At 72.0% G+C, this 54760-nt stretch carries 54 protein-coding genes and 3 pseudogenes (2 of these 57 cut by a window edge); 22 read left to right on the forward strand and 35 right to left on the reverse strand.

Annotated features, from left to right (window positions below; genetic code table 11):
* The 6 genes in view from ACFW22_RS11500 to ACFW22_RS11525 are tightly spaced (at most 60 nt apart) and all read right to left on the reverse strand, a layout consistent with a single transcriptional unit that may run on beyond the window.
* Positions 1 to 1138: the start of an ATP-binding protein gene (locus ACFW22_RS11500; RefSeq protein ID WP_386401742.1), read on the reverse strand. The gene continues 1172 nt to the left of window position 1, outside the view; only the first 1138 of its 2310 coding nucleotides appear in the window; its start codon is at positions 1136 to 1138; the stop codon falls past the left edge of the window.
* A gap of 51 nt (positions 1139 to 1189) precedes the next feature.
* Positions 1190 to 2788, reverse strand: a complete 1599-nt coding sequence (locus ACFW22_RS11505; RefSeq protein ID WP_386401744.1) for a molybdopterin-dependent oxidoreductase — start codon at positions 2786 to 2788, stop codon at positions 1190 to 1192.
* Positions 2789 to 2848: 60 nt separating this feature from the next.
* On the reverse strand, positions 2849 to 3763 hold the full coding sequence (locus ACFW22_RS11510; RefSeq protein WP_386401746.1) for an amino acid ABC transporter permease: 915 nt from the start codon (positions 3761 to 3763) through the stop codon (positions 2849 to 2851).
* Positions 3760 to 4425, reverse strand: coding sequence for an amino acid ABC transporter permease (locus tag ACFW22_RS11515; RefSeq protein ID WP_386401747.1), 666 nt, complete (start codon positions 4423 to 4425; stop codon positions 3760 to 3762). The genes ACFW22_RS11510 and ACFW22_RS11515 overlap by 4 nt, the downstream gene beginning before the upstream one ends.
* Positions 4426 to 4435: 10 nt before the next feature.
* Positions 4436 to 5287: a glutamate ABC transporter substrate-binding protein gene (locus ACFW22_RS11520; protein WP_386401749.1), complete on the reverse strand. Its 852-nt coding sequence runs from the start codon at positions 5285 to 5287 to the stop codon at positions 4436 to 4438.
* Between the two features lie 55 nt (positions 5288 to 5342).
* Complete coding sequence (locus tag ACFW22_RS11525; RefSeq protein WP_386401751.1) at positions 5343 to 6098, reverse strand: amino acid ABC transporter ATP-binding protein; 756 nt, start codon at positions 6096 to 6098, stop codon at positions 5343 to 5345.
* 223 nt (positions 6099 to 6321) lie between these two features.
* Between ACFW22_RS11525 and ACFW22_RS11530 the strand changes: the two genes are divergently transcribed.
* A complete protein-coding gene (locus ACFW22_RS11530) occupies positions 6322 to 6780 on the forward strand; it encodes a cyclic nucleotide-binding domain-containing protein (RefSeq protein WP_384877462.1) in 459 nt (152 codons plus the stop codon).
* A 46-nt stretch (positions 6781 to 6826) separates the two neighbouring features.
* On the opposite strand, the gene ACFW22_RS11535 is transcribed toward ACFW22_RS11530, so the two are convergent.
* The gene (locus ACFW22_RS11535) at positions 6827 to 7492 is read right to left on the reverse strand and encodes a Tat pathway signal sequence domain protein (protein ID WP_386401753.1); all 666 of its coding nucleotides are present in this window, start codon (positions 7490 to 7492) and stop codon (positions 6827 to 6829) included.
* Positions 7493 to 7921: 429 nt separating this feature from the next.
* On the opposite strand from ACFW22_RS11535, the gene ACFW22_RS11540 reads away from it, so the two are divergent.
* The 5 genes and pseudogenes from ACFW22_RS11540 to ACFW22_RS11560 all read left to right on the forward strand — a co-directional run bounded on the left by ACFW22_RS11540 (position 7922) and on the right by ACFW22_RS11560 (position 11971).
* The gene (locus ACFW22_RS11540) at positions 7922 to 8596 is read left to right on the forward strand and encodes a TetR/AcrR family transcriptional regulator (protein ID WP_386401755.1); all 675 of its coding nucleotides are present in this window, start codon (positions 7922 to 7924) and stop codon (positions 8594 to 8596) included.
* Between the two features lie 218 nt (positions 8597 to 8814).
* Entirely contained in the window at positions 8815 to 9471 is a 657-nt protein-coding gene (locus ACFW22_RS11545; RefSeq protein ID WP_386401757.1) for a DUF6230 family protein, read from the forward strand.
* 2 nt (positions 9472 to 9473) lie between these two features.
* Positions 9474 to 9914, forward strand: a complete 441-nt coding sequence (locus tag ACFW22_RS11550) for a DUF6114 domain-containing protein (protein WP_386401759.1) — start codon at positions 9474 to 9476, stop codon at positions 9912 to 9914.
* A gap of 405 nt (positions 9915 to 10319) precedes the next feature.
* A pseudogene (locus ACFW22_RS11555) lies at positions 10320 to 10469 on the forward strand (CGNR zinc finger domain-containing protein); the annotation flags it as partial.
* 155 nt (positions 10470 to 10624) lie between these two features.
* The gene (locus ACFW22_RS11560; protein WP_386401761.1) at positions 10625 to 11971 is read left to right on the forward strand and encodes a carboxyl transferase domain-containing protein; all 1347 of its coding nucleotides are present in this window, start codon (positions 10625 to 10627) and stop codon (positions 11969 to 11971) included.
* Positions 11972 to 12066: 95 nt separating this feature from the next.
* Here ACFW22_RS11560 and ACFW22_RS11565 read toward each other — a convergent pair whose 3' ends face one another.
* A complete protein-coding gene (locus ACFW22_RS11565; protein WP_386401763.1) occupies positions 12067 to 12531 on the reverse strand; it encodes an ATP-binding protein in 465 nt (154 codons plus the stop codon).
* Positions 12532 to 12812: 281 nt separating this feature from the next.
* Between ACFW22_RS11565 and ACFW22_RS11570 the strand changes: the two genes are divergently transcribed.
* A complete protein-coding gene (locus ACFW22_RS11570; protein WP_386401765.1) occupies positions 12813 to 13199 on the forward strand; it encodes a hypothetical protein in 387 nt (128 codons plus the stop codon).
* Between the two features lie 191 nt (positions 13200 to 13390).
* On the opposite strand, the gene ACFW22_RS11575 is transcribed toward ACFW22_RS11570, so the two are convergent.
* Together ACFW22_RS11575 and ACFW22_RS11580 are read right to left on the reverse strand one after the other, a co-directional pair.
* Positions 13391 to 13744, reverse strand: a complete 354-nt coding sequence (locus tag ACFW22_RS11575; protein WP_386401767.1) for a hypothetical protein — start codon at positions 13742 to 13744, stop codon at positions 13391 to 13393.
* A gap of 333 nt (positions 13745 to 14077) precedes the next feature.
* Positions 14078 to 15325, reverse strand: a complete 1248-nt coding sequence (locus ACFW22_RS11580) for a glycosyl hydrolase family 8 (RefSeq protein WP_386401769.1) — start codon at positions 15323 to 15325, stop codon at positions 14078 to 14080.
* A 286-nt stretch (positions 15326 to 15611) separates the two neighbouring features.
* Here ACFW22_RS11580 and ACFW22_RS11585 point away from each other — a divergent pair.
* Positions 15612 to 15857 (forward strand): annotated as a pseudogene (locus tag ACFW22_RS11585) (DUF4158 domain-containing protein); the annotation flags it as partial.
* A gap of 32 nt (positions 15858 to 15889) precedes the next feature.
* On the opposite strand, the gene ACFW22_RS11590 reads toward ACFW22_RS11585, so the two are convergent.
* From ACFW22_RS11590 to ACFW22_RS11600, 3 genes are all read right to left on the reverse strand, one after another.
* Positions 15890 to 16294, reverse strand: a complete 405-nt coding sequence (locus ACFW22_RS11590) for a hypothetical protein (protein WP_386401922.1) — start codon at positions 16292 to 16294, stop codon at positions 15890 to 15892.
* 238 nt (positions 16295 to 16532) lie between these two features.
* Positions 16533 to 17402, reverse strand: coding sequence for a hypothetical protein (locus tag ACFW22_RS11595; RefSeq protein ID WP_386401771.1), 870 nt, complete (start codon positions 17400 to 17402; stop codon positions 16533 to 16535).
* Between the two features lie 604 nt (positions 17403 to 18006).
* On the reverse strand, positions 18007 to 18651 hold the full coding sequence (locus ACFW22_RS11600) for a dihydrofolate reductase family protein (protein WP_386401773.1): 645 nt from the start codon (positions 18649 to 18651) through the stop codon (positions 18007 to 18009).
* Between the two features lie 200 nt (positions 18652 to 18851).
* Here ACFW22_RS11600 and ACFW22_RS11605 point away from each other — a divergent pair, with 200 nt between their 5' ends.
* Both ACFW22_RS11605 and ACFW22_RS11610 read left to right on the forward strand, forming a co-directional pair.
* Positions 18852 to 19220 (forward strand): YciI family protein, encoded by a 369-nt coding sequence (locus tag ACFW22_RS11605; protein ID WP_386401775.1) that lies wholly within the window; start codon positions 18852 to 18854, stop codon positions 19218 to 19220.
* Complete coding sequence (locus ACFW22_RS11610) at positions 19217 to 20473, forward strand: RNA polymerase sigma factor (protein WP_386401777.1); 1257 nt, start codon at positions 19217 to 19219, stop codon at positions 20471 to 20473. Before ACFW22_RS11605 ends, ACFW22_RS11610 begins: the two co-directional genes overlap by 4 nt.
* Positions 20474 to 20701: 228 nt before the next feature.
* Here ACFW22_RS11610 and ACFW22_RS11615 read toward each other — a convergent pair whose 3' ends face one another.
* A complete protein-coding gene (locus ACFW22_RS11615; protein WP_386401779.1) occupies positions 20702 to 21409 on the reverse strand; it encodes a class I SAM-dependent methyltransferase in 708 nt (235 codons plus the stop codon).
* A 195-nt stretch (positions 21410 to 21604) separates the two neighbouring features.
* Between ACFW22_RS11615 and ACFW22_RS11620 the strand changes: the two genes are divergently transcribed.
* The 5 genes from ACFW22_RS11620 to ACFW22_RS11640 are packed head-to-tail and all read left to right on the forward strand — an operon-like array spanning position 21605 to position 27298.
* Entirely contained in the window at positions 21605 to 22774 is a 1170-nt protein-coding gene (locus tag ACFW22_RS11620; RefSeq protein ID WP_386401781.1) for a polyprenyl synthetase family protein, read from the forward strand.
* A complete protein-coding gene (gene crtI / locus ACFW22_RS11625; RefSeq protein ID WP_386401783.1) occupies positions 22771 to 24327 on the forward strand; it encodes a phytoene desaturase family protein in 1557 nt (518 codons plus the stop codon). The genes ACFW22_RS11620 and crtI overlap by 4 nt, the downstream gene beginning before the upstream one ends.
* Positions 24324 to 25367 carry a phytoene/squalene synthase family protein gene (locus ACFW22_RS11630; RefSeq protein WP_386401785.1) on the forward strand — a complete coding sequence of 348 codons (1044 nt, stop codon included), beginning with the start codon at positions 24324 to 24326 and terminating at the stop codon, positions 25365 to 25367. Before crtI ends, ACFW22_RS11630 begins: the two co-directional genes overlap by 4 nt.
* Positions 25368 to 25414: 47 nt before the next feature.
* The gene (locus ACFW22_RS11635) at positions 25415 to 26386 is read left to right on the forward strand and encodes a DUF5914 domain-containing protein (protein WP_386401918.1); all 972 of its coding nucleotides are present in this window, start codon (positions 25415 to 25417) and stop codon (positions 26384 to 26386) included.
* A 45-nt stretch (positions 26387 to 26431) separates the two neighbouring features.
* Positions 26432 to 27298, forward strand: coding sequence for an oxygenase MpaB family protein (locus tag ACFW22_RS11640; RefSeq protein ID WP_386401787.1), 867 nt, complete (start codon positions 26432 to 26434; stop codon positions 27296 to 27298).
* Between the two features lie 34 nt (positions 27299 to 27332).
* On the opposite strand, the gene ACFW22_RS11645 is transcribed toward ACFW22_RS11640, so the two are convergent.
* The 11 genes and pseudogenes from ACFW22_RS11645 to ACFW22_RS11695 form a co-directional block, all read right to left on the reverse strand.
* Positions 27333 to 28916: an FAD-dependent oxidoreductase gene (locus ACFW22_RS11645; protein WP_386401789.1), complete on the reverse strand. Its 1584-nt coding sequence runs from the start codon at positions 28914 to 28916 to the stop codon at positions 27333 to 27335.
* 36 nt (positions 28917 to 28952) lie between these two features.
* A complete protein-coding gene (locus ACFW22_RS11650) occupies positions 28953 to 30122 on the reverse strand; it encodes a lycopene cyclase family protein (RefSeq protein ID WP_386401791.1) in 1170 nt (389 codons plus the stop codon).
* A gap of 159 nt (positions 30123 to 30281) precedes the next feature.
* Positions 30282 to 30890, reverse strand: a complete 609-nt coding sequence (locus ACFW22_RS11655) for a lipocalin family protein (RefSeq protein ID WP_386401793.1) — start codon at positions 30888 to 30890, stop codon at positions 30282 to 30284.
* A gap of 187 nt (positions 30891 to 31077) precedes the next feature.
* A pseudogene (locus ACFW22_RS11660) lies at positions 31078 to 31344 on the reverse strand (DUF6479 family protein); the annotation flags it as partial.
* A 348-nt stretch (positions 31345 to 31692) separates the two neighbouring features.
* Positions 31693 to 32427 (reverse strand): anti-sigma factor, encoded by a 735-nt coding sequence (locus ACFW22_RS11665; RefSeq protein WP_386401795.1) that lies wholly within the window; start codon positions 32425 to 32427, stop codon positions 31693 to 31695.
* Entirely contained in the window at positions 32411 to 33019 is a 609-nt protein-coding gene (locus ACFW22_RS11670; protein WP_386401797.1) for an RNA polymerase sigma factor, read from the reverse strand. Before ACFW22_RS11670 ends, ACFW22_RS11665 begins: the two co-directional genes overlap by 17 nt.
* A complete protein-coding gene (locus ACFW22_RS11675) occupies positions 33016 to 33699 on the reverse strand; it encodes a class F sortase (protein ID WP_386401799.1) in 684 nt (227 codons plus the stop codon). Before ACFW22_RS11675 ends, ACFW22_RS11670 begins: the two co-directional genes overlap by 4 nt.
* Positions 33700 to 33786: 87 nt before the next feature.
* Positions 33787 to 34620, reverse strand: a complete 834-nt coding sequence (locus ACFW22_RS11680) for a DUF4397 domain-containing protein (protein ID WP_386401801.1) — start codon at positions 34618 to 34620, stop codon at positions 33787 to 33789.
* 264 nt (positions 34621 to 34884) lie between these two features.
* Positions 34885 to 35454: a 4'-phosphopantetheinyl transferase family protein gene (locus tag ACFW22_RS11685; RefSeq protein WP_386401803.1), complete on the reverse strand. Its 570-nt coding sequence runs from the start codon at positions 35452 to 35454 to the stop codon at positions 34885 to 34887.
* A 100-nt stretch (positions 35455 to 35554) separates the two neighbouring features.
* The gene (locus ACFW22_RS11690; RefSeq protein ID WP_386401805.1) at positions 35555 to 35785 is read right to left on the reverse strand and encodes an acyl carrier protein; all 231 of its coding nucleotides are present in this window, start codon (positions 35783 to 35785) and stop codon (positions 35555 to 35557) included.
* A gap of 65 nt (positions 35786 to 35850) precedes the next feature.
* A complete protein-coding gene (locus ACFW22_RS11695) occupies positions 35851 to 36708 on the reverse strand; it encodes an aminoacyl--tRNA ligase-related protein (RefSeq protein ID WP_386401807.1) in 858 nt (285 codons plus the stop codon).
* 308 nt (positions 36709 to 37016) lie between these two features.
* On the opposite strand from ACFW22_RS11695, the gene ACFW22_RS11700 reads away from it, so the two are divergent.
* From ACFW22_RS11700 to tpx, 5 genes are all read left to right on the forward strand, one after another.
* Entirely contained in the window at positions 37017 to 38141 is a 1125-nt protein-coding gene (locus tag ACFW22_RS11700) for a phytanoyl-CoA dioxygenase family protein (protein WP_386401809.1), read from the forward strand.
* Positions 38123 to 39439: a DUF6271 family protein gene (locus ACFW22_RS11705; RefSeq protein ID WP_386401811.1), complete on the forward strand. Its 1317-nt coding sequence runs from the start codon at positions 38123 to 38125 to the stop codon at positions 39437 to 39439. The genes ACFW22_RS11700 and ACFW22_RS11705 overlap by 19 nt, the downstream gene beginning before the upstream one ends.
* Positions 39436 to 41169 carry a condensation domain-containing protein gene (locus ACFW22_RS11710; RefSeq protein ID WP_386401813.1) on the forward strand — a complete coding sequence of 578 codons (1734 nt, stop codon included), beginning with the start codon at positions 39436 to 39438 and terminating at the stop codon, positions 41167 to 41169. Before ACFW22_RS11705 ends, ACFW22_RS11710 begins: the two co-directional genes overlap by 4 nt.
* Entirely contained in the window at positions 41156 to 42442 is a 1287-nt protein-coding gene (locus ACFW22_RS11715) for an MFS transporter (RefSeq protein WP_386401815.1), read from the forward strand. The genes ACFW22_RS11710 and ACFW22_RS11715 overlap by 14 nt, the downstream gene beginning before the upstream one ends.
* A 242-nt stretch (positions 42443 to 42684) precedes the next feature.
* Positions 42685 to 43185, forward strand: a complete 501-nt coding sequence (tpx, locus tag ACFW22_RS11720) for a thiol peroxidase (RefSeq protein ID WP_384879734.1) — start codon at positions 42685 to 42687, stop codon at positions 43183 to 43185.
* A 71-nt stretch (positions 43186 to 43256) separates the two neighbouring features.
* On the opposite strand, the gene ACFW22_RS11725 is transcribed toward tpx, so the two are convergent.
* A complete protein-coding gene (locus tag ACFW22_RS11725) occupies positions 43257 to 43667 on the reverse strand; it encodes a Fur family transcriptional regulator (RefSeq protein WP_384879737.1) in 411 nt (136 codons plus the stop codon).
* A 198-nt stretch (positions 43668 to 43865) separates the two neighbouring features.
* On the opposite strand from ACFW22_RS11725, the gene katG reads away from it, so the two are divergent.
* Positions 43866 to 46094 carry a catalase/peroxidase HPI gene (gene katG / locus ACFW22_RS11730; protein WP_386401818.1) on the forward strand — a complete coding sequence of 743 codons (2229 nt, stop codon included), beginning with the start codon at positions 43866 to 43868 and terminating at the stop codon, positions 46092 to 46094.
* 80 nt (positions 46095 to 46174) lie between these two features.
* On the opposite strand, the gene ACFW22_RS11735 is transcribed toward katG, so the two are convergent.
* The 9 genes from ACFW22_RS11735 to ACFW22_RS11775 form a co-directional block, all read right to left on the reverse strand.
* Complete coding sequence (locus ACFW22_RS11735) at positions 46175 to 46708, reverse strand: hypothetical protein (protein ID WP_386401819.1); 534 nt, start codon at positions 46706 to 46708, stop codon at positions 46175 to 46177.
* Positions 46709 to 46805: 97 nt separating this feature from the next.
* Positions 46806 to 47480 (reverse strand): lactate utilization protein C, encoded by a 675-nt coding sequence (locus ACFW22_RS11740; RefSeq protein ID WP_386401820.1) that lies wholly within the window; start codon positions 47478 to 47480, stop codon positions 46806 to 46808.
* Positions 47477 to 48955: a LutB/LldF family L-lactate oxidation iron-sulfur protein gene (locus ACFW22_RS11745; protein ID WP_386401821.1), complete on the reverse strand. Its 1479-nt coding sequence runs from the start codon at positions 48953 to 48955 to the stop codon at positions 47477 to 47479. The genes ACFW22_RS11740 and ACFW22_RS11745 overlap by 4 nt, the downstream gene beginning before the upstream one ends.
* Positions 48952 to 49707 carry a (Fe-S)-binding protein gene (locus ACFW22_RS11750; protein WP_386401920.1) on the reverse strand — a complete coding sequence of 252 codons (756 nt, stop codon included), beginning with the start codon at positions 49705 to 49707 and terminating at the stop codon, positions 48952 to 48954. Before ACFW22_RS11750 ends, ACFW22_RS11745 begins: the two co-directional genes overlap by 4 nt.
* 11 nt (positions 49708 to 49718) lie before the next feature.
* Positions 49719 to 49931, reverse strand: a complete 213-nt coding sequence (locus ACFW22_RS11755) for a hypothetical protein (RefSeq protein WP_386401823.1) — start codon at positions 49929 to 49931, stop codon at positions 49719 to 49721.
* A gap of 349 nt (positions 49932 to 50280) precedes the next feature.
* On the reverse strand, positions 50281 to 51093 hold the full coding sequence (locus ACFW22_RS11760; RefSeq protein WP_386401825.1) for a type 1 glutamine amidotransferase: 813 nt from the start codon (positions 51091 to 51093) through the stop codon (positions 50281 to 50283).
* On the reverse strand, positions 51090 to 51833 hold the full coding sequence (locus ACFW22_RS11765) for an amino acid ABC transporter ATP-binding protein (protein ID WP_386401827.1): 744 nt from the start codon (positions 51831 to 51833) through the stop codon (positions 51090 to 51092). Before ACFW22_RS11765 ends, ACFW22_RS11760 begins: the two co-directional genes overlap by 4 nt.
* Position 51834: 1 nt before the next feature.
* Entirely contained in the window at positions 51835 to 52941 is a 1107-nt protein-coding gene (locus ACFW22_RS11770) for an amino acid ABC transporter permease (RefSeq protein ID WP_386401829.1), read from the reverse strand.
* The gene (locus ACFW22_RS11775; protein ID WP_386401831.1) at positions 52938 to 53834 is read right to left on the reverse strand and encodes an ABC transporter substrate-binding protein; all 897 of its coding nucleotides are present in this window, start codon (positions 53832 to 53834) and stop codon (positions 52938 to 52940) included. Before ACFW22_RS11775 ends, ACFW22_RS11770 begins: the two co-directional genes overlap by 4 nt.
* A gap of 173 nt (positions 53835 to 54007) precedes the next feature.
* On the opposite strand from ACFW22_RS11775, the gene ACFW22_RS11780 reads away from it, so the two are divergent.
* Positions 54008 to 54760: the 5' portion of a LacI family DNA-binding transcriptional regulator gene (locus ACFW22_RS11780; RefSeq protein WP_386401833.1), read on the forward strand. It continues 285 nt past the right edge of the window; 753 of the gene's 1038 nt are visible here — the first part of the coding sequence; it begins with the start codon at positions 54008 to 54010; the stop codon falls past the right edge of the window.

Raw genomic sequence — 54760 nt, forward strand, 5'->3', positions numbered from 1 at the left:
CCAGGGCGGTGCGCAGGTCGGTGTGGTGCGCGTCGACGGTCCGGTACCAGCCCAGCTGACGGGCGCCGTGCCATTCGTCCTCCGCGCGGCGGGCCAGTCCCCGGAACTGTGCGGCATGGCGGTCGGCGACCGCTGCGGTCTCACCGGTCCGCTCCAGCCAGGTCGCCCCGTACTCGCGGATGGTGTCGAGCATCCGGAGTCTGCCGGCGGCGTCCGGGGGGCGGACCACGGAGGCGCGGACCAGACCGTCGAGCGCCTCGGGGAGGGTGGCCCGGTTCAGGGCGCCACCGATGCAAACGGCGGTCGCGGAGGCCAGGTCGAAGGGGCCCCTGAAGACGGAGAGCCGGGCCCAGAGGAGGCGTTCGAGGGGGGTGCTCAGCTCGTGGCTCCAGCCGATGGCGGAGCGGAGGGTCTGGTGGCGGCTGGGCCAGACCCGTTCGGGGTGGGCGAGCAGGTCGAAGCGGGCTTCCGGCGGGGCGTCGAAGCGGCTGCCGAGTTGGTCGCGGACGGTTTCGGCGTCCTGGAGGCGGATCTGCGCGGCGGCCAGTTCCAGGGCGAGGGGTATGCCTTCGAGGCGTACGCAGATCTCGCCGGCGGGGCCGGTGGCGGGGAAGTCCTCCCCGACGGCCCTGCGGAGCAGTTCCAGGGCGTCGTCCCCGGCAGGCGGCAACGGGTCGAGGGCGACGACCTGTTCCCCCGTGACGCCGAGGGGGCGGCGGCTGGTGGCCAGGACGGTGAGGCCCGGGGCGGCGGCGAGGAGTTCGGTGACGAGCCGGGCGCAGGGGTCGGCGAGGTGTTCGCAGGAGTCGAGGACGAGGAGCAGCCGGTCGTCGGCGAGGCGGCGGCAGAGTCCGGTGGCGGCCATGCCGGGGGTGTGGTCGGCGAGGTCGACGGAGTCGGCGACGAGCGCGACGAGGAGCCGGTCGCCGTCGAGCTGGGCGAGGTCGGTCCACCAGGCACCGTCCGGGTGGCGGGCCGCGGCCCGGTGGGCGGCACGCAGGGCGAGCCGGGTCTTGCCGACTCCTCCGACGCCGGTCACGGTGACGAGGCGGTGCTCCGCCAACGCGACGGATATTCGCTCGAGTTCCGTGCGGCGCCCCACGAAACCGGGGTTCTCGTCCGGCAGATGTCCACGCACGGGAGCAGTCTCCCCCATGGAGGCCCCGAGCGGAGCGGTGGAGCGGGTTCGTTACGCGTCTTCGACGGTCACCACGACGGAGTGCCAGCCCTGTGCACCGTTGGGCATGGGGTCGGTGCGGCGTTCCGGCTGGGTGCTGCCGGTGCCGTCGGTCGCGCGGACGGTGAGGGTGTGGCGGCCCGGGACGGCCTGCCAGGGGTGGACCCATTGGCGCCAGGTGTCGGTGCCGTCCTCTGCGGCGAGCCGGGCCTCCTGCCAGGGGCCGTCGTCGATCCGCACCTCCACGCGCCGGATGCCCCGGTGCTGGGCCCAGGCGACGCCGGCGACCATGACGGTGCCGGCTGCGGGGCGGGCGAAGGGGCGGGGGGTGTCGATGCGGGACTGCGTCTTGACGGGGGCCCGGGCGGCCCAGCCGCGCGGGACCCAGTAGGCGTCGTACGCGTCGAAGGTGGTGAGCTCGATGGACTCGATCCACTTGCACGCGGAGACGTAGCCGTACAAACCGGGGACGACCATGCGGACGGGGAAGCCGTGGGTGAAGGGCAGGGGTTCGCCGTTCATCCCGAAGGCGAGGAGGGCGTCCCTGCCGTCCATGACGACCTCGACGGGGCTTCCGATGGTCATGCCGTCGACGGAGCGGGCGACGAGTTGGTCGGCGGGGCCGCCTTCGGAGGGCGGGCGGACGCCGATCTCGCGGAGCAGGTCGGCGAGGGGGACGCCGAGCCAGCGCGCGTTTCCGACGTAGGGGCCGCCGACCTCGTTGGACACGCAGGCCAGGGTGACGTCCCGTTCCACCGCGGGCCGGGCCATGAGTTCCCTCAGGTCGAGGTTGTGTTCGCCCTGGACGCCGGTGCCGTGGAGGCGCAACCGCCAGCGGTCGGCGTCGATCTTGGGGACGATGAGGGCGGTGTCGACGCGGTAGAAGTCCCGGTTGGGGGTGATGAAGGGGCTGATGCCGGGGACCTCGAGCTGGGCGGCGGGGGGCACGGGCGGGGCGGGGGACGCGGGGCGGGGCAGCCGCAGGGCCGCGCGGGAGGCTGCGGCGTTCTGCTGTACGGGGCTGCCGGCGGCTCGGCCGAGCGCGGCGGCACCGGTGGCGGCGAGGCCGGTGGAAGCGGCGACGAGGAGGAAGGTCCGGCGGTCGGCGCGGGTGGTTCCGCTCGTCCGGGGCCCGAGCAGGCCGATCAGGGCGTAGAGCAGGACGGCTCCGACCGCGGCTCCTACCAGGGAGGGGGCGGCATCGGTGAGGGAGTCGGAGTCGGGACGGTTGACGGCGACGAGCGCCCCGAGGACGCCGAAGGCGAGGACGAGGCAGCTGCCGAGCAGGCGGTGGCGCAGGGCGAGCAGCCCGACCCCGAGGGCGAGGAGGCCCAAGAGGAAGAGGATCCCGAGTTGGAGGACGGTCTTGTCGCTCTCGCCGAAGGCCCGGATCGCCCACTCCTTCAGGCCTGCCGGGGTCAGGTCGATCACCGCGCCGCCGACGGCCGGAACGGGGCCCGCCTCGGGTCGCACCCGGGTGGCGACGAGGTCGGCGACGGCCAGGGAGACGTACGCGGAGAGCAGTCCGCCGAGCGCGGCGAGGAGACGGTCGGTGGGGGTGGGGCCGGGGCGTTCGGGATGTGGCTCGCGCGTGGTCCTGGTGGCGTTCATGGTGGGTGTTTCGGCAGGCCGGACCCCGCTCATGGGCGTCTTCACCCGGGTGGCGGACCTTCAGCGGGGGTGGTGCGGGGCGTCCGGGTGCTCGCCCGGGCCCGCGAGTTCCTCTGCGGTCTCGGCTCCCACGACTGCGCCGGTGCTCTTCTTGCCCCGGCGCAGACGTCGTTCGAGGCGGGAGGCGAAGGTGGTGAGCGCGAAGTTGAGCGCGACGAAGATCACGGCGACGACGGTGAAGCAGGCGATCGTGTTGGCGCCGTAGTTGGCGCTCATCGGGCGCACGGAGGCGAGGAGTTCGGAGAAGCCGAGCATCGCGCCGCCGAGCGCGGTGTCCTTGACGATGACGACGAGCTGGCTGACCAGGGCGGGCAGCATGGCGGTGACGGACTGCGGCAGGAGGACGTGCGCCATGGTCTGGCCCTTGCGCATGCCGATCGCCTTGGCGGCGTCGGTCTGGCCGGCGGGGAGGGCGAGGATGCCGGCGCGGACCACCTCTGCGAGCACGGAGGCGTTGTAGAGGACCAAGCCGGTGACCACTGCGTACAGGGGGCGGGTGTCGGGGCTGACGTCGGTGAATTCGGAGTAGGCGGCGTTCGCGAAGAGCATCAGGATGAGGACGGGGATGGCCCGGAAGAACTCGACGACGGTGCCGGCGGCGACGCGTACGGTCCGGTGGTCGGAGAGCCGGAGGACGCCGAGGAGCGCGCCGAGGGGCAGGGCGATCACCATGGCGAGGGCGGCGGCGATCACGGTGTTCTTCAGGGCGGGCAGGATGTACGTCTGCCAGACCCGGGCGTCGGTGAAGAAGGGCGCCCACTTGGACCATTCGAGCTGGTTCTTGTCGGCGAGGCTCGCCACGACCCACCAGAGCACGGCAGCGAGCGCGAGCAGGAACAGCAGGGTCCAGAGGAGGTTGCGCCGCCGGGCGCGGGGGCCGGGGACGTCGTAGAGGACGGTGGGTTCGTTCTTCACCTCTTCACCGCCACCTTCTTGGCCACCCAACCGAGGAAGAGGCCGGTCGGCAGGGTGAGGCAGAGGAAGCCGACGGCGAAGATCGCGGAGATCAGGATGAGCTGGGCTTCGTTCTCGATCATCTCGCGCATCAGCAGGGCCGCTTCGGCGACGCCGATGGCGGCGGCGACGGTGGTGTTCTTGGTGAGGGCGATGAGGACGTTGGCGAGGGGGCCGACGACGGACCGGAAGGCCTGTGGGAGCACGATCAGGCGGAGCACCTGGGGGAAGTTGAGGCCGATGGCACGGGCGGCCTCGACCTGTCCGAGGGGGACGGTGTTGATGCCGGCGCGGAGGGCCTCGCAGACGAAGGCGCTGGTGTAGGCGGTGAGGCCGAGGACGGCGAGCCGGAAGTTGATGGTGGTGAAACGTTCCGCGCCGAGGCTGACGCCGAGGGTCTGGAAGAGTCCGAGCGAGGTGAAGACGATGATGACGGTGAGCGGGATGTTCCGGACGATGTTGACGTAGACGGTGCCGAAGCCCCGCATGAGGGGGACGGGGCTGACCCGCATGGCGGCCAGCAGCGTCCCCCAGACGAGGGAGCCGATCGCGGAGTAGACGGTGAGCTGCACCGTCACCCAGAAGGCTCCGAGCAGGTCGTACCCCTGGAGGAAGTCGAACACGGCGGCCGGCTCAGGTGACGATGACGCCGATCTTCGGGGCGGGTTCGTTCTGGTAGCCGGCGGGGCCGAAGTTCTTCTCGACCGCGGCGTCCCAGGAGCCGTCGGCGACCATCTTCTCCAGGGCCGCGTTGATCTTGTCCTTGAGTTCGCTGCCCTTCTGGACGCCGATGCCGTAGTTCTCGTTGCTCATCTCGAAGCCGCCGAGCTTGAACTTGCCCTTGAACTGGTCCTGGGCGGCGTACCCGGCGAGGATCGAGTCATCGGTGGTGACGGCGTCGATGACGCCGTTCTCCAAGCCGGTCAGGCACTCGGAGTAGCCTCCGTACTCCTGGAGCTGGGCGTCGGGCGCGAGCCGGGTCTTGACGTTCTGCGCGGAGGTCGACCCGGTGACCGAGCAGAGCTTCTTGTCGTTCAGGTCGGACGGCTGCTTGATCGAGTCGTCGTCGGCGCGGATCAGGACGTCCTGGTGGGCGAGCAGGTAGGGACCGGCGAAGTCGACCTTCTTGGCCCGCTCGTCGTTGATCGAGTACGAGGCGGCGATGAAGTCCACGTCACCCCGTTGGAGCAGGGTCTCCCGGTCGGCGCTCTTGGCTTCCTTCCAGACGATGTCGGAGGGGTCGTGGCCGAGCTCCTTGGCGACGTAGGTCGCCACGTCGACGTCGAAGCCGGTGTAGGTGCCGTCGGGGGTCTTCAGGCCGAGGCCGGGCTGGTCGAACTTGATGCCGACGGTGATCGTGTCGCCGTCGGCGTGGTCGCGCGGTACGGCTCCTGCCGCTCCGTTCGCGAACCCTGCCGAGGTGAGGGAGAAGACGACGGCCGCGGCTGCGGCGACGGCGGCCCTGCTGGTCCTGGGACGGTTCATGAGGATCACCCCTGGGGGCTGCTGATCGGGCGACCGACCGGGCGGTGGCCGCGGCTCAGTGGTGGAGGATCTTGGAGAGGAAGTCCTTGGCTCGTTCGCTGCGCGGGTTGCTGAAGAACTCGTCCGGTGTCGTCTCCTCGACGATGCGGCCGTCGGCCATGAAGACGACCCGGTGGGCGGCGGAGCGCGCGAAGCCCATCTCGTGGGTCACGACCACCATGGTCATGCCGTCCCGGGCCAGTTGTCGCATGACCTCCAGGACCTCGTTGATCATCTCCGGGTCGAGGGCCGAGGTCGGCTCGTCGAAGAGCATCACCTTCGGGTCCATCGCGAGGGCGCGGGCGATCGCCACGCGCTGCTGCTGGCCGCCGGAGAGCTGGGCGGGGTACTTGTCGGCCTGGGAGGCGACCCCGACCCGGTCGAGCAGGGTGCGGGCCCGCCGTTCGGCCGTCTTCCGGTCCTTCTTGCGGACCTTGATCTGCCCGAGGGTCACGTTGCCGAGCACGGTCTTGTGCGCGAAGAGGTTGAACGACTGGAAGACCATGCCCACATCGGCGCGGAGGGCCGCCAGTGCCCGTCCTTCGGCGGGCAGGGGTCGACCGTCGACGAGGATCTCGCCCGCATCGATGGTCTCCAGTCGGTTGATCGCCCGGCACAGGGTCGACTTGCCCGAGCCGGAGGGACCGATGACGACGACGACCTCGCCCCGGTGAACGGTGAGGTCGATGGCCTGGAGGACGTGCAGGGCGCCGAAGTGCTTGTCGACCCCGCGCAGCACGACGAGCGCGTCGCCACCGTCCGGGACGGGCATGGCACCCTCCTGGGTCACGCTCCTGCTTGCCGCCCCTCCTCAGGTTCATGCTCCGCCCTCCACCCGGACCGCGCACCCGGACGGGCGGCGCGGAAGGCGAACGGAGGTGCACTCCGTGCACCGGAGCACGGGCTTCCGGGCGCCGGCCGGACCGGAAGCCTGCGCACGGGCGCCGGCGGGCCCACACTGGGGGTGGGAGCCGAGTGTGCGAGGAGGGTCCGCCATGAGCAGTGCCGCACCCAAGGTCAGCACGTTGCCGCCGGAGCACCGGGAGCGGCTGATGGCCTTCGCCGAGGACGTGTACTTCGAATCCGGCCATCGCCTCTTCGAGGAGCAACAGCACGCCGACCGCTTCTGGATCGTGAAGACGGGTGCGGTGACCCTCGATGCGAAGGTGCCGGGCCGCGGGTCGCCCGTGATCGAAACCCTGCGCCACGGCGAGCTGGTCGGGCTCTCCTGGTTGTTTCCGCCGTACCTGTGCCAGTCCGGGGCGGAGGCGATGACGCCGGTGCGGGCGCACCAGTTCGACGCCCCTGCCGTGCGGTCGATGTGCCGCTCGGACGTGGAGTTCGGCGCCGCGGTCGTCTACTGGGTGGGGTCGATCCTCGCCCACCGCCTCCAGGTGACCCGGGTCCGGCTGCTGGACCTGTACGCCCCGCACGGGAGCGGCATCATGGCGTGACCCCGCCCCTGCCGCACGCGGCGGAGGCGGGGTGCCCAGCGGTGCGTCAGTTGACGAAGACGGCGGGGCTGCCGGCCTGGCTGGTGTCCTGGACGGGCCCGTACGCCGCGGAGAAGTAACCGCTGCCCGGACAGGTGCCGGGACCGCTGTACTTGGTGAACAGCTGGTTGCTGAAGGTGAGCGAGCTGTCGGTGTTCGAGGGCGTTGCGGTGAGGCTGCCGGCCCGGTAGACGCAGGTGGTCGAGCCGAGGATGGTGTTGATCTTCAGGGTGGTCTGGATCGGTCCCGCGGCGCCCGCGGTGACGGTGAGCGAGCCTCCGGAGGCGACGGCGGCGGCGAACGGAAGGTTGTTCACCGTGATGCTCTGGACGCCCGTCGCCCCGAGGATGTTGGTGGTGCAGTTGCTCAGGGTGTGCGCCGTGACCGTCTCGGTGGCGGTTCCGGGCGCGGCCGGGTTGCCGGTGACGGTCGCGGTGAAGGCGGAGGTGCTGCAGGTGATGCCGGTGCTGCCACCGGCAGAGGTGGCGATCTTGGCCTTGGTCCCGGAGGAGAGCGAGGCGGAGAGGACGTCGCCGACGGCAACGGCGGTGCCGCCGGCGCCGCCGGTGGTCAACACCTCACCCGAGGAGGCCGCGGCACCAGCCTGGACGCCGGCCGCCAGCGTGGCGGAGACGGCGAGGCCGAGGGAGACGAGGAGAGCGCGCTTGCGCATGGGGATGCTTCCTTCCGTACGGAGGTGGGGGTGCGTTGCGGGTGCGCGTGGGTACCGGGGGAAGTACCTGGGGATGCGCGGGGGAACGGGTGGACCCGAGATCGGGTCGCGGCGCGCAGGGGTGTGCGGCGACTGCGCGCGGACGGTGCCGTGCGGGATCGGGCGGCTCGATGCGAAACGGGCTGCTCCGTGCCGTGCGGGCTCGGCACTGCGGGGTGAGCCGCCCGGTCAAAGTGAGCGCGGTGCTGGGTGAACACGCGGGTGCGGGCCGCCGCCGGTACGGTCCGGCGCCACGGATGTCCGGCAGCGGTGGTCGCGTGAGGTGTGAGGGCGTGATACTCGGTGCGGTGCGTGCATCGAGAGGAAAACCCATGGGGGTTGTAATCCCGTCGAGCACGTGCCGTCAACGACTCCGGGAGGATGTGGCCGATGACGAGTGCTCGCGGAGCCGAGGAGCGGCTCGTCCTGCCGGGTGCCCGCTCGGGCCGCGAACCGGAGCGCTCGCTGCGCCCCGGGCCACGGCGGCTGACGCCCGAGCAGGTGGCGTCGCGGCAGCGGGAGCGCCTGCTCGACGGAGTGGCCCGGACCGTCGCGGAGAACGGATACGCGGGAGCCCGCATCAGCGACATCTGCCGGGCCGCCGGAGTGACCCGCCCCGTCTTCTACGAGCTGTTCTCCGGGAAGGAGGACGCCGTCATCGCCGCCTACCGGGGCGGCACCCAACAGGTCGTGAGGGCGATGCAGCAGGCGTACGACGAGGCCGGCGGCGCCACGGACTGGCCGGCCTCGGTGCGGGCCGGCCTACGGGTCCTCCTGGACCTGCTGACCCAGACGCCCGCCTTCGCGACGATGGTGGTCGAGATCGAGTCGCTGGGGCCTGCGGGGCGCCGGGCCCGTGCCGAACTTCTGGCCAGTTTTCGACGGTTCTTCGCCGATGCCCCGCCGGGGCCGCCCCGGGTGGCGCGGGGCGAGCTGGTGGACACCGTGGTGGGTGCGGTGCACGCGGCGGTGCACCGTGCCGTCGACGAGGGCAGGTTCGCCGACCTCCCCCTGCTGCTCGACACCCTGGTGCACGTCGTGGTGGCTCCGTTCGCCCCCGAGTGATCGCTCGCAGGCGCCCGATCATCGATCACCGAGGCCCCGGAAAGGGTTTCCGCACCGAGTGGTTGACCGCGGGTAACACCAGGCCTTACGGTCCGATCGGTTCCCTGCGGCACGTCTGCCTCCGCACCAGGCGAGGAAGACCCAGGCAGGTTGGGGAGCCGTCCGCGCCAGGACGTCGCCGCGCAGGTCTGTTTCCTCACTCGTGTCAGGAGCACCGCATGGCCCTGTCCCAAGGCACCCCCGAAACCCCCCGGTCCCCGTTACGGAGCGACGGCCCCGAGCGTCGTGGTGGCGTTCGCTACCGACGCGCGGCCCTGATGGGCCTGCCCGCCCTGGCAGCCGCGGCCACTCTGGTCGTCCTCACCGCGCAAGGAGCCCTCGCCGCCCAGTTCGCCATCTCCGGCATGCCGTTCACCGTCACCGCCGACTCCATGGAGGGCACCGGCTTCGGACAGTTCGGCGCCCTCGACAACATGGCCGAGGGCAGCCCGAACGCCGGTGACACCGGCGGCCAGGTGCTGGTCATCGTCACCGCGATCCGCCAGGCCGAACTCACCAACCTCTGCCAGAGCGTGGCGCTCGGCGGCACGTACCTGCACATCACGGCCGGCAACCAGGGCACGCCCGTCAGGGCCTCCGGACTCACCACCGATTCCACCGAGATCTCCGGCAAGGTGGCCGACTTCGACAACATCGAGATCGGCGGCGACTCCAGCACCTTCGAGAAGCCTCCGGTCAAGGGCCCGCTCGGCTCCTTCGGTCAGCAGGCCGACACGGTCAGCATCACGGACCTGCGACAGACCAACTACGCGACGACCGCGGTCCGCTTCACCCTGCCCGACCTCCACATGAACTTCAGCTCGAAGGGCTGCTGAGCATGGTGCGCGGCCGTCCCCGGCAGCCCTGGCGGACCTTCCGCCGCTGGCGGCACCGCCGCCCCTTCGGCGCCGGCGTGGCACTCACCCTGGGCGGGGCCGAGATCCTGCTGACCCAGCGGGCGAGCATCACGGTGATCCTCACGGCGGGCGCCGACAGCCTGGTCGGTTACGTGCTGCCCGCGCTCATGGTGATCTGCGGCCTGCTCCTCGTCCTCAATCCGCGCCAGCGGCTCTTCTACTCGGTCGTCGGAGTGCTGGCGTCCCTGGGCAGCTGGGTCACCTCCAACCTGGGCGGGTTCTTCCTGGGGATGGTGCTGGGCCTGATCGGCAGCTCCCTCGCCTTCGGCTGGGTGCCGGACCGGCCCCGCCGCGAGCGACGGCTGCTGAGGCGGCGGAGAGCCGGGAGCACGGTGGACCCGGCGGGTCCGGCGACGGCCTGAAACGCGACCCCTGTCCTCCGGCCCCGGGGCCGGGGCCGGAGGACAGGGGCTCCGGTGGCGACTCCGCCCCGGCTCCCCGCACGCACGACGCTCCCGATCGGCGGAGAACGGGGGTGAGGAGTTGGGTGCAGGAAATGCCGGTGAAGCTTCTGACCGATGAGCGGGCCGAGGCGTACGGGACGTTCGCCGAGGCACCCACGCGGACGAGATCCAGAAGCGTTTCGCGTACCGCGACTTCACCGACAGGAAGGGGGGCGGGAGTTCCGCGGCTTCTTGTACGGGCGGGCGCGGATGCACGCCGAGGGGTCGGTGGCGCTGTTCGACCGCGCGGTGACGTGGCCGCGGAAGAAGCGGGTGCTGCTGCCGGCCGTCCCGGTGCTGGCCCGGCCGGTGTCGGAGGCCCGTGTCAAGAGCCACGGGCGGCAGGAATGGTGCAGACCGTCGTGCGGAAACCGTGCCCGAGCAGCTCGCCACTACCGGCGTCAACGCACGGCCGCCGATGACGGTGCCGCCCCGTCCTCACCGCCACCCGTCCCTCCATGGTCTGCATCCTGACCGACGGTGACTTGAGCCAGCAGGGGGTCCGGACCGACCGGGTCACGTCGGCGGCAGGGAGGCCGACCGGTACGGTGGAGGTGCGGCGTCGAACGACCCGTACGCACCAGCACCATCCCCGTACGCACACTCCGGCGACGAGCGGTGAGGCCCGCATGAGTGATCCGACGACGGCACGCGAGGCGATCGCCCTCATCACCGACGACTTCAGTGAACTCCCCTTCGCAGAGGGCCCGCTGGCCGATGACGGGCCGATCGGCTGGCCCGGTTACTCCGCCGCGCACGCCCGCGCGGCCGAACGCACCGGCGAAAGCGAGTCGGTGGTCTGCGGCACCGGAGTGGTCGGCGGGGTGACGGCGGTCCTGATCTCCTTCGAGTTCCGCTTCCTCGGAGGCTCCCTCGGGGAACGGACGGGCGCACGCGCCGCCGCGGCCCACGCCGTGGCCCGGGCGCGCCGGCTGCCCGTGGTCGTCCTGCCCGCGACCGGCGGCAGTCGGATGCACGAGGGCATGCGGGCCCTCGTGCAACTCCAGCTCCTGGCCCGCGAATCGGAGCTCACCCGAGCCGCGGGACTGGCACAGGTCGCGGTGCTGCGGGACCCGACGACGGGCGGCGGCTGGGCCACCCTGGGCGCCGGGTCCGACGTCGTCCTCGCCCTGCCCGGTGCCCAGGTCGGCTTCGCCGGCTCCCGGGTGCGCCCACCGGATGCGGACCCCTCCGCGTACACGGCCGAGGCCCAGCTGGCCCACGGCCACCTGGACGCGGTCGTCCCGGCAGCACGGCTGCGCGCAACGCTCGGGCGCTGGCTCGCACTGCTCGTCCGCCCCTCCGACGTCCCGGTCCCCCCGCCGTACGCGCTCGGTGCACCGGGGGCGGCACCCGCCGGGAGCGGACGGGAGGCCGTGGCACGGGCCCGGCATCCGGAGCGTCCCCGGGCCGCCGCCTACCTGGACGCCCACTTCACGCTCCGCGAGGAGCTCTCCGGCGACCGTTGCGGTGGCGTCGACCCGGGCGTGCGGTGCGGCTTCGGGAAGCTCCCGGACGGTCGCACCGTCGCCTACGCGGCCCAGTGCGGCACGGCCACCCGACCGGCCGGCTTCCGCACGGCCGCCCGGCTCGTGCGCCTCGCCGACCGCCTCGGCATTCCGGTGCTCACCCTCGTCGACACCCCCGGGGCCGCGAACGACCCGGCGGCGGAGCGGGCGGGCGCGGGCTCGGCGATCGCCGAGCTGTTCGCCGCCGTCGCCTCCGCGCGCACCCCGCTGACCTCCCTGCTCATCGGTGAAGGCGGTTCGGGTGGCGCGCTGGCGCTCGCGGCCCCGGGAAACACCTGGGTCACGCCCGACGCCTACTTCTCCGTGATCGCACCCGAGCTCGCCACCGCCATCCTCAAGCGTGCTCCCGAAGAGTCCTCCGACACCGCCGACCGGCTCCGCCTGCGCCCGCAGGACCTGGTGGACCTGGGGGTCGTCCGGGGCATCGTGGCGCACCGACCGGACTGACGGCGGGAACCGGCGGTACGGGCGTGCGTCCCTGCCCGGGCACGAGGGAGCGTGCCGCGTCCGAGCCCGAGGCCGTCGGACCGGCGGTACGGGGCCTACCCCGGGCGGTCCGCTTCCCTCCCCCGCGGACGGGCGACCTCCAGCCACACCACCTTGCCCACGGCCCCCGGCCCCTTGTCCCTGCTGCCCCAGGCACCGGCCAATCTGTTCAGGACCATCAACCCGTGTCCGCCGGGCAGCGCGGCCGACCGGGGGACCTTGGCGCGCGGGTGCTCCGGGCTCGCGTCGGAGACCTCCACCCGGAGCGAGCCCTCCCCGTGCCGCAGGACGAACTCCTCGGGACCACCGGCGTGCAGACAGGCATTGGTGACGACCTCGGACACCAGGAGCAGGACGTCCTCGACCCGCTCCCTCGCCTCCTCGCCCTCCGGGGGGATCCAGCCCCAATCGGCCAGGGCCTCCGAGGTGAAGTCGCGACAGCGCGAGACCGCACCCCGCGTCCCGTGCAACACCAGCCTGCGGACCTGGTTCCGGGGACTGCCGTCGATGTCCGCGGCCACTCGCCCACCTCCTCGTGCCGATCCCTCGCTCCGTCCCTCCGCCCCTCCCCCAGTTTCCGGCAATCAGTGCACCTTGGCTTCGGCAGCCCCTGCTGTGGCGGGGAGTCGTCGTCCGGGGCCACGGCACCTGCGCGGGCAAGGGGCCGCACCGACACCTGCGGCCGAAGGGTCCGGCCGGCCCGGGAGGGTCCCCGGTTCCCGGAGGGGCCGGGACCGGGTCGACCGACGGCAGCCGGATAATGGCAGTCGACCACGCGGAGACACCAGGAGACGAAGCATCGATGGGGCTGAACGAGGGCCAGCGGGTGAAGCTGGCGGTGGACCTCAGGCTGACCGGGCAGGTCGTCCCGGACGGGGAGACCGCCCAGGAGACGGGGGCCGGTTTCCTGGCCCTGGCAGCGGGCGTCGAAGGGACCGTCGAGCGGGTCGACGCGGACAGGCCGCAGGGCCACGAGGTCCGCGAGTACGAGCGGCTCAGTTCCCTCCTCGACGCCTTCGGCCACCAGATGCCCCCGGCCAGCAGGAAGCAGGTGGCGGATCAGGTGGCGGCCCTGCGGCCCGCATGGGTGGACCATCAGGAACGGAAACTCCGCCTGACGGTCCGCGTGCGCTTCGACAACGGCTTCGTCCTCGACGACGCCCCCGGAGACCTCTTCGTTTCCCCCTGACCGGTGCCACCCGCACCCCGCGGATCCGATTCCGCCGGGATGCGCCCCGGTGCCGAGGACCGGCAGGCCGTCGACTGCCTCCGGGCCCCATGCGGGGTCCGGTCCGTCGGAATGGGGGGTCCTCCTCCTGAGCACGCCCCGCGGTGTGGTGCGGCGTGCCCCTCGCCTCCCCGGCACCAGGCGCACGGGCCTCAGAGGGCCGGTTCGTGAGCGGGGGGCCGCGGCGGGTGCCACCAGCTCGCGAGGCCCCAGAGCGCGAGGCCGGAGACGAGCAGACAGACGAGCGCCGCCGCCCACGGGCGGAGCCCTCGCGTCGCAGCCGCCCAAATCAAGGGAGGGACGAGGAGCCCTCCCAGGAGGACGAGCGGGAGTTCGACGAGGATCACTCCCCAGTCCCGGGCCTGGCCCTCGAAGCCGCCTTCGAGGGTGTAAGCGGCCCTGGACAGTGCGAAGACCCCGGTGACCGCTGCGCCGACGGCGGTGAACAGGCAGCCGACCGCGCTCTCCGTCCGGTCCTGCGCCCCCTGTGACGGTTTTCCGCTCATGCCCGGGAGGGACGCCGGACGGCACTCCCCGGTTCCGCACGTCCGTGCGATTCCCCCGGTCAACGTGACCGCCGACGTCGGGCACCCCTACGGGACCTCCCCTGCGGGCGTCCCCGCCCCGATCCCGCTCGCCGCCCCGGCGGTCAGGGGCGAGGACGGTGAAGGGGCGAGGACGGTGAAAGGGCCGCTCCGGGACGCCGCTGCGCCGGGAGGATCCCGTGGCGCGCCACCGCACCACCACCGACGTGCCGACCGTGGGAGCGGGCCCGATCGGCCTGCCGGTCGGGCCCCGCTGACCGCGGACGGGGGGCGGAGCGACAACGGCCGGTGCGGCTACGGCACCCAGTGGTTGCCTGAGACCGTGATCATGGCCTGGAGCTGGATGCTCGCCGAGAAGTAGCCGCTCGGGTCGACCGGGGTGTCCAGCATCTTCTTCCAGAGGGCGTCCAGCCACGCCTGACCGTCGGGGTCGGTCATCGCCGCCACGGCGAACGGGGCGAAGAAGGCGGCGTGGCTTCCACTGGAGATCGGGGTGCCGTCGAGCTCGTAGCCGGTGGCGATCCGGTCGGGGTCCCCGCCGGTCTCGGAGACGATCCAGCGGTTCAGCTTCCGCGCGGCGGCAAGCGACCGGGGGTCTCCGCTGGTCACCGCGTCGGCGCCGATGCGCCACGGCGTGCGGCAGGCGTTCCACCAGAAGGAGCCGTCGCGGGCGTGCTCCAGCACTCGGCCGGGGGCCGGTTTCGGTTCCGTGGCGGTGTCGACGACGAAGTCGGGGAGGAGTCCGGTGCCCGCGGCGTAGGTGGACTGGAGCCGGGAGAGCTGCGTCTGGTGCGCGTGGCGCACGGAGTCCCAGGTGGTGTCGCCCGTGGCCGTTCGGAAGGCGCGGAAGTGGTCGATCATCCAGTCCGAGGTCCGGGAGAGGGAAGAGTACGGGCCGTCCCGACCGACCCAGTCGCCCAGTGTCAGCAGCAGGGTCCTCGGGTCGAGTTCGTCCTTCTTGACGGCGGCGATGTGCTTGAGCGCCAGGCCCTTGTAGTCGTGGGTACCGTCGCTGCCCCACTGGGCATCGGCGAGGAGCAGGCCGTAGGCGACGTCCAGGTCCCCGTCGGTGGCGCTGTCCCCGCCGTTGACGCTCGTGCACTCGTCGTCCTGCTCCGCGGCGAGGAGGTCGGGGTTGATCGAGGAGGGGTGGGCGGCCACCCATCGGACGAGACCGTCGAAGACCTTCCTGGCATCGGGGTCGGCGCCCGCCATGGTGGCGGTGATGACCATGCCGTAGCCCTGTGCCTCGGCCACGTACGGATGGTCGGCGTCGGGGGAGATGACCTGGTACCAGCCGTTGCCGCAGTTCTGTCGGACGAAGGCGGCCTTCCAGTCCTCGTAGCGCTCGATGACCTTCCGGTCGAGCGCGGCCCGGCTGCCGGAAGGCGTCAGCACGCCGGCGGCATAGGGCTTGAGGCGGCTACCGAAGGGAACGGCCGGGCCCCTCGCACCGTTGCCGGCGTGTGCCGCCGTCATCGCCGTCAGGGGCAGGGCCAGCAAGCCCATCAGCCCGAGGAGCGTTCCGCTCCGTCGACGCATGGCCTTTCCCTCCGCTCCGCGGTTCGGTCATGAGGAGGTGCTGCTCGCTCCGGTCCGGAGGCTATGGGGTCGGTGCCCGGGGCGGGGCGCGGCGCGCCGAAGAAGAGGCGACCGCGGGATCGGAGCCGCGTCCATCAGGGGTGCGGAGGAGATGCGCGTGAAACGGGCCACCTGATCGCGCCGCGTCACTTCCGGCTCCGGGGTGTTGCATCCGTAGCGCCATGACGATCCGTGACGATCGTCGGCCCTGGACGGGCAGCGTGCTGCCGATCATGTGATTGGCGGTGTGGTTGCGGCGTCGGCGGAGCGGACCGCGTATCCGCAGTTCAAACGGATCGTCTCCGAAGGCGAGTGGGCGCGGTCCTTCGCACCGGACGAGGCTGAGATCGCGTGGGCGGTGAAGGGGACCCGTGGCCGATCGGAATCGCCCCTCGTGCTGCTGGTGTTGCTGAAGTCCTGTGCACGGCTGGGCCGTTTCCCGGGCTTGGACGAGGTTCCGGCGGTGGTCGTCGGCTGTGTGCGTGCCGCGACTGATCTGCCGGAGGACGATGCTGCTATTGATGGTCAAGCCCCCTCGGCTGGATGGGGGGCCTTGCCCCCGGAGGGTGAACACCTGTTCGTGCGGCCTGCGGAGGTCTGGCGTGCCACGTACTCACGGGTGCGGGAATCGCTGGACATGCGGACCAGGGCGATGCGGGAGAGAGCGGCGTTGGCGTCGATCGGGTCGGACGTGCCGATGCGGCAGCGGCGTTCGGCCCGGTCGGGCCGGTTGACCTCGACGACCGTGTGCCCGTGTGGGCAGGCGGCGTGGGTGAAGCCGGCGCCGTAGGAGGCGGTGCCCTCTGTCCGGATCCGGATCCGGATCACGTAGCCGTGGGCATGGGCATGGGCGTGGGCGTTCAGGAAGGCCTGTGCCGCGCCGCCCGGACCATGGCCGACGACCTCCGCATCCAGATCCAAGAACTGCACGGCCGACTGTGGGGGGCACCGACGGAAGTCGCTGACGAGCGGTGATAGAGCTGCTACGGCTAGGGCCATCCCCCGTTGGTGGAGATCGTTTCCCACATTCCTGGCGTACTGCGTGGTGCTTACGGCGGAGCTTCGGGGCGGCCGGCTGGAACCCGTGTGGCGGTGGGGGCTACGGATCGGGGGCGGCATGCCCGCACACCTACACCCGGCCAGGCCCGAGACCTCAGCACCGGATGGCTTACCGCTGCCGCGTAAGGATGTACCGCTCACCCGAATCCGGCTCGCCGATCCAGATGAAGACCGTCGGGTGTTCCTCCGTACCACCGATGTCCCAGCCGAAGCGCAGGCTCTCGCAGTCCGCGATGCGGAGCTCGAACGGCCGATCGACACCGTCGTTCTCGGTCAGCTGCCATTTCCCGGTGCAGTGGGAGGCACCGGACTGCTCACCCGTGGCCTCGTACTCCTTGACGCCCCTCGCCGTCACCGTGCCGTCCGCCTCGAAGCGGAGGCTTCCGCCGTCGCCGTCCGTCCAGGTGCCGACCATGTCGGCTTCAGTGAGCCGGGGCGGTTCGTAGATCTTGAGGACCCCCGAGCCGTACGCCGCGGCCCCGACCGCAAGCGTCACCGCGAGCAGCCCCAGACCGCCCAGCGCCACGCCCCCGAGCACCCGCCATCGGGCCCCGGGCTTTCCGGGGTTCCCCGCCGCCCGGGCGCACAGGGTCGCGGGTGCCAGCCCGACGATGAGGCTGAGGGCAAGGACGGGATAAACAAGCAGGTCGCCGGGGCCGTCGAAGCCGGACAGGAGCATCCAGGAGCCGATGAGCAGCGCCAGGGCGGCGGCAATGACCGCGACAGTGGCCAGGGTGAGCTGCCAGCTGTCGCGCCGCCCCGTACGGCGGGCCACCACACGCCCGAGGAGGACCAGGGGAAGCACCGCCATCGCCGAACCGGCCAGCCCTGCGATCGTCGAAACGACTGCCAGCAGCACGAGCGCGAATACGGTGCCGAACAGCCATCCCAGGCCGCCTTCGCCTCCGTGGTACTCGAACTGCAAGCGGTACAGGACGGCGACCAGCGCGGCGAGCACGGTCTCAGCCCCGATTGCCACAGCCCCGACGGTGAACACCGCAGCGTTCCCGCCGTCCGGAGGCCGCACGGGCATGAACCCCTGCGGCGGCGCACCCGGATTCCCAGGAGCCCCCGGCGGTGTCAGCCCCCATTGCGGCGGCGCGGTCTGCGTCATGCGTCCCCCCTCTGTCCAGGCACATCATGCACCTGGGCACACCGACGTGATCAAGGGGGGCAAAGCGCTCGCTTCCCGCGATCGAGCAGCGACCCCGGGAGGAGGTCCGGACGAACCACGAAAGGTGCCCCGCCACCAGCGGCTTCCGTCACAGGGACGAGGCACCTTTCGTCGGTGCTTCGCGGGAGGCAGAAACCCGCCTCGAACACCTCGCGATCACCCGGAAGACCCTCACTGGCCCCGCCGACCGGCTCCCGGCCGTCCCACCGGCCCTGCCCGAGCACCCGGGCCTCTCCCCGCATCCTCAGTGTCCTCAACGATGCGACCGGCGGTCCCTTCCCTTCACGGCCCGGTTCTCGTGCAGCTGCCGCAGCCCGACAAATAACGCCGGGCAACCATCGCTCGACGGCTCGCCTCACGGCCGCCCCGGGAGGCACAACAGCCGCCCGGGGTCGGCCGTGAGGTCCGGTCACTTTCGCCAGAACAGGTGGTGCGTCACCCCGCTCGGGCTGGGAACGACCTCCAGGTGGAACCGGTCGAGCAGTTCATCAGGGGACTCCCAGAGTCGTACTCCGGACCCGAACTCCACCGGCGAGACCGCCACGTGCAGGGTGTCGACGAGGTCGGCGTCGAGGAACTGGCGGATGGTGGTGGCCCCGCCGCCGAGTCGGACGTCCTTGCCCTGCGCCGCTTCCCGTGCCTGTTCGAGGACCGTGGCAGGGTCACCGTCGACGAAGTGGAACGTGGTGTCGGAGAGCGTGAACGAAGGACGCTCGTAGTGGGTCATGACGAACACCGGAGTGCGGAACGGGGGCTCGTCACCCCACCAGCCGCGCCACTCGTGGTCGTGCCAGGGCCCGCGCTGGGGACCGAACTTGTTCCGGCCCATGATTTCGGCGCCGATGTTGTGGGCGTAGTCCCGCGTGAGGTAGTCGTCGAGCCCCCGGCTGCCCCCGGGGGCGGTGCGCATGGGCCAACTCGCAGTGGCGCCGGCCCAGGCGAACAGCCTCTCGGGCTCGACGTGACCGAATGGCCGCTCGACGGTCTGGTCCGCACCGGCACCGATTCCGTCACGCGAGACGTTGAAGTTCTGGACTCTCAGTAGCTGAGCCACGCGTTCCTCCTGTGAGAGCGATAACGATGGTGAGACGTGGATCGTCACCGTGCGGTCGGAGCCGATCGACGGATCTTGACCCGTACCGGCAGAATCATCTGATCTGCTGAAACCGCCGCCGGCATGTCAAGAGCGGTCGGCCCGCGACGACCACCCCGTGACGGGGCCCGACCGGGCGCCACGACGGTGAGGAGTCGGACATGAAGTTCCTGCTGATCATGCACATCAACCCGGCCATCATGGAGGAACTGACCGAGGCCGAGCGCCAGGAGATCATGGAAGGCCACAGCGAGTTCATGAAGACGCTCCGCGAGTCCGGCGAGATGATCAGCACCGAGGCGCTGGCCGACCCGTCCCAGAGCTCGGTGGTCCGCGTCCGCGACGGTGTGCCGGTCGTCACCGATGGCCCCTACCTGGAGGCCAAGGAGTTCCTGGGCGGCTACTACCTGGTCGACGTCGCCGACAGGGACCGCGCGCTGGAGCTGGCCGCGATGATCCCGGACGCCCGGTTCAACGGCCTGGGCATCGAGATCCGCCAGGTGATCTTCTCCGGAGGCCCGACTGCGTGAGCGCCGACCGCGCCACCATCGAGGGCCTGCTGCGCGCGCTCGCGCCGCAGGTCCTCGGCGCGCTGGTGCGCCGATACGGGCAGTTCGAGCTGAGCGAGGACGCCGTGCAGGAGGCGCTGCTCGCCGCGGCGACGCGCTGGCCGACCGAGGGCGTCCCGGACAACCCGCGCGGCTGGCTGACCACGGTCGCCGGCCGCCGCCTGGTCGACCAGATCCGCAGCGAGCGGGCCCGGCGCCGACGCGAGGACGAGGTGGCCGCCCGGGAGCCGGATCCGACGTCGCCCGGCCCCGGCGAGGACGCCCCGGCCAACCGGGACGACACGCTCACCCTGCTCTTCCTGTGCTGCCACCCGGCGCTGAGCCCGGCCTCGCAGGTCGCACTGACGCTGCGCGCGGTCGGCGGGCTGACCACTGCGGAGATCGCACGCGCCTACTTCGTGCCGGAACCGACCATGGCGGCCCGGATCAGCCGGGCCAAGCAGCGGATCAGGGCCGTCGGCAGCGAGTTCACCATGCCGGTCGGGCAGGATCGGGCGGAACGACTGCGGGTCGTCCTGCACGTGCTGTACGTGATCTTCAACGAGGGCTACACCGCCAGCTCCGGAGACCGGCTGCGGCGCGACGACCTGGCCGCCGAGGCGATCCGGCTGACCCGCCTGCTGCACCGGCTGCTGCCGGATGACGGCGCGGTGGCCGGCCTGCTGGCCCTGATGCTGCTCACCGACGCCCGCCGGGCCGCCCGCACCGGCCCGCAGGGCGAGCTGATCCCGCTCGACGAGCAGGACCGCTCGCGCTGGGACCGCGGTCGCATCGCCGAGGGCGTCGCGCTGGTCACTGACGCGATGGCCCGCTCGACACTCGGCCCCTATCAGCTGCAGGCCGCCATCGCCGCGCTGCACGACGAGGCGCCCAGCACCGGCGAGACCGACTGGCGTCAGATCAACACGCTGTACAAGATCCTGGAGCGGCTCTCGCCGAACCCCATGGCCAGCCTGAACCGGGCGGTGGCGGTCGCCATGATCGACGGACCGCGGGCCGGCCTGGCCCTGCTGGACGAGCTGGCCGCGGACGACCGGATCACCGATCACCACCGGCTGCACGCGGTCCGTGCACACCTGCTGGAGACGGCCGGCGACCATCCGACAGCCCGGGAGTACTATCAGCGCGCCGCACGCGGCACCACCAGCCTGGCCGAGCGCCGCTACCTGGAAACCCGCGCCGCCCGACTGGCGACACGTCCCGCCTCCGGTTGACCCGTCCCGCGCCACCCCGGTCGGGATGGGACCATGCCCCCCAACCGGTGGACGGGCGAACAACCATCCCCCGTCGTCCGCCGCCGTCCTCCATCGGCCAGTCAGTCTGAAACCGGCAGGGACGACAGGGAGCAAGGGAAGAGCCTTCTTCCCGGTCATCACTCTGCGTATTCACCAGCCGGGGGACGTGTCCCGAGCAACGGGCCCAGGGGCTTGGCAGGAGGTACGTCACGGACGCGCCGCGACGAAGGTGTGGGTGATGCCGGTCTGCCATCCGGGCAGGGGCAGACGGCGCACGGCGGCGAATCCGGCGCGGTACAGCCTGTCGGTGAAGGCGTCCGCGGTGTCGAAGTCCAGGACGCTGCGGTGCAGGTGTGCGTAGAGGGCCGCGTCCCCGTGCAGGCGTGCCCAGGGCCGTACGAACCCCTTCATGACCGCTGCCCAGAGGAGCCGGTGCGTGGCCCGGCCGCTGAGGCTGTACTCGTGGACGGCCAGGCGTCCCCCGGGGCGGAGCAGTCGGTGGACGTCCCGCAACACGGCATCGGGATCTGCCACGTTGCGCAGGAGGTAGGCGGCGAAGACCGCATCGTACGGGCCCCTCGCCTCGACCTCGTCCATCCGCTCGACCGGCGCGTGCACGAAGGAGACCCGCTCCGGCCAGGTCTTGCCCCGGGCCCGTGCGAGCATCCCGGCCGAGGCGTCGACACCGGTGACGGTCGCCAGGGGGGCGGCCTGCAGCAGCGCCGCAGTGGAGGTGCCGGTGCCGCATCCCAGGTCCAACAGGGACAGTCCTGCTCCCCGTCCGGGGAGGCCCAGGCGCCGGGCCGACCGGACCAGGTGGGCGTAGTACCCCGGGCTGGTGGACGTCATGTGGTCGTACGTCCCCGACGCGTGGTCGAACGCGGCGGCGAGCTCGGCGTCACGCAACAGGTCCATGTGCAGCCCTTCGTCGGGAACCCCTCCCCAGCCTCCCGCACTACGCCGGTCGTGGCGAGGGGGACCGGCGGCAGGTCGTCCCGCTCCGGTGCGACCTTCGCACGAACGGCCCAAGGAAGGCTGCATCCACGGGTCGGAGCGGTACCGAATGAAGTGACGACCGTACTGCCCCCGCTCGGCAGCAAGGGAACACACATGCACACTCTCGATCCGCCGACCGTCGACCGGGACGTCCCGGCGGCCCTGGACCTCGTGCTCGACGACGTGCTTCGACGGCGCCTCGACGAGGCCCGGGCCGTGGAAGGGACCTTTGCCGCGGACATCGCCCGGCGCGTGGCGGCCTTCACCGCGACCGGGGGCCGGCGCCGCAGGTCGCAGCTGCTGTGGTGGTCCATGCGGGCCTGCGGAGGAGGTGCGGACGAGACCGGGGCCGCCCTCCGGGCCGGGGCCGCCGTCGAACTGATCCAGACCTGCGCCCTCATCCAGGACGACGTCATGGACGGGTCCTCCTTCCGCAGGGGCGGTCCGGCCGTCCACGTGGCGCTCGACCGCCAGTACGGGACGGGCGGGCGTCCCCGTCCCTTCGGGACCTTCGGCGGATCCGCCGCGATCCTGGCCGGGGACCTAGCGCTGGCCTGGGCGGACGATGCGTTCACGGAGGCGCTGCTCAGGACCCCGCACGCGGCCGAACTCGGTGACCAGTGGCGCGCCCTGCGGACCGAGATGGTGGCCGGGCAGTATCTGGACCTGCACGCCCAGGCCATCGACGCCAGGTCGCGCAGGCGTGCGGTGCGGACCGCCGTCCTGAAGACGGCGCAGTATTCCGCGGTGCACCCGCTCGTCCTCGGGGCCCGGTTGGCCGGTGCGGATGAGCGGACGGTCGGGGCGCTGCGACGGGCCGGGCTGTGCGCGGGACTCGCCTTCCAGCTCCACGACGACGTGCAGGGCGTCTTCGGCGATCCGCGGAAGACCGGCAAACCGGCCGGTGAGGACCTCAGGGAGGGCAAGGCGACGTACCTCATGGCCGTGGGACGCGCGCTGTGCGTCCGGCGGGGCGACTCCGAGGGGCTCCGCCTGCTGGAGTCCGTCGTCGGTTCCCCGGACGCGACGGACGGGGAGCTGCACCGGGTGGTCGACCTGCTCGCCGCCCACGGGGCCCGGGCGTACGTCACGGCACGGGTGGAGGACTTGTGCGGGCGTGCGGTGAGCACGCTCCGGGCCGCGGCGCTGGCCCCGGAGCCGACCGAACGGATGGCGCGGCTGCTCCTCGATGCCGGAGGGGTCGTGCCGGCCGCCGGCACGGATTCCGGACAGCGGGCGGGGACTCCTCGACGCGTTCCCGCGGTGACGGGGGGCGTCCGATGAGGAGGGTTCCGGGCAGGACGGACCACGTGGTCGTCGTGGGGGCCGGTTTCGCCGGCCTGTCGGCGGCCCTGCACCTGTTGGGCGCGGGGCGGAGGGTGACGCTCGTCGAGCGGGACGCCCGCCCCGGCGGCCGGGCCGGGCGCTTGGACCTCGGCGGGTACCGCGTGGACACGGGGCCCACCGTCCTGACGATGCCCGACCTCCTGGACGAGGCGTTCCACGCCGTGGGCGAGTCGCTGCGCGACCGGGTGGAACTCGTTCCGCTGCACCCGGCGTACCGTGCGTTGTTCTGGGACGGGAGCCGCGTCGACGTCCATACGGACAGCGACGCCATGGCCGATGAGGTGGAGCGGTTCGCCGGGGCGCGGGAAGCCCAGGGCTACCTCAGGATGCGGGACTGGCTGAGCAAGCTGTACGCGGTCCAGAAGCGGCGGTTCATCGACGCGAACTTCGATTCTCCGGCGCAGTTGGTCCACCCGGACCTGGCCCGGCTCGCCGCGCTCGGTGGACTGGGCCGCCTCGACCGGGCCATCGGGGAGTTCCTGACGGACGAACGGCTGCGGCGCGTCTTCTCCTTCCAGTCCCTGTACGCCGGTGTCCCGCCCTCGCGGGCGCTGGCGGCGTACGCGGTGATCGCCTACATGGACACGGTGGCCGGGGTGTACTTCCCCCGTGGCGGAATGCACGCGGTACCGGCGGCCATGGCCGCGGCGGCCGAGCGCGCCGGAGCCAGCCTGCGCTACTCGGAGCGGGTCAGCGGACTGGAACGGTCGGGCGCCCGCATCACCGCGGTGCTGACGGAGCACGGGCGGATCCCGTGCGACGCCGTCGTCCTCACTCCGGAACTCCCCTTCTCCTACCGGCTCTTGGGGCGCACCCCCCGTCGTCCCGGCAGGATGCGGCACTCCCCCAGCGCCGTGATCCTGCATGCGGGCACGAATCGCACCTGGCCGGTGCTCGAACACCACACCCTCTCGTTCGGGGCTGCCTGGTCACGGACGTTCGACGAGATCACCAGGACGGGTGAGCTGATGAGCGATCCGTCGCTCCTCATCACCCGGCCCACGGCGACCGACCCTTCGCTCGCTCCGGCCGGCCGGCACCTCCACTACGTCCTCGCACCGTGCCCGAACACCGCGATCGGTCCCGGCCCGGCGCACTGGGGCGAACTGGGGCCGGCCTACCGGGACGCCCTGGTGGACGAGCTCGAACGGAGGGGCCTGCACGGGTTCGGAGGGGCGATCGACGAGGAGACCCTGGTGACTCCGGCGGACTGGACGGCCCAGGGGCACAGCGTGGGCACGCCCTTCTCCGTGTCCCACACGTTCGCCCAAACGGGTCCGTTCCGCCCGCGCAACCTCGTCCGGGGCACCGAGAACGCCGTGCTCGCAGGCTGTGGAACGACTCCGGGGGTCGGCGTCCCTCCGGTGCTGATCTCCGGAAAACTGGCGGCGCAACGCATCACCGGTCCACCGGTCGGATCCGCACGCCGGGCCTCCGGCAGGGACGGACGGGCCACCGGAACGGTCGCCCTCCGGCGGGGTGCCCGATGACGGCGCGCGAGCTCGACGCGGCGGGCGTGTCCGACCCCTCGCTCCGGAGGGCGTACGAAACGTGCCGCAGGCTCAACGCGCGCCACGGCAGGACGTACTTCCTGGCGACCCGGCTCCTTCCGCTCGACCGGCGCAGTGCGGTCCACGCCCTGTACGGGTTCGCCCGGCACGCGGACGACATCGTCGATGACCTGGGCGACGCCTCCCCGACCGAGCGGGCGCGCGCGCTGGACGCGCTGGAGGCCCAGTGGCACGGTGCGCTGCGCGGGGAGCCGGTGACCGAACCCTCCGTGGCGGCAGCGGCGGACGCCCGGGCCCGGTACGCCATTGCACCGCGGCACTTCGACGACTTCCTGGGCTCCATGCGCAGTGACCTCTTCGTGCGGGACTACCCGACGTACGGCGACCTGTGCGGGTACATGCACGGCTCAGCGGCCGTCATCGGACTGCAGATGGTGCCGGTCCTGGGGACCGTCGTCCCACGGGAGGAGGCCGAACCGTACGCTGCCGCGCTCGGCATCGCCTTCCAACTGACGAACTTCATCCGCGACGTGGGGGAGGACCTGGACCGCGGCAGGGTCTATCTGCCGGCCGAGCTGCTCGCGGCCTCGGGCGTGGACCGGGAGCTGCTGCAGTGGAGCCGGTTGACCGGGTGCCGTGACCGGCGCATCACGGCGGCCCTGCGGGCCGCAGGCGCCCTCACCCGGGACGTGTACCGGGAGGCCGAGCCCGGGATCGCCCTGCTGGACCCCGTGTCGGCGCCCTGTGTGCGGACGGCCTTCTTGTTGTACCGGGAGATCCTGGACGTCATCGAGGAACAGGGCTTCGCCGTCGTGCACCGGCGGGCCGTCGTCGGAAAGCGCCGCAGGGCGGCCCTCGCCCTGCTCGGCTTCACCCACGCCTGGACGGCGCGCACGAAGCGGCGGGGTCCGCGCGGGGGCCCCGCCTCGGACGGCGCCGCTCCTGCGGCCGGGCACCGTCCGGCCGCTCCCGGGCGGAGGAGGAACAAGGGCGACTACACGAGGGGCGACGTCAGGTGAGCAGTGGGGACCGCTCGGGGACGAACCGTTCCCGCTTGCCCTTGCGGATGCGGCGCCACGCCGTGGCCTGGGAAGACCAACGGTCGACGTGGCGGCAGGCCCGCCCCGCCGCCATCGCCGGCGCGCTGGAGCGTGCCACGGCACGGCGCTCGGGAAACTGGTTCGTCGTCGGGGCGAGCCGGGAGGTCCGACCCGACCGGCCGGCGGGCCGGACCGTGGCGGGCACGGAGGTGGTGCTCTGGCGCGACGGTCGGGGCCGGGTCCGTGCGGGATCGGGCGTCTGTCCCCACCTGGGGGCGCCGCTGAAGGACGGTGCGGTGCGGTGCGGAACCCTCATCTGCCACTGGCACGGTCTGGCCCTGGACGGCTCCTCCTTCGCCGGGTGGGAGCCCTGGCCGACCTTCGACGACGGCGTGCTGGTCTGGGTCAGGCTGGACCGCGTCGGTGGGGAGGACCCGACCGAGCGCCCCGTGGTGCCACCGCGGCCGTCTGCCGCGGGCGCGGTCTCCGCCGTGTACACCGGGGTGGGAACCTGCGAGCCCCAGGACGTCGTGGCCAACCGCCTCGATCCCTGGCACGGGGCCTGGCTGCACCCCTACTCCTTCGTGGACCTCGAGGTCCTCGACGACTCCGCGGGCAGGGCGGGGGACGAGGAGGACGCCCTGTTCGTCAGGGTGTCGTTCAAGGTCGCGGGCCGCGCGGTGGTGCCGGTGACCGCGGTCTTCACCGCACCGGAACCGCGGACGGTCACGATGCGCATCGTGGAAGGAGAAGGAGCCGGATCCGTCGTGGAGACCCATGCCACACCGCTCGCTCCCGCCGGCTCCGCCCGCCCGCGCACCGCCGTGGTGGAGGCGGTGATGGCGGCGTCGGACCGTCCCGGGTTCGCAGCGGCTCGACTCCTCGCACCCTTGCTCCGGCCCGCGATGCGGTCCGCGGCCGGACGCCTGTGGCGGGACGACCTCGCCTATGCGGAACGGCGTTGGCTGCTCCGCAGCACGGGCCGCTTCCCGGGGTAGGCCTCGACCGACCCCCGTCCGATCCACCGAAAGGAGTTCCGCCCCGTGCCCCTGATCAGGAGGCTGCGGACGAAGGCGGGTGACGCGCTGCTGCGGCGCGTGGCCGGCCCGACGGCCCATCAGAAGCGGGCCCGGATCCACGGGACCCCGGGACCCCGCTGGTTCGCTCCGGACCGGCCGGTGCGGATCGTGCACGCCGACGCCTCCCTGTACGTCGGGGGGCTCGCCGCACTCCTGCTGCAGTCGCTGCACCCCGTCGCGATGGCAGCCGTCTGGGCGCATTCGGGCTTCCGCGGCGATCCGTGGGGCCGTCTCCAGCGAACGAGCACCTTCCTGGCGGAGACCACCTTCGGGACGGCGCACGACGCCGAGCGGGCGGTGGAGCGGGTGCGAAGGGTCCACGCGCGGGTGGTGGGGCACACGTCCGACGGGGTGCCCTACCGCGCTTCCGACCCCTCGTTGCTCTCCTGGGTCCACATCGCCGAGACCTACTGCTTCCTGGAGGCCCACCGGCGCTACGGCCGGTCCCCGCTGACCGGCCGCCAAGCGGACGGGTACGTCGCGGACATGGCATCGGTCGCCGTGCGGCTGGGCGTCGAGGACCCGCCGCTGACCCTCGACGCCCTGGTCGCCTCGCTCAGGAGCCGTCGCCGCGAGCTGGGGGCGACGGTCGAGTCGGCGGAGACGACCCGGTACCTCTTGGTCTCCCCTCCCCTGCCGCTGCCCGCGCGCCTTCCCTATCTGCTGCTGGCGACGGCGGCCGTGGACCTGCTGCCGCCATGGGCCCGGGAACTCCTTCCGGTGCCGCGACGCATCCGGTTGCTCCTCCGTTTCGCCCGCCCCGGCGGCCTGGCCGTCACGTCGGCGATCCGTTGGGCGACGCCCCCGCTTCCCGGGACGGCCCGCCGGTGAACGGTACGGGACGGTCCGTGGCCCGAGTGGCGGTTCAGGGGGCGCTCCGGGTGCCCTCCCGTCCGGACCCACCCGCACGGGAGAGCAGCCGGAGGGCGGCCGAGCGGCCCGTGGCGGGCACGGTCCACAGGGTCTGTCCCCGCAAGCCCCATCGGCGGAGGTGCACGTTGGCGGCGAGGAATCCGGTCGTCGCGGCCCGCTCCATCAGGGCAACGGGGTGCTCCGTGCGGACCAGGTCACCGGCGACGGTGACGGTCGGGTCGGGGGTGCGGACGGTGGGTCGGTCGTGATGGCCCCCGACGACGAAGAGGGGGCAGTCCGACCTCCACTCGTGCCGCTCGTCGACGATCCGTGCCGCACGGGTCTCCGGGTAGACGCGGTGCAACTGCGCGACCAGTTCCGCTGCGGTTCGGTGCCGTTCGGCGGCGGGATCGAGGGCGTACGCGTGCAGTTCGACCACCGAGCCGCGGGTACGGGCGGCCCAGCGGGCCGCTTCGCCCTCCCAGCGTTCGAGCACGCTGACGTTGTCGAGGGGGCCGTATCCGCTGGTGCCGAGGAAACCCGGTCTGTCCGTGCGCACGGGCCGGTCGAGCCAGAGCCGCGACACCAGGAAGGGCGGTGCCGTCCGGAGCGAGGCGACCCGGTTGCGCCAGTCCTCGTCGCACAGCATCGGGGACCGCGAGGCGATCGAGCGCAGGCCGTCCGTGTCCACGGCGAGGACGAGGGCGTCGACCTGCTGCGGGCCGGAGGCTGAAGACACCGTGTGGCCTCCGCCGGGTGCCGGGTCCAGCCGGTCGACGGCGGTCCCCGGGAGGATGCGGACCCCATGACTCCGCAGATAGTCGGCAAGGGGGTTCCACAGCGCCCGGGGGTAGGGCTCGTCGGGAACGTCGAAGAGCAACCCTTCGGAAGAGCCGAGGAAATAGATGTGGAACATCAGGACCAGCTCGGCGGCGGAAAGCTCGTCGGGGTCCGCGAAGAAGCTGCGGGAGAACACCTCGAAGGCGAGGTGTTGGGCGGCGGGCGGGAAACGGATGTCGTTCAGGAAGTCCCGTGCGCTGACCCCGTCGTAGCGGTGGTAGACCTCGGGGAGGCTGACGTCGAGGAGGGGCAGCGCTGCGGGGGCGTTCATGCGGGCCAGGTCCCGCCAGCCGAAGCTGGGGCTGAGGGCGACGAATCCGAGAGCGCTCCAGGGCGGTGTGCGGGGCACCCTGGCGAAGCCGTCGGACAGTCCCGAACCGTGCTGCAGCGGATAGTCCGGAAGGCCGGTGAGTCGGTCCAGGCCCGGGTCGATGCGCCGGAGCAGCCCCCGGAGGTTGTAGTACTGACGGAAGAAGGCGTGGAATCCCCGGCTCATGGTCACCGTCGAGCCGTCGCTCAACACCTCCGACCATCCCGCCAGTCGCCCGCCGAGCACGGGCTCCCGCTCGTAGAGGGTGACGTCGACCCCCCGTTCGGCGAGGATCGTGGCCGCCGCGATCCCGGCGATCCCTCCTCCGACGACGGCACAGCTCGGTCGCCGACCGGGCAGCGGTCTGCTGCGCCCCTGGTGGGCGGGGAGCATGACGGCCTTGCGGTCCCGCCCGCGCGGGGTGGAGCCGGGAGGGAGGAAGCGCATGCGGAAGCTCTCTCTCGTGACGAGGGTGCCGTTGGTTCAGGTGCGACGGCCGAGTAAGGGGAGCTCCGCAGTGGTGCGGAGCATCGTGAGGACAGGGGTGTGCAGACCGATGCGGAATTCATCGAGTGGTCCCGTCCCGCCGTCCAGGAAGCGCAGCAGACGCTCGGCCGGGACCTCTTCGAAGAGCCGGGTGAAGAAGTCGGGGCCGGAGATGCGGCCCGTGTCGATGCCTCGGAGGAGGATCGCGTCCATCGCGAGGGAGCGCCGGGGGTAGGCGGGCGGGGGGAGCGGCTCGCGCCCCGCGTGCACGAGGGAGGCCACGGCCTTCGTCTGGCGCTGGATGGCGGCGAACGCGTACCCGGTGGACGGTCTCACCGCCCCGCCGGCGCTGCCGATCCGGAAGGTGCTCCTCCCTGCCCGGCGCGGATGCCTGGCGTCCGTCATCGCGATGCGTCCCTGCTCCACGGCGTGCACGTGGAAGGACCGGAGTCCCAGGAGGGAGCCGGTGTAGTGGCGCAGGGCCTCGTCGTAGGAGTCGTCGGAGAGCGGAGCGGCACTGAATTCGGTGTACTCCACCAGCGCGCGGTGCGGGGTGAGCGGCAGGACGTATCCGAAGGAAAGGCCGTGCGACGGTTGCGCGGTGCGGAAGTCCATGAGGTCGACCGCGCCCGGGGCGAAGGAGGCGCGTTCGGTGTGGACGAACCACCCCTTGAAGTGCTGGAGCAGTCCGACGCGGGCGGGTGGTGCCGGAGACGGCGGCCGGGAGTCGAAGGCCCAACGGGCCCGGATGCGGTGCTCGGTACCGTCGGCGGCCCGGCAGATGACGGTGACGCCGTCGGGCCCGTCGATGATCTCGCGGGCGACGGCCTCGACGCGGCGCAGCCCGGTCAGCTTCGGCCGGAGTCCCCGGGCGAACGCGTCGGAGGAGAGCATCTTGTAGCGGAGCCCGCCCAGGTCGCGGTGGAGGGCCCGCCCACCGGGTGCGTGGAGTCGCAGCCGCCCCCATGACGCGGTCAGCAAGCGGTCGTAGTCGCCGGCGCCCCGCTCCCAGTAGCACCAGGTCCGCGGCGGGGTGCGGAGCGGGCCCGGGGGTGCGTCGACCAGGGCGACCGCGGGTGCGGCCACGCCGGCCGGAGGGGCGAGCAGGCGCCATGCGAGGGAGAGACCGGCTGCGCCGGCTCCGATGACGACGACGTCGCACTGCACGGGGTCACTCTCCTCTCGGGTCCTCGGGTCAGCAGGAACGGCGTTCCCGGTGCCGCGGGACGCGGTCGCAGGGGAATACCCCGGGAACGGCCCGGAGTACTCCCGACTACTGCAGGAGGGGGAAGCCCCGCTCCCTCCTCCTGGCGCCGCCGCGGTCGGTCAGGGGCGTAGGCTCCAGGCCGGATCGCCGCCGTCCTGGCGGGTCGTGCGGAAGTCGCGCGGGTCGAGTCCGGCACGCCTGACGGCCCGGAGCACCTCGGCGGTACGAACCGCGTCGAGCCGCGGGGTGCGGGAGAGGACGAAGCCGGAGGTGCGGTCCCGGTCGGTCACCACGGCCCATTCGTAGTGGGCACCGAGACCGACCACGATGTAGTTCGCCTCGGTGCCGTGCCGGTAGCCGTCCCCCTCCGGCACGAAGGAGACGTTGAGGCGCGCGCCACCGGCGTCGAGGGGCTTGGCCTCTCCCTCGATTCCGCTTCTGGTGCCCAGCCAGGTGGTGCAGCTGTTGGCCACCGCAACCGTGCCCCGCGCCGTCTCCGCGTACACGGCTTTGACGTTCTTGGCGCACTGGATCTCGAACAGTCTCGGCACGGAGGCGAGTTGCAGCCAGGTTCCGCTGTAGCGGGCGAGGTCCACGGACCCGACCGGGAGCACGTCCCGGCCGTCTCGGGCCGTCGCGGAGGGGGCCATCGGCCCGAGGGCGGCGAGGGCGGCCACCGCGGCGGTGACGGCAGTGGTGCGCCCTGCGACGGACAGGCGTTGACGCATCGTCCGGATGCTCCTTCCCCGGTTTCCCGGAAGGGGTCGAGGAGCATTCGGCGGCCCGCCCGCCGCCGGATGCAGCAACTCGATCCGCACATCCGCGCGAAGGCTTCCTGCTGGGCTTGCCCTTCCGCAGACGGGCCGCGCGATCACCCGGGGCCGACGGAGCGGCCGGGGCCTCGGTGGCCGGGCGTCAGCGCTCCTCGGCGGAGATCCGTTCCGTGCGCCCGCGCAGTTGGTGCGGTCGCAGCCGCTGACCGCGGTCGAGCCGGGGAACGGCGACCGGTCGGCGGCGCTCCGACGTCTCCCCCGGTGGGCGGTCCGTGAGGGGCCGGCGAGGATGCTCGTGGGGAGCGGGGGGCGTGACGCCCTCCTGTACACGGCATCCGAAGACGAAGGCGGCGATCAACACCGCCACGACGAGAACTCCGATCACGACGTGCATGAGAACCTCCGGCGCAGAACGGGCTGCATGTCACTCCCCCTTCCGGGGGCCCGCCGGCCGTGGATGAGCGATCGGGGCGAAAGCACCCGATTGGCCGCACCGGGCCGCCGTGCTGACGTCGCCGGACCAGCATGCCCACGTCACCGGGCCCGGGAGCACCGGCCGCATCGGAGGGAAGCCCGCCGGTCCTCGGTCGCCGGTCGTGGGCGTGCGTTCCCGCCACCGTCCGCTCCGGCCGGGCGGGTGGCTGTCTCGCAGGACCGGGCGAGACGTTCTCGGCACCCTCGCGGAGGGGGCGCCCCCGGTTCCGGAAGGCGCTCCGGGGCTTCGCCCACTGCCCGGTCCGGACGGACCGGCGGCCGGTCAACCGGCGTAGGCTCCGCGGACGAGGCTCTCGCCCGAGTGCTCGGTCTTGCCGTTGTAGGGCTGGAGCGACACGTCGACGACGGAGTACTCGTTCAGGTCGATGGTCTCGGGGACGGGCAGGGTCGCGTGCCCGTCGGGGCCCAGGACCCCCATGGACACCAGCTTGGTGTGGGTGCTGTCCATGAGCCAGACCTCGAAGTATCCGGCCGTTTCGGGAAGGCCCTTGACGGTGATGTCGAGGGTCCGCCGTCCGCTCTGGTCCTCCAGGCGCGCGTAACCGGCCGAACTGGCGCGCAGGGTTTCCAACCGCTCGCCCTCGGCGACGGTCTGCACCGCAGGTGCTTGCGGTTTCGTCAGCCACCAGGTGATCGCGCTGCCGGAGGCCGCACCGAGCAGGGCCGCGCAGGCCGCCAGGGCGACCGCGAAGCGACGGGTCCGCCGGCCGGCCCCCGGCAGTGACGTCGCCGTGGCACCGCTCCGGCCACCGGCGGGGAAGGCGACGACCCGGTCGGGGATCCTGAGTTCGGCGGCGATCCCTTCCCACACCGTGTCCGGGGGCGTGAGCAGGTCCTCCTCCGCGATCACCGGTGTCCGCAGGGTCGCCACCGCGTCGCGGAGGTGGTCCAGGTCCCGCCTGCACCGCGCGCACTCGCGCAGGTGGATGGATTCTGCTGGATCCGAACCTTCCCCGAGTGCCATCATCGCCAAGCCCTCTTCATCGACGTGCTTCACCGTCCACCTCCAGCCTCTTCTTCAGTCGCATCAGACCACGGCGGGTGTAGCTCTTGACAGTGCCGAGGGGCAGCCCGGTGCGTTCTGCGATCTGGGACTGGGAGAGGTCCTCGTAGAAGGCCATCTTGAGCACGAGTTGCTGTTGCTCGGGAAGGGCCTCCATCTCGCGCGTCAGGGTCACGTACTCCAACAGTGACTCGGTCAGGGGGACGGATTCCTCCGGGCGGCCCGAGACCGCCGTCACCGCCTCGACGTCCCTCAGGTGTCGTGCGCGGCGGCGCAACGCATCGATGATCTTCTTGTGCGTGATGCCCAGGATCCAGGTCTTCAGGGAACCGCGGGTCGGGTCGAAGGTCTTGCGCCCGTCCCACGCTCCGACGAACACCTGCTGGATCACGTCCTTGGCCTCCTCGGCGTCACCGAGCTTCCGGACGGCCATGGTGTACACCAGAGGGCCCCATTGGCGGTAGGCCTCGTTGAGGGAGGTCTCGTCACCTCCGGAGAACCGCTCTCCCAGACGGTCCGGCCGTTCGGCGCCCGCACCCGCAGTGCCCCCTGCCAGGACCTCGCCACCACCCCAGGGCGTCGTCACCGGGGCACCTCCGCTGCCGTGACGACCAGGTTGTTCTGGTACCCGCCGCCGTCGGGGAGGTACGGTCCGGCGCAGGTGATGAGCGTCAGCACCGGTTCCCCGTCGCGCCGGAAGGCTCCGGACTCTCCGAGGGCCGTCTTGGCGATCGTGCGCCGCGCGACGACGCGATAGGTCACCTCGGTCCCGTCGCGCCGTCCGACGAGCACCCGGTCGCCTTCCCTGGCTTCGCCGAGCACGGCGAGCACGCCCAGACCGCGTCCCACGGCATCGACGTGGCCGACGATCACGGAAGATCCCTCTCCCGTGCCGGGGGCGGGGGAAAAGCGGTACCAGCCCAACCGGTCCGGATCCTCCGGGACCACCACTTGTCCGTCGGGGGCCACCCCCACGGAGTCGACGGGTGCGCTCACCCCGAGGCGGGGGATCGAGATGTTCTCCGGCGGGGCCGGTGGTCGTGCCGGAGCGGAACGGGGCTGCCCGGCCGGCGGTTGCGGGACGGCCGGGGTGCGCTTCTCGACCGTCACCGTTGACGCCGTGCCGGTCCCGGGGTTTCCGAAATCGGCGGCGGCGTTCGGTTCGGCGGGCCGGAGGGCAACGCCGGAGAGGACCGCTGCGAAGACGCCGAAGAGCCCCAGGAACAGCCCGAGTGCTTTCACCCGCCCGGTGCGGGGCTTGCCCATGGTGGAGGAGCCTTCCGAAGGATGGGGCCGTCCGCCGCGGCCGGGGTGTCACGGCCGACCGCGGCGGAAGGGGGGTGGGACGCGGGGTCAGCTGGCGTCGGAGCGGCGGCGCAGGAGGTAGCCGGTGGTGCCGAGGGCCAGGAGGGCGGCGAGGGAGACCGCGCCGATCCGCGCGTTCTGGTTGTGCGCGACCGCCTCTCCGGTCTCGCCCGCGGGGACGCCGGACGGAGCGGAGTGCATGCCGGTGACGATCTGGGTCTTCAACGCGAGGTTCTCGTCCGCGGCGCTGCCCCAGGCGTAGACGATCGTGTTGCTGCCCTCGGCCAGGTCCAGCGTGGCGGGGCCGAGGGCCACCGTCTCGGTTCCGGCCAGCACCACGTCCGCCGAGATGCTGCCCGCGTCCACCTCGCCCGCTGCCTCCTTGGGGTTCTCCAGCCCCTTGAAGACCGGGGTGCCGTCCGCCCGGACGTCCACCGCAGGCGCCGCGGCGACGTGCCGGACGGTGACGCGGGCCTTGCCGGCGGGGATCTTGGACGTGTCGTTCACATACGCGTCGAGGGCCGGTTTGCCGTCGGCCGTCAGGTGGGCGACCAGCGTGGCGTTGGCGCCGGCGGGCACGTCCACCGTCTTCTCGATGGCGGGGGTTCCCGCGGGGCCTTCCCCGTCCTTGAAGATCTTGATGTCATAGGAGCCCGCGTCGAGCTTCAGCGGATCGGTGAGCGTTCCCGGGGCGAAGTCCGGCAGCAGCTCCTTGTCCCCGGCGTACACGTCCACGGTCAGCCCGGGCACGGCGTGCAGCACCGACACCGTGGCCTGTTCGTCTTCGGCCTGCGACGCGGCCAGGGCGGGAACACCCGCGGACACGGAGAGGACGACGGCGGTGCCGGCGGCGAGGAAAGCGCCTGTCGTACGAGCGTTCATGACGATCTGCCCTTCATCCGGTCGAGGTGACCTCGAACCTCGTGTTGGGGAGGCATTCGCCCGTCGGGTGCCGATCGGTTTCACTCTGCGGCCGGTTTTCCCAGATGGCCAGGATCCGGGAACGCGCCTCTTCCCCGGACCGGAGCCGTGGTCGGGCCCGCCCCGGGGACCGCGTGACCGTTCGACGACCGGAGGACGGCCCCGTGAACGGGACGCGGTCCGCCCTGCGGGAGCGATCCCACGGCGGGCGGCTCCGTGCGGTCGTCAGAACCTCGCTGCGACGCGGGGGGTGGTGCCGGCGACCGCCACCACGGCCCGCCGGTCGCGATCGGTCCATTCCGCGAGCCGCAGGCCCTCACGACCGCCCGCCTTGAAGCGCGCCTCGCCCCGCACCCAGAGGCGGAGCAGCTCCGCGTCCGGGTCCGGCGCGGTGAGGGCTTGGTCCACTTCGGTCTCGGGCAGCAGTCTCCGGAGCACGGGCAGGGGGCCGGGACGTCGGGTCGTGGGCTCCACGTCCACGCCGACCGGGCCGGGGCCGATCGCCGCCGCGACCAGCCCGTCGGCATGGCTCAGGCTGACCCCGAGCCCGGGGTAGCGGCTCAGGCGGGGGCGTCCGTGACCGTGCTGCCCGCACTCGGCGCAGAACTGCTCCGGGCCCGCGGCGTCCAGGGGGAGGCCGGTGAACCGGGCGATGCAGAACCGTACGAGGAGGCGGGCCGCCAGCACGTCGTCGCGGCGCCCCGGGACGCGGATCCGGTCGAGCCGTTGGCGTTCCCACGGGGCGAGCAGTCCCTCGTGGAGTTCCGGGCGGTCCAGGACCTCCCCGGTGCTCATGACCGCGACCCGTGTCCCCGTGGTCACAGCGGTCGCGGTCGGCGGGGGTGGTGGCGGGTACGGCACGGTCAGGCGCGTCGATGCGGTCGGGAGCGCGGCCTCACTCGACCCCGCTCAGGAAGCGCTCCTGGACACGGCCGATGGTCCGGAAATCGTCGATGGTGACTTCCTGGAGGTCGATGGAGCTCCCGGACAGTTCTTCCAGGAGGTCGACGAACTCCAGGAAGTCCATGGAGTCGATGAGTCGGGCCTCGATGAGGTCCTCGTCGGTGTCGATGGGCCCTTCGAGACCCGGGTTCTTCTCGTGGAGCCAAGCGGTGATGGGTTCCATGGGGTGCTCCTTGCTGTGACGGGATGCGTGCGCACGGAGGTGCCGGGCGTGTGGCGGAGCACTTCCTAGCCGCGGGCCTCGCGGAGTCGGTCGAGCGCCCGCTCGGGGGTGCCGTGGGCGAGGACCATCGCGTGGACCCAGCGTTCGACGCCGAAGGCGACGCAGGCGCTGTAGGCGGGGCCCTCGGCTCCCGCGCGGATGTCGAGGCGCTCGCCGAAGAAGTTGCGGTGCCGGTTGACGGAGGCGATGGCCGTGCCGTCGGGGGCGCTGAACTCGTGCTTGACGGGATCGAGCGCCATCAGGCGGGCCCGGGAGCCGCCCTTGTCGTAGAAGGGGTCGTCGGCCACCGCCCGGTTCAGCTCCAGTCCGAGGCGTGCGGCGGCCTCCCGGATGAACTCGGCTCCCCTTTCCAGGTGTTCGAGAGCCCCCTGCTGGGTGCCGAGGTAGAGGACCTCGCGCATGTGGAAGCCCCACAACCGCTTCAGCCCTTCGTAATGGGTCTCGTTCCGGAAGCAGCGGCCGACCGCGGAGAGGCGCAGTCCGTCCTCGCCGACGTCCCGGCCCTCCAGGGAGAGGAGCAGGCCGTAGCAGGTGGCGGACGGCAGGAGATGGCCGGTGGGACGGAGCGGCAGTTCGGCTGGCGCCTCCCCGGCGGCGAGGCCGTCGAGGGCATCGGGGGCGAACCGTCCGGCGGAGACTCCGAGGTGGGGGAAGTTGCGGAAGAAGTCGAGGCGGGCGAGCCCCTCCACGGAGAGCAGCGGCGGGCCGACCACCTCGGGGGCGGAGAGGCGTGCGGCCAGGCCGCCGAGGAGTTCGTCCAGTCCGTGCAGCAGGGCGGTGTGGACCGGGTCGAGGACCATCAGGCCGGCGCCCGGGCTCTTCAGACCGCCGTCCGGCAGCGCCGTCGTACCGGGTGTGCTCATGGAAAACCGCTCCCTCTGGGCGTGGGCGAACAGTCGAGGCGTGGGGTCTTCGTCGACCGCGGCACGGCGAAGAAGCCGCCTGATGCTCCATCAGGGACCGGACTGCGCAAGGGGACCTTAGGCCAGCTCACCCTTAGTTGTCTAGACCAAAGTCGCCCCACTCCGGGCATCTCCGCCATGTGCACCCCGCGCCCCTGGGTCACCAACCGCACACGTCGCGCACAGACTTGACAGGACTCATGGTCTAAACCAATTCTTCTGAGCAACGTGGCCGCCTGACCTCCGGCCACCGCCTCTGGAGGGACTCCATGACGACACCCGCTCCGTACCGCGCCGCCCGCCGCCCCCGTCTGCACCGGGCCGCGTCGGACCTGCCGTACTTCAGCACGGACGGCGAGTCGTACCTCGCCCAGACCACCCTGCGGGAGCTGAAGAAGTCCCGGCCGCTGCGGGTCCTCTCCGAAGACGACTTCGCCCACTGGCAGACGTACGGCTACGTCATCGTCCGCGAGGCGATCCCCGCGGAAGCCGCCCGGCGCCTGCTCGACTTCACCTGGGACTTCCAGGGTCTGGACCCGAACCGGCCGGACAGCTGGTACGAGGACCGGCCGTTCCGCTCGGAACTGGACCGACAACTGCACGTGTACGGCTTCGTGGAGGCGTACCACCACCAACTGCTCTGGGACAGCCGCCAGTCGCAGCGGGTCTACGACGCCTTCGTGGACGTCTGGGACTGCGAGGAACTCTGGGTCACCCAGGACCGGCTCAACCTCAACCCGCCCAACGTCAAGAACCGCGACCGCGCCCTGATCGAACCCACCGACCGGGGCTTCGACATCGAACTGCACTGGGACATCGACACCACCCTCGGCGTGCCCCCGCAGCGCGTGCAGGGAATCATCGCGCTCAACGACACCCGTCCGGAATCCGGTGGTTTCCAGTGCTGTCCGGAGCTCTTCCGGCGCTTCGAGGAGTGGAAAATCGGCCAGCCCGCGGACCGGGACCCCCTCAGGCCCGCCGTGGACCGGACGGAGTTCCCCGTCGTCCGGCCCGATCTGCACCCCGGTGACCTGCTGATCTGGAACGGGCTGCTCGCCCACGGCGTGGCCCGCAACACCTCCGCCGACCAGGTGCGCGCCGTCCAGTACCTGTCGATGATGCCGGCGCTGGAGGAGCACGCCAAGCTGCGGAAGTCCCGCGTCGAATCCTGGCGCCACCTGCGCACCCCGCGCTGGAACCGCACCCTGGTCGGCGACCCCGTCCTGCACGAGTCCAAGCGCTACCCCACGGCCGCCCTCAACGAGCTCGGCAGCCGTCTCCTCGGGCTGACCTCCTGGCGGGACACCGCCGAGGCGACGGCCACGGGCGCGGGCGCGACCGGAGACGTGCACGGGCACGCGGACGAGGAGCCGTCGTGCGCCGCGTCTGCCTGACCCTGCCCACCAACCGCCCCTGCGCCGAAACCATCCGGGCGGTCGCCGAAGAGGCCGCGTACGGCGCCCGCCGCTTCGGCGTCGAGGTGCACCTGCTGGTCCTGGACTCCTCCGGGGCCGAGGCCCTCGCCGGGCACCGGGAGGCCGTGGCCGCCCTGCCCCCGGCACCGGGCGTGATCGTCCACCACCTCGACGAGACCGAGCAGCGCGCCTTCCTGCACGGGGTGATCACACGGTCCGGCACCGCCGGGGCCGATCGACTGCTGGAGCTGATGCTGCCGTCCGGGGTCTCCTACGGCGCCTGCACCAACCGCGCCTTCCTGTTCGCCGAGGCCCTGGGCTGCGCCTCGGTGCACCGCCGGGACTCCGACAGCCGCTACCAGCACCTGGACGGCGAGCCGGTCTTCCCGATCCACCACGAGCTGGCGGCACTCGGCCGTCGCGCCTCCGAAGCGGCCGGGCTGGTGAGCCGGAGCCGTCTCGCCCCCGCCTGTGCCGACCGGCCGGTGGCGGTGGTCGGAGGTTCCTTCGTCGGCGAGATGTCCGTGGACGTCGCGGAGATCCACACCCTCGACCCCGCCGTCTACGAGGACCTCATCGGGCTGACCCTCCCGGACGGGTATCCGGAGATCTGGCGCCGGAACCTCATCGCGGAATCCTTTCGGGGGGCCGGGACCACTGCGTTCACCCGTGACCTGAGCACGCTCACCTCGGTCAGTCCGATGCGCGTCGACATGTGCAACATCGCCCTCTCGCGCGCGGTCTACGGACGGGTTCCGCTCCCACCCGCCACCGAGACCATCGGCAGCGACTACTTCCTCCTCCACCTCGTCCACGACGCCCGGCTGCCCGGCGTGCTGCACAACCGGCACATCGTCAACTTCCACACCGGAGAGCGGCGCTCGGACCGGGGGTTCCTCGCCTACCAGCTGCGGTTCGTGAAGTTCCTGCTGGCGACCCCGCACCTGCGCTCCGTGTACGCGGCGACCGCGACGGCCGGTGACTCCCTGCTCGATGCCGGGGGCGAGATCCGCGCCTCGGCCGTGGCCGACCTCGTCCGGAGCAGCACCCGGCTCGACCCCTCGGAGAGCGCCGAACGACTCGACGTGGTCGACCGCTCCTACCGCAAGCTCGGGGGCCGCTACGCCACGGCGGCGGACCTGTTCGCCGACCGCCGCGCGCAACTCGTCGAGGAAGCCCGTGCGGACATGGCCGAGTTCGCCCTCCTGATCGACGCCTGGGCAGCGCTGGTCCACGCCAGCCGCACCCACCGGACGCTTCCGGAGGACACCGCATGACGAAGACCCACAGCCTCACGGTCCGCTACGCGGGTGGCGAGGAGCGCCGGGGGCCGGTGACGATGGGCCAGGCCAACATGATCCGCTGCATGCTGCGGGACGAGCCCGAGCACATCAACATCCACGACGTGTGGCCGGTGCCCACCGGGACCCGCACCGAGGAGGTCATCGACGCGCTGCGCGCCCTGGTGGTGCGGCACGAGGCACTGCGCACGACCTTCCCGCACCTGCCGGGCGAGGCTCCCCGCGAGCAGGTCGTCCACTCCGCCGGCGAATTCGCCGTCACCGTGCTCGACCACCCGGAACTCCCGGCGGAGTCGTCCGAGTACGCGGACGCCGTGGCCCGCCTCGGCCGTGTCGAACGCTTCCGTTTGGACCGGGACTTCGGCCTGCGGATCTCCCTCGTCGCCCGGGCCGGCACCCCCGTGTTCGTCGCCCTGGCCGCGAGCCACGCGGTCACGGACGTCCGCGCCCTCTCCGTCCTGGAAGAGGACTGGCTCGACCTCCTCGCCGGCCGGACGCTCCCGCCCGTCACCGCCTTCACCCCGCTGGACCTCGCCGCCGAAGAGGCGACCGCACGCGGGGTCCGGAAGTCCCGCGCCTCGCTGCGGCACTGGGAGCGGATCATCCGCACCGAGCCCCAGGCGATGTTCGCGGAGCCCGGCGGCGCCGAAGTCTCCGCGGAGCAGTTGACGCTCCGGTCGCTGCGGGGCGCCCGGGCGCTCGCCCTCGTGGCGGAACGCACCGGCGGTCTGCCGTCCACCGTGCTGCTCGCGGCCTGGTGCGCACTCGTCGCCCACCGGGCCGGCCAGCCGGTCTGCGTCGCCGCCGTCCCGACCTCCAACCGGTTCCTGCCCCGGCTCGCCCGCTCGGTGAACACCGTGTCCCAGGACGCGCTGCTCTCCCTCGACCTGCGGGTGCCGTCCTTCGACGCCCTCGTGAGCAAGGCGTGGGGCGCAGCGCTCAACGCCTACCGCCACAGCCAGTTCGACGCGGTCCTGCTGTGGGACATGATCGACGCGGTCACCCACGAGCGCGGCAGCCGGTTCGCCCGCGACGTCGTGTTCAACGACGTCAGCGCGCTCCCGAGGACCCCGCCCGCGGACGATCCCGACGGCCCCGCGTTCGAGGTGACCCGGGGACCGGTCCAGGTGTTGCCGACCCGTGTCCTGACCTTCGTCCACGAGACGGCACCCCTGCTCCGGCTCGGACTGTGGTTCGATCCCGCCCTGTTCGCCCCGGAAGAGGCCGAGGGGTTCCTCGCCGGCCTCGTACGGCTCCTGGAGGCGGCCTCGACGCAGGACGTACCGCTCTCCGCGCTCACCGAGGTGACGGGCGTGCATCCCGTCGAGCGCGGTGCGAACTGGCTCCGCGTGGACGGTTGCTGGGTGTCGCCGTCCGAAGTGGCGGAGGTGCTCGGCAAGGCCCTGGGGGGCGTTCCCGTGCATGTCGCCCCGGACCCGTCGGATGCACCGGACACACCGGAGGACGAGGCTCCGGCCGGTCTCACGGCGTTCATCGCCGCCGGTGCGACCCCGCTCTCTCCTGCGGAGGCGCACACGGCCCTGCTGGACGCCCTTCCGGGGCACCCCGGCGTACTGGCCCCGGGCCGGTACGTGATCGTGCGGGACGCGCCCGTGGAGGCGGCCCGAACCAGTGCCTGGCTCGGGCAGCGGATTCTCAGGGAAGGGGCCGGCCGCGACCGGCGCATGCGACATGACGAAGAATGACCCCACCGTCCAGCGGAAGCAGGACTCCCTTCCCAGCCCGTGGCGTTCGAGTCGCTTCCGGCTGTTCTTCACCGCCCGCAGCACTTCGCTCCTCGCCGACGGCATGCTGATGGTCTCCCTCACGACCGCGGTCCTGGGGGCGGGATACGGTGCCGCTGGCGTGGGCTACGCGCTGGCCGCCTGGATGGCGCCGATCGTCCTGCTCGTGCTCTTCGGGGGCGTGTTCGCCGACCGGTTCACCCCCCAGGTGATGATGGTCGGCGCCGACGTGGTGCGCATGGTGGCCATGCTGGCGCTCGCGGCACTGCTCGCCTTCGGCGACATGCGGTTGTGGCACATGATGGCGCTGCTGGCGCTCAGCGGCGCGGCGACGGCCATGTTCCAACCCGGTCTGGCGAGCCTGGTGCCCCGGGTCGCCGAGGACATCCAACGGGCCAATGCGCTGCTCCGGGTCTCCGAGTCGATCTGCACGCTGGTCGGTCCCGGTCTCTCCGGTCTGCTCGTGGCGTACTGGGACGTCGCCGGCTCCTTCCTGGTGATTGCCGCTGCATATGCGTGCAGTGCGCTCGGTCTGGCACCGCTGCGGAAGCTCGGTACCGCGCGGGACGAGAGCGACGAACCGATCTGGCAGCGGCTCGCCACCGGCTGGCACGAGTTCCGGTCCCGTTCCTGGCTGTGGGGCGTCATCGCCGTCTGGGCCGTCTACGGGCTGTTCGTCTTCGGCCCGGCCCTGCCGCTCGGTGCGGCACTGCTCACCGAGCAGCACGGCGCGAGCGGGTACGGCTGGATCGCCTCTGCGGACGGCGCCGGCACGATCATCGGCGGACTGCTCGGCCTGCGGGTCAGACCGCGCCGACCGCTCGTCGCGGGCGCCTGCGCCATGTTCTTCTTCTCCCTCAACCCCCTGGCCCCCGCGCTGGGATGGTCGTTCGCCGTCACGGCGCTCACCGGTGTGGTGGCCGGCTGCGGCTTCGCCTTCTGGGGCGTCATGTGGGCGACGAGCGTGCAGTCCCACATTCCGCTCGCCGTCCTGAGCCGCGTCTCCGCGTACGACGTCGCCGGTTCCATCATGGTCATCCCGCTGGGCCGGGCGCTGTCCGGCCCGGCCGCGGACAGCGTGGGGGCGGACCGCGTCCTGTTGTTCTCCTCCGTGATGGGCCTGGTGTGCATCGCCGTCATGCTCTCCGTGCCGGCCGTCCGTGCACTCCGTCGGGCTCCGTCGGACGCTTCCGGGACGGGTCCCGGGGAAAGGGTTCCGACCGCCGCCGGCTGAGCGCCGCCGCCTCCGGTCCCGGAGGAGCCCCCGCACCGGGACCAGCAGTGATCCGCCGTGGGCACGGGCGGGGGGCGGCGATCCGGCGCCCCGGGCGGACGACGACCCGTCGGGCCCTTCACGCGGCGCACCCCGCCCGCCGCGCCCCGTGACGAGGGGTCCCGCAGCGGCCGTGTCGTACGACCGGGCCAGCAGTCCGTACGATTCCTCCCGTTGCCATCTTTACGTCTGAAGGAGATCCCATGGCCCAGGTCACGCTCAAGGGCAGCCCCGTGCAGGTCAACGGCGCCCTGCCGACCCCCGGCAGCTCGGCTCCCGACTTCACCCTCGTCGCCGAGGGGCTGGCGGACAAGTCGCTGAAGGACTACGCGGGTCTGCGCAAGGTCCTCAACATCTTCCCGAGCGTGGACACCCCGACGTGCGCCTCCTCCGTCCGCGCCTTCAACGAGAAGGCCGGGCAGCTGGAGAACACGGTCGTCCTCTGCATCTCCGCCGACCTGCCTTTCGCCCAGGCCCGCTTCTGCGGTGCGGAGGGCCTGGAGAACGTCAAGAACCTGTCGACCCTGCGCGGTCGTGAGTTCCACACCAACTACGGCGTGGAGATCGCGGACGGCCCGCTGGCCGGCCTGACCGCCCGCGCCGTCGTCGTGCTCGACGAGAACGACACCGTCCTGCACGCGCAGCTCGTGGGCGAGATCGCCGACGAGCCGAGCTACGAGGAGGCGCTCGCCGTCCTGAAGTAGTCGCCACCGGAGCAGGACGCACAGGAGGAGCCCCCCACCGACCGCGGTGGGGGGCTCCTCGTGCGTCCGGCTCAGGCACACCCCGGGCAGAGCCCCCGGTAGGTGACGTCCGCCTTCGTCACCGCAAAGCCGTACCGCTCCGCTGCCGGCAGGACCGCGAGCGGGTCCCCCGTGGGGTGGACGTCGCGGATGGTGCCGCAGTTCGAGCAGACCAGGTGCTGGTGCGGCCGGTGCGCGTTCGGGTCGTAGCGCTTGGCCCTCCCGTCCGTGGAGAGCTCCACGACCTCCCCCAGGGCGACCAGCTCGCCGAGGGTGTTGTAGACCGTCGCCCGGGCGATCTCCGGCAGCCGCGCCACCGCACGCGCGTGCACCTCGTCCGCCGTGAGGTGCACGTGTTCCCCGGCCAGGACCTCCGCGACGACCCGTCGCTGGGACGTCATCCGCCAGCCTCGCGCGCGCAGGCGCTCCAGCAGGTCACTCATGTCTCACCTCTTCTTCATCGACGGCTTTGGCATCGTTCTTGACTTGGACAAGGTCCATTGTAGGATCGGTTTCGTAGATGGCCAAGGGACAGGAAGGTTCCGGAACGCCGGGAGAGGTGCCCGTGAGATCCACGCCCGCCCCCCTCGGCCGACCGCACTTCCTTGGCACTGTGATCCGCCAGGTCCGGAAGGATTCCCATGTCTGAGAACCGTGAGAACCACGACGCAACCGTCGTAGACGCGAAGCCGGAGGGCGGCTGTCCCGTGGCGCACGGACGCGCCGCCCACCCGACCCAGGGCGGCGGCAACAGCCAGTGGTGGCCGAACCGGCTGAACCTGAAGATCCTCGCCAAGAACCCCGCCGTGGCCAACCCGCTCGGCGAGGAGTTCGACTACGCCGCGGCCTTCGAGGGCCTCGACCTCCCGGCCGTGAAGCAGGACATCGCCGAGGTCCTGACGACCTCGCAGGACTGGTGGCCGGCCGACTTCGGCCACTACGGCCCCTTCATGGTCCGCATGGCCTGGCACAGCGCGGGCACGTACCGCATCAGCGACGGCCGCGGTGGCGCAGGTGCCGGCCAGCAGCGCTTCGCACCGCTGAACAGCTGGCCGGACAACGGCAACCTGGACAAGGCGCGCCGTCTGCTGTGGCCGGTCAAGAAGAAGTACGGCCAGAACATCTCCTGGGCCGACCTCATGATCCTCGCCGGCAACGTGGCCCTGGAGTCGATGGGCTTCGAGACCTTCGGCTTCGCCGGCGGCCGGGCGGACGTGTGGGAGCCCGACGAGGACGTCTACTGGGGCCCGGAGACCACGTGGCTCGGCGACGAGCGCTACACCGGTGACCGCGAGCTGGAGAACCCGCTCGGCGCCGTGCAGATGGGTCTCATCTACGTCAACCCCGAGGGCCCCAACGGCACCCCGGACCCGGTGGCCGCCGCCCGCGACATCCGCGAGACCTTCCGCCGGATGGCGATGAACGACGAAGAGACCGTCGCCCTCATCGCGGGCGGACACACCTTCGGCAAGGCCCACGGCGCCGGCCCCGCGGACAACGTGGGCGCCGCCCCCGAAGCCGCTCCGCTGGAGGCCCAGGGCCTCGGCTGGAAGAGCACGTACGGCACCGGCAAGGGCCCGGACGCCATCACCAGCGGCCTGGAGGTCACCTGGACCACCACGCCGACCCAGTGGGGCAACGGGTTCTTCAAGAACCTGTTCGAGTACGAGTACGAGCTGAGCAAGAGCCCCGCGGGTGCCCACCAGTGGGTGGCCAAGGACGCCGAGGCGATCATCCCGGACGCCTACGACCCGGCGAAGAAGCACCTGCCGACGATGCTCACCACCGACCTGTCGCTGCGCTTCGACCCGGTCTACGAGCAGATCTCCCGGCGGTTCTACGAGAACCCGGCCGAGTTCGCGGACGCCTTCGCCCGCGCCTGGTACAAGCTCACCCACCGCGACATGGGCCCGGTCGTGCGCTACCTCGGCCCCGAGGTCCCGTCCGAGGAGCTGCTCTGGCAGGACCCGCTGCCCGCCCGCTCGCACGAGCTCGTCGACGCCGCGGACATCGCCTCCCTCAAGGAGCAGGTCCTCGTCTCGGACCTCACGGTCACCCAGCTGGTCTCCGCCGCATGGGCCGCTGCCGGCTCCTTCCGCGGCAGCGACAAGCGCGGTGGCGCCAACGGCGCTCGCATCCGTCTGGAGCCGCAGCGCAACTGGGAGGTCAACAACCCGGAGGAGCTGGCCCAGGTACTGCGCGTCCTGGAGGGCGTGCAGGAGCGCTTCAACTCCGCCCAGAACGGGGGCAAGCAGGTCTCCCTGGCCGACCTCGTCGTCCTCGCGGGCGTCGCGGCGGTCGAGAAGGCGGCCCGGGACGCCGGCCAGGAGATCGAGGTGCCGTTCACGCCGGGCCGCGTGGACGCGGGCCAGGAGCACACGGACGTCGAGTCCTTCGCCGCCCTGGAGCCCGTCGCGGACGGCTTCCGCAACTACCTGGGCAAGGGCAACCGGCTCCCGGCCGAGTACCTGCTCATCGACAGGGCGAACCTGCTCACCCTGAGCGCGCCCGAGTTGACCGTCCTCGTCGGCGGTCTGCGCGCCCTGGGCGTGACCCAGCCGCAGTCCTCGCTGGGCGTCCTCACCGAGACGCCCGGCAAGCTGACGAACGACTTCTTCGTCAACCTGCTCGACCTGGGCACGGAGTGGAAGTCCACCTCCGAGGACCAGACCACGTTCGAGGGTCGTGACGCGGCCACCGGCGCGGTCAAGTGGACCGGCACCCGCGCCGACCTGGTCTTCGGCTCCAACAGCGAACTGCGCGCACTGGCCGAGGTCTACGCGAGCGACGACGCCAAGGCGAAGTTCGTCCAGGACTTCGTGTCGGCCTGGGACAAGGTGATGAACCTGGACCGGTTCGACATCGCCTGATCCCCTGCTCACCGCGCGACCCGGCCCGGGCGGCCTCACGCCCCCGGACCGGGTCGTCGCGCGCCCGCGGTCGTTCCGCCTCAGGCCCGGCCGAAGCCGTCCTCCTGGTCCGGCGTTCCGGGCGGGCAGTCGTGGAACGCCGAGGAGACGGCCTTGCTCAGCGTCGGATCCGCGAGCGGAGGACCCTCGTGGCCCTCGGTGGTGACGAACACGAACCCCGTCCGGATGCCGTCCACCTCGGTCTCCACGGTGCACTGCCCGGGAAGGTCCAGACCCCGGTTCCAGTCGCACCCCTCGGCGTCCAACGCGGCGATGAACCGGGAGCGGGTCACTTCCGACGGATGGCTGACCATCCCGTTCGTCCGCGCATCGGGGACCTCCACCTCACCGCGCCAGACCGGCACGATGACCTGGACCACCAACCGGCATTCGCAGACGACCAGTTGCAGATCGCCGTAGCCGAACCAGCGGGGCCAGCGCTGCCCCTGGTAGACGGGGTCGCCGATGAAGGGCTGCCCCAAGGCAGCCACCAGCTCGGGCAGGGAGGCGTTGCAGCCGATCGGCCCGATCCTGGCCGTCCGACCGAACTCCGCCAGCATCCGGGTCGCATTCATGCTGGAGATTATGCCCGCACCCATGCTGAGCTGCGAACATGCCGAGCGGTGGCAGGGATCCCGCACGCCGGTCCGGTCCCGCAGCCCAAGGAGCCGGTCACACCGCCCCTTCGGGCTGCTGTTCCCACAGGATCACCTCCAGGACGCGCGGCCCGTGCACGCCCTCGACCCGCTTGAGTTCGATGTCGCTGGTGGCCGACGGGCCCGAGATCCAGGTCTGGGGGCGGACGGGGTCGAGACGGGCCACCGCTCGGGGAACGGAGGAGACGACCTGCTCGGGGACGCGGACCACGCAGATGTGGTGGTCGGGGACGAGCGTGATGCGACGGCGCCCCTGGTCCGGGGATCCGTCCAGGACGATCGTGCCGGTTTCGGCGATGGCTAGCGTACAGCCGGTGACGACGCCGTCCGCCCGGTCGAGGTCGTGGACGGTGTTCGTGGCGAGGTCCTCGATCAGACGGGGACCACCGGCTTCCCGGAGCGCGGCGGTCCAGTCGCGCGGCAGGCCCGGGGGCACCAGGACGCGCCGGGCGCCCCGGGCCGACAGGAGCCGCCGGATCAGCTCCGGAAGCCCGTGTGCGGGAGAACGGTGCACGAGGGCGCGGTAGTCGGCCAGGTTCTCCGCGAGGAGGTCCACGGTCCGGTCGCTCGTGCGGTGGCCGTGCTCGAGCAGATAGCCGCGGTCGACGGCCCGCTCGTACGGGGTGGGGTCGGGGGTGATGTCGTCGAGCGCGGCACGGACGCGGCCGAGGACCAGGTCGCGACTGCTCACTGCGGGCCGTCCTTTCCTTCACGGGTGCGCTGCCACCAGTCGCGGAAGGGCTCCGCGGGGACGGCGGGCAGGTCACGGCTGTCGGTCCAGGCCCGGCCGGGCCCGGGCAGGGTCTGCGGATGGAGTCTGCGGGTGCGCGCGGCGAGCCGCTGGCCGGTGCGCAGCGCTCCCGGCCGGGCGAGGGCCCAGCTCGCTGCCCGCATCGCGGCGCGCTCCGCCGCGTGCCCCTTGGCCGGCTTCAGCACGACCTTCTCTCCCCCGCGCGTCACGGGGCCGCCCTGGACGATCCGTTCGCGCAGGTGCACCAGGACCTCGGGGATGTCGATGGCCACTGGGCAGACCTCGTAGCAGGCCCCGCACAGGGAGGAGGCGTAGGGGAGGGAGGCGTCGATCTCGCTTCGGGTGCCGCGCAGTTGGGGGCTGAGGATGGCGCCGATGGGGCCGGGGTAGACCGAGCCGTAGGCGTGGCCGCCGGCCCGCTCGTAGACCGGGCAGACGTTCAGACAGGCGGAGCAGCGGATGCAGCGCAGCGCTTGGCGACCGACGTCGTCGGCGAGGGTGTCGGTGCGGCCGTTGTCGAGCAGGACGAGGTGGAAGTTCCGCGGGCCGTCGTCGTCCGTCGTGCCGGTCCACATCGAGGTGTACGGGTTCATCCGCTCGGCGGTCGAGGAGCGGGGCAGGGTCTGGAGGAAGACCTCCAGGTCCCGCCAGGTGGGCACGGTCTTCTCGATGCCGACGACCGAGATCAGCGTCTCGGGCAGCGTCAGGCACATCCGGCCGTTGCCCTCGGACTCCACCACGACGAGGGTGCCGGTCTCGGCGACCATGAAGTTGGCGCCCGAGACGGCGACCTTGGCGCGCAGGAACTTCTCCCGCAGGTGCAGTCGCGCGGCTTCGGCGAGCGCGGCCGGCTCGTCGGTGAGTCCTTCGGGCGCCGGTCGACCCCACTCCCCCATCTCCGCGCGGAAGACGTCACGGATCTCGCGGCGGTTGCGGTGGATGGCGGGGACGAGGATGTGCGAGGGACGGTCCTTGCCCACTTGCACGATGAGCTCGGCGAGATCGGTCTCGTAGGCGGAGATGCCGGCCGCTTCGAGGGCTTCGTTGAGTCCGATCTCCTGGGTGGCCATGGACTTGACCTTGACGACCTCGCTCTCGCCGGTCTCCTGGACGAGGCGGGTCACGATCCGGTTGGCCTCGTCGGCGTCCGCCGCCCAGTGGACGGTCCCTCCGGCGGCGGTGACGGACTCCTCCAGCCGTACGAGGTAGCGGTCGAGGTTGCGGAGGGTGTGCTCCTTGATCTGCTTGCCGGCCTCGCGCAGGGCGGCCCAGTCGGACACCTCGGCGACCGCGGCGGCCCGTTTGTCGCGGATGGTGTGGGTGGCGTGCCGCAGGTTGGCGCGCAGCGTGTCGTCGCGGACGGCCTCGCGCGCGGCAGCGGGGAAGGCGGGCATGCCGACGAAGGTTCCGCTCATGCCAGGGGCTCCTCTTCGGTGCTCGCCAGGATCTCGGCGATGTGGACGGGGCGCATGCCGACCTTCAGGCGGGACATCGTGCCGCCGAGGTGCATCAGACAGGAGTTGTCGGCCGCGCACAGCACCTCGGCTCCGGTGGCTTCGGCGTTGCGCACCTTGTCGGTGCCCATGGCCGCCGATACGTCGGGGTTCTTCACCGCGAAGGTTCCGCCGAAGCCGCAGCACTCCTCGGCGCCGGGCAGCTCCAGCAGTTCGAGCCCCTTGACCGCACGCAGCAGGTTCAGCGGTCGCTCGCCGAGGCCGAGGCCGCGCAGCCCGTGACAGGTCGGGTGATAGGTGACGGTGTGCGGGTAGTGGGCGTCGACGTCCGTGACGCCGAGGACGTCCACGAGGAACTCGGTGAGTTCGTACGTCTTGGGCACGACGGGGGCCAAGGCGGTGGCCAGGCCGTCGCCGCGGCCCTCTGCGCGGGCCCGCTCCCCCATGCGCGGATAGAGTTCCCGGACCATGGCGCCGCAGGAACCGGACGGGGTGACGATCGCGTCGTACCCGGCGAACACTTCCGCGTACCGGCGGGCGAGCGGCTCGGCCCGGTGCCGGTAGCCGGTGTTGTAGTGGGCCTGGCCGCAACAGGTCTGTCCCGGCGGGAAGTCGACGTCCACGCCCAGTCTGGTCAGCAGCCGCACGACGGCGCGGCCGGTGTCCGGATAGAGCGTGTCGTTGACACAGGTCAGGAACAGGGCGACCCGCATCGCGGCTCCCTTCATGTCGGTTGGTCCGCAGGGCGGTGGGGCCGGGGCCGGATGGCCTCCACGGGAGCGAGGGGCGCTTCGACCGGACCGTTGGCCGTCGTGCGGAGGCGCCGGTCCAAGAAGTCGACGAGCCGGGATTCGCTTCGCTCGATCCGCTCCCGCCGATCGGGCGTCAAGGACGCGAGGGCGTCGTCGAGGACGCGCTCCCGGGGCACGTGCACCATCGCGCCGGAGTACACCCGGCAGCCCGAGCACCAGAGGAGTCCGATGCACCGTTCGTACGAGGGCGACTCGGGCGGGTGCGGACGGTACTGGTACGAGCAGACGGGCGCACCGCAGCCCGCACAGCACTGCCGGTCGCCCTCCGGAACGATCTCCCCGCTCCCGGCCTTGCGCCACCGCTGCCACTCGCCCCGTGCTCTTCACGTCGTCACGGGCCCATTCTTCCCCATGCCGGCCGGCCGGCACCACCTCCCGCGGCCGGTGCGTCGGCGGAAGCCCGCACCGCTCGGCGACGGTGTGCCACCGAGGGGTACGGGCGACCGCGTGGCAGGGCCTCACGGCCGTCGTCGATCAGGCAACGCCCTCCACGGGCGGTGTCGGCCGCGGGCGGGACTCCGGGGCCGCTGGTGGCGGGACGGTCCCGGGACCGGGTACGGGCTCCCCCGCCGGTCGCGGGGCCAGGACCACCGCGGCCCACCGGTCCGCCCAAGCGCCCCAGCAGGAACGCAGGACTCCCTCGGCCCGGTCGACCTGGCGGACCACCTCCGCCGGGTCGAGTCCCAGTGCGCGCACCGGTGCCTCGTCATCGGCCCACTGGGCGGTCTCGGCGGCCAGGACCTCGGGATGGAACTGCACTCCCCAGGCCCGGTCGCCGAGGCGGTACGCCTGATGGGTGCAGTGCACGCCGGTGAGCAGCGGGACGGCGCCGTGCGGGAGCCTCGCGGTCTCCTCCCAGTGCCACTGCACGGCGGACGGGCGACCCCGGACGGCCCCGAAGAGGGGGTCCGTGGCGCACTCCGGCAGGGGGGTCAGTTCCACCAGCCCGACCTCGGGGTGGGCGGCACGGACGACCTCGCCCCCGCAGGCGACGGTGAGGAGTTCCATCCCGAGGCAGATGCCCAGGGTGGGGAGCCCCTGGTCGACGGCTTCCCCGAGCAGGGCGCGGACGGCCGGTAGCCAAGGCGCCCGGGCGTCCTCGTAGGGGCCCATCGCCCCGCCGAGGACCAACAGGCCGTGGTGCTCCGACAGGTCGTCGGGCAGGGGGTCGCCCCGCCAGGGACGTCGCAGGTCGAGTCGTAGGCCGGCCCGGACCAGCCGGTCCCCGACCAGGGCGGGTCCGGTGTCGTGTTCGTGCTCGACGACGAGCACCAGCGGGGCGCTCACAGGCGTCCCGCCTCGACGATGCGGCGCAGGAACGCCCGGGTCCGCTCTTCCCGGGGCTCTCCGAAGATCTGCTCCGGTGGCCCTTCTTCCAGGAGGACTCCTTGGTGCAGGAAGCACACCTTGCTCGACACCTCCCGGGCGAAGCCCATTTCATGGGTGGCCAGCAGCATGGTCATGCCGCCCTCGGCCAGTTCGCGGACGATGGCCAGGACCTCGGCGACCAGTTCGGGGTCGAGCGCCGAGGTGATCTCGTCGAGCAGCAGGGCGCGGGGTCCGCCGGCCAGGGCGCGCACGATGGCGACGCGTTGTTGCTGCCCTCCGGAGAGCCGGTCGGGCAGGCTGTTCGCCTTGGCGCCGAGGCCGACGCGTTCCAACAGGGTGCGGGCCCGCTCCTCCGCTTCTTGACGGGGCGTGCCGGCGACCCGCATGGGGGCGAGGGCCACGTTGTGCAGGACGGTCATGTGCGGGAAGAGGTTGAAGTGTTGGAAGACCATCCCGACGTCGCGCCGCAACCGGTCCACATCGGTGCCGGGGCCGGAGGCGACCTCGCCGCCGACCCGGATCTCACCGCCGTCGATGTCCTCCAGGGCGTTGATGCAGCGCAGCAGGGTGGACTTGCCGCTGCCGGAAGCACCGATCAGGGTGACCACCTGGTGCTGTTCGACCTCCAGGTCGATGCCGCGCAGCACGGGGGTGTTCCCGTAGCTCTTGTGCACCGCGTCGATCTCGATGAACGCCATGTCAGGCCTCCTTGCCGCGCTTGTGCTCACGGGCCACCAACCGGTCGACCAGTCGGGCCTGCGGAATGGTGATGACGACGAAGAGCAAGGCCACCACGGTGACCGAGGAGAGGTTGAAGTGGTTGGACGCGTAGATCTTCGACTGGTTGAAGGCGTCGATGGTCCCGATGACGTTCACCAGCGCGGTGTCCTTCTGCAGGCTGATGAAGTCGTTGAGCAGGGGCGGTACGACGCGCCGGGTGGCTTGGGGAAGCACCACGTGGCGCAGGGTGGCGCTCCGGGAGAGCCCGAGGGAGCGGGCCGCCGCCGTCTGGCCGGGGGAGATGGATTCGATGCCGGCCCGGAAGACCTCGGCCACGTAGGCCCCGTAGGTCAGGGTGAGGGCGAGGACGGCGAACCAGATCGGGCTGAGCGAGCTGAGCAGCGGCACCTCGGCGAGCGGCAGGCCGAAGCCGATCAGGTAGATGACGATGACCGCGGGAACGGCACGGAAGCCGTCGATGTAGCCGGTGGCGAGGAGCCGGAGCGGGCGGCCCGCCCGGCCCGGAGCCATGCGGGCCAGCGCGAGGGCGAGTCCCCAGACGAGGATGAGGGCCTGGGAGACGAGTGCGATGAAGAGGTTGGTGCCGAAGGCCGAGGTGATCTCGGAGACGCTGAGCCCGATCACTCCGCCGTCGAAGAAGGTGCGTTGGACGGCGCGGTCGTTCGCCAGGACGAACCACGCTCCTCCGATCAGGCAGACCACCAGCAAGGACCAGCCGAGCACGGTCCAGGCGTCCTCCCTGGACCGTGCGGCCGACCGCCGGGCGTCGGCCCGTCGGTCATCGGCCCAGGCGGTGGTGGCGTCCCTCGCCCCGCGCAGGGCGCGGAGGGCCGGCCGCAGCAGCGGCAGGACGGCGGTGCTCACGGCGAGCGCGCCGACGGCGGCCGTCGTGGCGGTGCCGGGGACGGCGTCCCGTACGGACCATGCGGCGGTCACGGCGGTCGCGACGACGGACAGGACGGCGGCGGTCGCGGCGGTGGCGAGGGGGAGGGCGGCCGGCGGTGGGGTCGCGGCGGCTCGTGGCTGCTCCCGCCGCGGCGCGAGCAGATCGGTGGTGAGGCTCACTTCGTGCTCCAGACGGGGATCGCGGCGGGGTCCCCGCCGAAGGCCTCGGCGAGGTGGGTGGTGGCGAGCGCGTCGAGGGTGCCGTCCCGTTGCATGTCGACGAGGGCGGCGTCGACGGCGGCGGCGTTCTTGCTGCCCTTGGGGTAGAGCGCACCGTAGGACTCGCCGGTGGCGTACTGGCCGACGACGGCGAGCGCGCCCTTCGACTGCTGCGCCTTCCCGAGCACGATGGCGACGTCGGTGAGGGCCGCGTCGATCTGGCCCGCCTGGAGCGCCGCCTGCAGTTCCACGTCGCCGGTGAAGACCTTCGGTTCCTGGCGCGGCTTGAGGACGTTGCGCACGAAGTCGGCGCCGGTGGTGCCCTGCTTGACGCCGAGGCGCTTGGTCGCGACGTCGCCCTGGGTGACGGGGGCTTCGGTCCTGACGAGGACGCCGATGTTGGAGTCGAAGTAGGGCGCGGAGAAGTCCACGACCTTGCGGCGCTCGTCGGTGATGGAGATCTCGGCGAGGGCGATGTCGAAGTCCTTGGACTTGCCGGCGACGAGGGCGTCGAAGGAGACGTTGCGGACGGTGAGCCTGTCGAGGCCGGCGCGGTGGGCGAGGTTCGCCGCCAGGCAGTACTCGTAGCCGCTGTCGATGTCCCGGACGGTGTCCCCGTCCCACCAACCGGGGCTGGGCAGGTCTCCGACGACGGTGAGGGTGCCGTCCTCGACGGTGTCGAGGGTGAGGGAGCCCTTTGTTCCGGTCACCGTGCAGGCGCCGTAGTTCCGCGAGCCCTTGGAATCGGTGGTGTGGGTGGTGGAGTCGCCGCCGGCACCGCTGCCGCAGGCGGTGAGGCCGGTGAGCAACAGGGCGGCGAGTGCGGGGGCGGCGGGCATGCGGAAGCTGCGCAAGGAGAGCTCCTCGGGAGGCGGGGATGTGGCAGATACGGTGCCCAAAACGTTTTGGCCTCGTCAAGAGTCGCGCCCGAACAGAACAAAAACGTTTTACTCCGAGGGCTTGGACCGAGGCGGTCCATCTGCCAGCCTTGATCCCGCACCCACACGAAGCAGAGGGAAGAGCACGCATGACCACCGGGGGAAACACACGGAAGCCCACCGGGCAGCGCATCGGCATCCGGGACGTGGCCCGGGCGACGGGCCTGTCCATCACCACCGTCTCGCACGCCCTGAGCGGCAAGGGCAAGATCGCCGCGGCCACCCGCAGCCGGGTGCTCCGCACCGCGGAGGAACTCGGCTACCGCCCCGACCCGGTCGCCCGCGGGCTGGTCTCCGGACGCACCGGCATCCTGGGCCTGGCCATCGGCCACATGCGGGACAGGCCCTGGGAAGGCACCTACCGCCCCTACTACGCGGCGTTCACGGCAGGCGCCTCGGTCACCGCGGTGGAACGGGACTACGCGCTGGTCGCCATCCCCGGAGATCCGGCCTCCGGCCTGTGGGCCCGGGTGCCGATGGACGGCCTGATCGTCGTCGATCCGGTGCGCGACGACCCGGTACTGGCCGAATGCGCGCGCCGCCACCTGCCCGTGGTCACCGACGGCCGCCCCCTGGACCCGGACCAGACGCACGTACCGACCGTGGAGAGCGACCTGGTGAACGGCATGACGGACGTCCTCGGCCACCTCCGGGAGTCCGGCGCCCGGCGCGTCGCCCTGCTGTCGGGCTCACAGGCCGACGCCTACACCCAGGACAGCGAGCGGCTCTACCGCGATTGGTGCGACGGAGTGGGGCAGGACCCGCTCATCGAGGCGCCGACCCCCGCCGAAGAGCCGGTGGAGGCGGCCCTCCGCCTGCTCACACCACCCGACCGCCCCGAT

Source organism: Streptomyces sp. NPDC058872 (assembly GCF_042743065.1).
In the GTDB taxonomy this organism is placed as follows: domain Bacteria; phylum Actinomycetota; class Actinomycetes; order Streptomycetales; family Streptomycetaceae; genus Streptomyces.

What these genes read in the sequence shown, in the direction of transcription:
- katG (WP_386401818.1), top strand. Translation starts at nt 43,866, where the DNA reads ATGTCTGAGAACCGTGAGAACCACGACGCAACCGTCGTAGACGCGAAG.
- crtI (WP_386401783.1), top strand. Translation starts at nt 22,771, where the DNA reads ATGAGGAGGGTTCCGGGCAGGACGGACCACGTGGTCGTCGTGGGGGCC.
- ACFW22_RS11735 (WP_386401819.1), bottom strand. Translation starts at nt 46,708, where the DNA reads ATGAATGCGACCCGGATGCTGGCGGAGTTCGGTCGGACGGCCAGGATC.
- ACFW22_RS11645 (WP_386401789.1), bottom strand. Translation starts at nt 28,916, where the DNA reads ATGCGCTTCCTCCCTCCCGGCTCCACCCCGCGCGGGCGGGACCGCAAG.
- ACFW22_RS11535 (WP_386401753.1), bottom strand. Translation starts at nt 7,492, where the DNA reads ATGCGCAAGCGCGCTCTCCTCGTCTCCCTCGGCCTCGCCGTCTCCGCC.
- ACFW22_RS11755 (WP_386401823.1), bottom strand. Translation starts at nt 49,931, where the DNA reads ATGGTGCACGTGCCCCGGGAGCGCGTCCTCGACGACGCCCTCGCGTCC.
- ACFW22_RS11545 (WP_386401757.1), top strand. Translation starts at nt 8,815, where the DNA reads ATGGCCCTGTCCCAAGGCACCCCCGAAACCCCCCGGTCCCCGTTACGG.
- ACFW22_RS11655 (WP_386401793.1), bottom strand. Translation starts at nt 30,890, where the DNA reads ATGCGTCAACGCCTGTCCGTCGCAGGGCGCACCACTGCCGTCACCGCC.
- ACFW22_RS11675 (WP_386401799.1), bottom strand. Translation starts at nt 33,699, where the DNA reads ATGGGCAAGCCCCGCACCGGGCGGGTGAAAGCACTCGGGCTGTTCCTG.
- ACFW22_RS11725 (WP_384879737.1), bottom strand. Translation starts at nt 43,667, where the DNA reads ATGAGTGACCTGCTGGAGCGCCTGCGCGCGCGAGGCTGGCGGATGACG.
- ACFW22_RS11615 (WP_386401779.1), bottom strand. Translation starts at nt 21,409, where the DNA reads ATGGACCTGTTGCGTGACGCCGAGCTCGCCGCCGCGTTCGACCACGCG.
- ACFW22_RS11520 (WP_386401749.1), bottom strand. Translation starts at nt 5,287, where the DNA reads ATGAACCGTCCCAGGACCAGCAGGGCCGCCGTCGCCGCAGCCGCGGCC.
- ACFW22_RS11580 (WP_386401769.1), bottom strand. Translation starts at nt 15,325, where the DNA reads ATGCGTCGACGGAGCGGAACGCTCCTCGGGCTGATGGGCTTGCTGGCC.
- ACFW22_RS11530 (WP_384877462.1), top strand. Translation starts at nt 6,322, where the DNA reads ATGAGCAGTGCCGCACCCAAGGTCAGCACGTTGCCGCCGGAGCACCGG.
- ACFW22_RS11690 (WP_386401805.1), bottom strand. Translation starts at nt 35,785, where the DNA reads ATGGAACCCATCACCGCTTGGCTCCACGAGAAGAACCCGGGTCTCGAA.
- ACFW22_RS11570 (WP_386401765.1), top strand. Translation starts at nt 12,813, where the DNA reads ATGGGGCTGAACGAGGGCCAGCGGGTGAAGCTGGCGGTGGACCTCAGG.
- ACFW22_RS11635 (WP_386401918.1), top strand. Translation starts at nt 25,415, where the DNA reads ATGCGGCGCCACGCCGTGGCCTGGGAAGACCAACGGTCGACGTGGCGG.
- ACFW22_RS11765 (WP_386401827.1), bottom strand. Translation starts at nt 51,833, where the DNA reads ATGGCGTTCATCGAGATCGACGCGGTGCACAAGAGCTACGGGAACACC.
- ACFW22_RS11700 (WP_386401809.1), top strand. Translation starts at nt 37,017, where the DNA reads ATGACGACACCCGCTCCGTACCGCGCCGCCCGCCGCCCCCGTCTGCAC.
- ACFW22_RS11695 (WP_386401807.1), bottom strand. Translation starts at nt 36,708, where the DNA reads ATGAGCACACCCGGTACGACGGCGCTGCCGGACGGCGGTCTGAAGAGC.
- ACFW22_RS11605 (WP_386401775.1), top strand. Translation starts at nt 18,852, where the DNA reads ATGAAGTTCCTGCTGATCATGCACATCAACCCGGCCATCATGGAGGAA.
- ACFW22_RS11540 (WP_386401755.1), top strand. Translation starts at nt 7,922, where the DNA reads ATGACGAGTGCTCGCGGAGCCGAGGAGCGGCTCGTCCTGCCGGGTGCC.
- ACFW22_RS11715 (WP_386401815.1), top strand. Translation starts at nt 41,156, where the DNA reads ATGACGAAGAATGACCCCACCGTCCAGCGGAAGCAGGACTCCCTTCCC.
- ACFW22_RS11575 (WP_386401767.1), bottom strand. Translation starts at nt 13,744, where the DNA reads ATGAGCGGAAAACCGTCACAGGGGGCGCAGGACCGGACGGAGAGCGCG.
- ACFW22_RS11620 (WP_386401781.1), top strand. Translation starts at nt 21,605, where the DNA reads ATGCACACTCTCGATCCGCCGACCGTCGACCGGGACGTCCCGGCGGCC.
- ACFW22_RS11525 (WP_386401751.1), bottom strand. Translation starts at nt 6,098, where the DNA reads ATGCCCGTCCCGGACGGTGGCGACGCGCTCGTCGTGCTGCGCGGGGTC.
- ACFW22_RS11550 (WP_386401759.1), top strand. Translation starts at nt 9,474, where the DNA reads ATGGTGCGCGGCCGTCCCCGGCAGCCCTGGCGGACCTTCCGCCGCTGG.
- ACFW22_RS11680 (WP_386401801.1), bottom strand. Translation starts at nt 34,620, where the DNA reads ATGAACGCTCGTACGACAGGCGCTTTCCTCGCCGCCGGCACCGCCGTC.
- ACFW22_RS11710 (WP_386401813.1), top strand. Translation starts at nt 39,436, where the DNA reads ATGACGAAGACCCACAGCCTCACGGTCCGCTACGCGGGTGGCGAGGAG.
- tpx (WP_384879734.1), top strand. Translation starts at nt 42,685, where the DNA reads ATGGCCCAGGTCACGCTCAAGGGCAGCCCCGTGCAGGTCAACGGCGCC.
- ACFW22_RS11630 (WP_386401785.1), top strand. Translation starts at nt 24,324, where the DNA reads ATGACGGCGCGCGAGCTCGACGCGGCGGGCGTGTCCGACCCCTCGCTC.
- ACFW22_RS11505 (WP_386401744.1), bottom strand. Translation starts at nt 2,788, where the DNA reads ATGAACGCCACCAGGACCACGCGCGAGCCACATCCCGAACGCCCCGGC.
- ACFW22_RS11750 (WP_386401920.1), bottom strand. Translation starts at nt 49,707, where the DNA reads ATGCGGGTCGCCCTGTTCCTGACCTGTGTCAACGACACGCTCTATCCG.
- ACFW22_RS11745 (WP_386401821.1), bottom strand. Translation starts at nt 48,955, where the DNA reads ATGAGCGGAACCTTCGTCGGCATGCCCGCCTTCCCCGCTGCCGCGCGC.
- ACFW22_RS11560 (WP_386401761.1), top strand. Translation starts at nt 10,625, where the DNA reads ATGAGTGATCCGACGACGGCACGCGAGGCGATCGCCCTCATCACCGAC.
- ACFW22_RS11685 (WP_386401803.1), bottom strand. Translation starts at nt 35,454, where the DNA reads ATGAGCACCGGGGAGGTCCTGGACCGCCCGGAACTCCACGAGGGACTG.